Consider the following 43,768-nt stretch of genomic DNA (forward strand, 5'->3'; position numbering starts at 1 on the left):
TGTCGATGCGGCGATGCAGCAGCTCCGGCTCGACCGGGCGCTGGTGCTGCTGATCGCCTCGGGGCTGATGACGGCGGCGGTCGATGCGCTGTCGCGCCGGATCCGCGCGCGGCTGCGCGCGGCGACCCCGCACGAGGTCAAGCCCGACACCTGCTGAGCGGGCTCACTCCTCGGTGGCGACGACCGGCGCATGCGGCCGGGGCGGCATGGCCGGGCGCACCAGCTCGTAATGCACCCGCCCGCTATCCTCGCCGCGATGCAGCGCCTTGAGCCGCTCCGCGATCTCGGCCCCGGCCACAGTGCGGCGGGCATGGTGGCGCTGGGTCTCGATCCAGGTCGGCGTCTTGAACCGCTCGTGCCACAGCTCGGGATCGACCAGGTCGCGGCTCAGCGTCCAGCGCCGCGCCCCGTCGCGGATCCGGCCGCGGCGGCGCTCGGCCATCAGCGTCAGGAACTCGTCGGTATCCGCCTCGGCGATGCGGTACTCGATCGTGGTGATGATCGGCCCGCTCTTCGGCACCATGTCGATCGAGGGCTCGGGCTTCTTCCAGCGCGAATGCGGGTCGAGCGAGGAGGTGTCGAGCTGGCGCAGCGGCAGGACCAGCCCGACCGCCGCGAAGACGACCAGCGCGACCGCCGAGAAGCCGAGCGCCTCGCCGGTGCCGACCTGGCCCGCGGTCATCCCCCAGATCCAGCCGCCGATGGCGAAGCCGCCGAAATTGCAGCTCTGGTAGATCGCCAGGCAGCGGCTGAGCACCCAGCGGGGCGAGCTGAGCTGGATCGTGGTGTTGAGGCTGGAGAGCAGCACCGGCCAGGCGGCCCCGGTGATCATCACCGCCAGGATGCTGAGCGGAAAGTAGGTGCTGAACCCAAGGAGCGCGGCGCCCGCGGCATAGGCCAGCGTGCAGATGCGGACATTGGTCTCCAGCGTGACCATGGCGCGCAGCTTCGCGGCGCCGAGCGCGCCGAGGATCGCGCCGACGCCGAAGCCGCCGAGCAGCAGGCCGTAGGTCAGCGGCCCGCCGCCGAGCTGGTCGCGCGCCACCAGCGGCATCAGCGCCATGACCGCGATCCCGGCGACGTTGAAGAGGAAGCCGCGGGCGAAGACCGTCAGGTGGATCGGCGAGAGCCCGACATAGCGCAGCCCGGCCATGATCGCGCTGCCGATGCTCTCGGGCGGCAGACGGTCGGCCTCTTCCGGGCTCTTCCAGTGGCGCGCCGAGATCAGCACGAAGAGGTTCGCCGCCGCGTTGACCATGAAGGCCGAGAAGGCGCCGACCGCGCCCACCAGCACGCCGCCGATCGCCGGGCCGACGGAGCGGGCAAGGTTGAAGCCGATGGAATTCAGCGCCACCGCCGAGGGCAGGTCGGATTTCGGCACCAGCTCGCTGACCATGGTCTGCCAGGCGGGATTGTTCAGCGCCTTGGCGCAGCCGATCAGGAAGGTGAAGGCCAGGAGCCCCCAGGGCGAGAGCATGCCGAGGAAGGAGGCAAGCGCCAGCATCGCCGAGATCAGGCAGAGGATCCCCTGCGAGACGATCACCGTTCGGCGCCGCCCGAACGTGTCGGCCAGCGCGCCCGCGGGCAGCGAGAACAGCATCAGGGGCAGCGCGACCGAGGTCTGCACCAGTGCCACCATCTCGGGCGAGCCGTGCATCTGGGTCATCGACCAGGAGGCGCCGACATTCTGGATCAGCCAGCCGAAATTGGCCGCGAGCCCGACCAGCCAGTAGCTGAGGAAGGCGCGATGGCGGAACGGGGCGAAGGGGGAACTGTCTTTCAGGGGTCGGTCTCCGGAAGTTGACCGATTGATAGCGCAAAACTGCTTGGAAACAAGTGCGCGACTCAGCGCCGGGCGATTTCGGCCCAGATCGGCAGATGGTCCGAGCCGCGCTGCGCCAAGGGGGACTGGTCGACCCCGGCCGCGACCACCTCCAGTCCCTGGCCGATGGCGAAGCGGTCGAGCGCCGAGACCGGGCGGCGGGCATGGAAGCTGCGTCCCGGCGCCAGGATCTCGTGGCTCTCGGCCAGCGCCTCCAGCCCCTTCTTCGGCGACCATTCGTTGAAATCCCCGGCGACCAGCGAGGCCGGGCCCGCATCCTGCCCCAGCCGCCGCGCCAGCGCGGCCACCTGCCGCCGCCGCCAGGGCCGCAGGAGCGCCAGATGCGCGCCGATCACCGTCACCGGCCCCGACGGACCCGCGACCTCGGCCAGCACCGCGCCGCGGGGCTCCAGCGCCGGCAGGTCGATGCGCTCGGTGCGCAGGATGCCGAGGCCGCGGCGCACCAGGATGGCGTTGCCGTGCCAGCCGATCGAGACATCGCTGACCGCGAGGGGCGCGACCTCGAAATCCGTGGCGCTCTCGATCAGTCCGGGCGGCAGCGCCGCGGGGCGCGCGCCGAGCCGAAGGTCGGCCTCCTGCAGCAGCACCACGTCGGGGTCGAGCTTGTTGAGGATGTCGAGGATCCGCCCTGGCGCGCGGCGCCGGTCGGTGCCCTTGGCCTTGCGGATATTGTAGCTGACGATGCGCAAGCGGCGGGTCTCACAGGATCGGGGCGAAGAGCCGGGCCACCGGCGCGCCCAGGCGGATATGCAGCGGCTGCTTCGCGAGCGGCGTCTCCAACAGATAGGCACGCGCGAAATCATCGTCCAGCATGGCGGCGGTCCGCGCGGCGAAATCGCGGTCGAAGCCGAGCGCCATCGCCTCGAAATTCAGCCGGAAGGAGCGGTTGTCGAAATTCGCCGTGCCGATGGCGGCCAGCCGGTCGTCGACCAGCACGACCTTCTGGTGCATGAATCCCTCGCGGTAGCGCCAGATCTGCACGCCCACGGCGCGCAGCGCGTCGAAGCAGGCGAAGGCGGCGAGCCAGGGGATGCGGTGGTCGATCGCGTCGGGCACCAGGATGCGCACCTCGACGCCGCGCAGCGCGGCATGCTTCAGCGCCGTCATCAGGTCGCTGTCGGGCACGCAATAGGGCGAGGCGATCCAGACCCGCTCCTTCGCGGCGGCGATGGCGGCGAAGAAGAGGAGCGCACCGGTCTCCAGCTCGTCGGCCGGGCCCGCGGGCACCAAGAGCGCCGACATGTCCTCGGGCTCGGGCGGCATGTCCCAGGCGAGCTGGTCGAGGATCAGTTCGCCGCGCGCCCAGTGCCAGTCCTCGGCATACATCAGCTGCAGCTGCGCCACGACCGGGCCGGCGAGTTCCAGATGGGTGTCGCGCCAGGGGCCGAAGCGCTCGGAGAGCCCCATGTACTCGTCGCCGACATTCAGCCCGCCGATGAAGCCGCGGCGGCCATCGGCGATCACGGTCTTGCGGTGGTTGCGGAAATTGATCCGGAAGCGGGTGCGCGGCCCGGGCCCTTCGCGGCGCTCCGCCACCTCGACCCCGGCGGCGCGCAGCGCGGCGAGATAGCGCGCGGGCAGCCGGTAGCTGCCGACCGGATCGGCGAGGAAGCGCACCTTCACCCCGCGCCGGGCGGCGGCAGCGAGCCGCTCGCCGAAGGCGCGGCCGGTGGCGTCGTCATGGATGATGAAGAACTGCACCAGCAGGTAGCTTTCGGCCGTGTCGATCGCCTCGAACATCGCGGCGAAGGCCGCCTCGCCGTCGATCAGCGGGGTCAGGCGGTTGCCGCGCAGCACCGGCATGCCCGCGAGCCGCTCGAAGGGGGCCGGATCGGGTTCGGGCCGCACCGGCGGGCCGAGCTTCCCGGCGCGGTCGTTCAGCGCGGCCACCACCTCGGCGCTTTCGCGGCGGGTGATGAAGTAGCGGCTGTACTTGTGATGGCCGAAGATCAGGTAGAGCGGCACGCCCCAGAAGGGGGCGGCGAGCAGGAAGACCGCCCAGCCGACCGAGCCCTCGGGCGTGCGCGATTTCCGCAGCGCGCGCCAGGCGCAGGCCGCGGCCGCCACATGCATGGCGACGACCGCAAGAATGATGAGTTCCGCCCACATCGCGCCGCTCCCGTGCTGGCCCGTCTCCCCGCGCGGAGCCTCGGCTGCGCGGGGCCGGCTGTCAACCGGGGCTCAGGCCTCGAGCGCGCGCACGACTTTCAGCGCATCGGCATGGGCGGCGACGTCATGGACGCGGATCACCCGCACGCCGCGGGCGATGCCGACCAGGTTGGCCGCCAGCGTGCCCGGGAGCCGCTCGCCGACCTCGCGGCCGAGGAGCTCGCCGAACATGCGCTTGCGCGAGAGGCCGAGCAGCACCGGATAGCCGAAGCTGCCTAGCCAGCCGAGCCCGTTGAGGCAGCGGATGTTCTGCTCCAGCGTCTTGCCGAAGCCGATGCCGGGATCGAGCAGGATGCGCTCGCCCGGAATTCCGGCCTTGCGCGCCAGATCGAGCGAGCGGCCGAAGAAATGCTCCATGTCCTGCAGGATGTCGAGATCGGGGTCGGTGGTCTCGCGGTTGTGCATGATGATCACCGCGGCGCCGGTCTCGGCGACGACACCGGCCATGCCGGGATCGCGCTGCAGGCCCCAGACATCGTTGACGATCGCGGCGCCGGCTTCGACGGCGGCGCGGGCGGTCGCGGCCTTGTAGGTGTCGATCGAGACCGGCATGCCGCTCTCGGCCTGCAGGAGGCGCAGCACTGGCAGGACGCGGGCCATTTCCTCTTCGGCGGTGACCTCGGCATGGCCGGGGCGGGTCGACTCGCCGCCCAGGTCGATCACGTCGCAGCCCTCGGCGATCATCTGGCGGGCATGGGCCAGCGCGGCCTCCGGCGCGTCATGGGCGCCGCCGTCGGAGAAGGAATCGGGCGTGGCGTTGAGAATGCCCATGACGAGCGGGCGGTCGCGGAGCTCGGCAAGGAAACGGTCGCGGGCGGCGGCGATGGGCATCGGCAGGCTCCTAGTGGAATGGCGCAGCGGGTCCGTCCTACTGCGCCCCGGCCGGAAGGGCAAATGGCAGAGCGGGAGGCCCCGGATCAGGTCCGGGGCGGGACGGCGCCTGCCCCCGCCCGTCCGGCCCCGCTCCGCCCTGTGCGCTCAGGGTTCGAGCGCGGGCTCGGCGCCGAGCAGGCGTTTCTGCGCGGCGATGCGGAAGGGCGCGTTCGGCGCGCCGTAGCCGTCATAGCCGTTCCTCCGCTCGACGATCTCGAAGAACAGCCCGTCGCCCCAGGGACGGCTGTAGAACTGGTAGAAGCCGCCCTGCTCGTCCTCGTCATAGAGGATGTTGAAGGCCTTCATCCGCGCCGCCTCGTCCTCGCCGAGGCCGAAGCGCGCGGCGAGATCCTCGTAGTAGTTGGGCGAGATCGGCAGCGGCTCGAAGCCGAAGCCCGCGAGCTTCCCGGCGGTGGCGAAGATGTCGGCGGTGGCGAAGGCGACATGCTGGACGGAGGAGCCGAAGCTGTCGGCCAGGAAATGGCCTGCCAGCGTGCGGTGGGTCTCGGCGCCGTTGAGCGTGACGCGGAACTTGCCGTCGGCCGATTGCAGCGCCTGGGAACGCACCAGCCCGTCGGGATCGACGACGTCGACCATCGGCGCGCGGCCCATGCGGAAGATCGAGCTGTAGAAGAGCGACCAGCTGAGCATCTCGTCGTAATCGGTCGTCTGGGCGATATGGTCGACCCGGGTCAGCCCGGCATCGCGTGCCTCGCCTGCGCCGCAGCGGATGAACTCCGTGCTCCAGACCTTTGAAAGATCGTCGCTTTCGTCCAGGAAATGCATGACCGAGCCGCCGGCGCCGCGGATCGCGGGAATGTCGAGCTCGCCCTCGCCGACCGGCTGGGAGAATTTCACCGCGCCGAGGCCGACGGCGCGCTTGAGCGCCTTCTTCGCGTCATCGACCTTCAGCCCGATATCGCAGACGCCGGTGCCGTGGGTCAGGAAGGCGGCATGGGCGAAGCCCTGCTCCTCGGTATTGACGACGATGCGGACCTCGCCCTGCTGCCAGAGCGTCACCTGCTTGGCGATATGCTGGCCGACCTTGGAGAAGCCGAGGGATTTCAGCAGCTCGTTGAGCTGCGGGCGCAGCGCGGCGGAGGTGGTGAACTCGACAAAGGAGATGTCGCCGACCTCGGCGCGCTCGGGCAGCACCGGCAGATCCTGCGGCAGCCCCGGCGCGGCGCGGCGCACCTCGTCCATCAGGTGGATCAGCGAGCGGTGGCCGTCGCGGGCCAGCGCCTCGGTCTTGCCGGCGCGGAACTGGTCGTTGAAGATCTCGAGGCTGATCGGCCCGGCATAGCCGGTGGCGCAGACCGCGCGCATGAAGCCGGTGACGTCGAGATCGCCCTCGCCGGGCATGTTGCGGTAATGGCGCGACCAGTAGAGCAGATCCATGTCGATCTTCGGCGCGTCGGCGAGCTGGACGAAGAAGATCTTGTCGCCGGGGATCGTGCGGATCGTGTCCGGGTCGATCTTGCGGGCGAGCGTGTGGAAGCTGTCGAGGATGATGCCGACATTGGGGTGGTCGGCGCGGCGCACCACCTCCCAGGCATCGCGGTGGTCCCAGAAGTTCCGGCCCCAGGCCAGCGCCTCGAAGCCGACGCGCAGGCCGCGCCTGGCTGCCCGCTCGCCGAGCTCGCGGAAGTCGTCGGCCGCGCGGTCGATGCCGCCCTGCGACCTGGGATGGACCGAGGAGCAGACCAGCACCAGGTCGGTGCCCATCTCCTGCATCAGGTCGAACTTGCGCTCCGCCCGGTCGAAGGCGCGGCCGCGCCAGGGCTCGGGCAGGGTCTCGAAATCGCGGAACGGCTGGAAGAGCGGGATCTCCAGCCCGTGGTCGCGGATCATGGCGCCGACATCGCGCGGGCTCATTTCCTGCGCGATGAAATCCTGCTCGAAGATCTCGACGCCGTCGAAGCCCGCCTTGGCAATGGCCTTCAGCTTGCGGCGCAGGTCGCCCGGGATCGAGACGGTGGCAATGGCGGTCTTCATCGGCTGTCTCCGCTTACTCGGCGCCCAGGGCGCGGAACGTGGCTTCCATTGCGTCGGGATCGGCGTCGAGCCCGGTGAAATGGCCGAAGGCGCGCACCGCCTGCCAGACCGCCATGCCCGAGCCCGGCAGCACCCGGCAGCCCTTGGCGCGGGCCTCGGCCAGAAGCCGGGTCTCGAGCGGGAAGTAGACGATGTCGGAGACCCACATCGCGGGGGTCAGCAGCTCGGCCGGGAAGGCGGAGCCGGGCAGCTTCGCCATGCCCATCGGCGTGCAGTTCACCAACCCGTCGAGCCCGCCCGCGGCGGCGTCCTCGACCGTGGCGCAGACCTCGACGGCCAGATCCGGGCGGGTACGTCCCAGCAGCTCTGCCAGTGCCCCGGCGCGGGCGGGATCGGCATCGACCAGGACCAGCGCTTCGACGCCGTTATCGGCGAGCCCGTGGGAGACCGCGACCCCTGCCCCGCCGGAGCCGATCTGCAGCACCCGGGCGCGCGCCGCGCCCGCCATGCCGCGCCGGAAGGCCTCGGCATAGCCGGAATAGTCGGTGTTGTAGCCGATCCGGCGGCCGTGCCTGAAGACGACCGTGTTGACCGCGCCCACGGCGGCGGCGCTGTCGTCGAGCTCGTCGAGCAGCGCAATCACCTCGATCTTGTAGGGGAAGGTCACGTTGCAGCCGGCGAAGCCGCAGAGCTCGGCCGAGCGCAGGATGTCGGCCAGCGGCGTTCCCTCGGGCATCAGGTCGGCATCGAGCAGCTTGTAGACGCAGCGCAGCCCCTGGCGGGCGGCTTCGGCCTCGTGCATCGCGGGGGTGCGGGATTTCTGGATGCCGCGGCCGATCAGGCCCAGGGCAATGCTCTTGTCGCGCCCGAAGACGTCCGCGGGTTCCGGCTTGGTCATGTGATGTGTCCTCCGTCGGTCCGCTGCTGGCATGGCGCGGACTCGCCTTGTCGGGAAGAAATGTACCATACGGTTAAAAAACCGCAAGAGCTTTGGACCGGACGGTTAAATACTGCGCCGCAGGCAGGCCTGCGGATCCGGCGCAGGGGCTGCGCCGGGTCCGCCCTGCCCTCATGGCGTTGATCAGGCGCGCACGGCGCGCAGCACCTGCTCGGCCAGGCTGTCGCGCAGCCGGATCTGCCCGGCCTCGTCATGCAGCCCGGCGCCGAAGATGCCGGCGAAGGTCGCCCGGTTCGACATGTTGAAGAAACTCAGCGCCGAGAGCTCCCAATGGAGCTGCAGCGGGCAGAGATCGGGGCGCAGCGTGCCGTCCTCGGCGCCGCGGCGGCAGATATCCTCCAGCATCGCCACGACCGGCCGGTTGAGGTCGCGGATCTTGGTCGAGGCGGCCAGGACATGGCCGCCGCGGATGTTCTCGATCATCACCAGCCGGATGAAATCGGCATTGCGCCGGTGATGGTCGAAGGTGAAGACGAAGAGCTTCCTGAGCGCCTCGAGCGGCGGCAGGTCGGCCAGGTCGAGCTCGGTCTCCTGGGCGCGAATCGAGGTATAGGCCTCTTCCAGCACCGCGCGCCACAGCCCCTCCTTGTCGCCGAAATAGTAGTAGATCATCCGCTTCGAGGTTTCGGTCAGCTGCACGATCCGCTCGATTCGCCCGCCGTTATAGCCATTGTCGGCGAATTCCCTGGTGGCGGCCTGAAGGATGTCCTTCTGCACCTTTACCGGGTCCCGCTTCCATCCGGCGCGCTTCGCCGGGGCTTTCTCCTGATCCGTCAACACGCTGGCCTCCTCCGTACCAAGACGATTAAAGCACGAATGTACCAGCTGTTACAAACCCATTGACGTTTTTTAACCGTCTGGTACAAAACAGGGGCAATTCGTGGGAGGCGAATGCGGTGCCCGCGGGCATAGCCCGGGGAAACCGTCAACGTTTTCCAGAAGATGGAAGCGCAGAACGGGAGGACAGACATGCGCGACACCTTTCTGAAATTCACTGCCGCAGGGATCATCGCCCTGATGGGAACCGCCGCCTCGGCCGAGGTCACGCTGCGCTTCGCGCATGTCGACCCGGATGATTGGCAGTCCTCGAAGAAGGGCGCGGCCGCCCACATGTTCAAGCAGATCGTCGAGGGCGAGTCGGACATGTCGGTCGAGATCTTCCCGGCCGGCGCGCTCGGCAACGAGGACGAGATCGTCAGCCAGGTGCAGGAAGGCCTGGTGCAGGTCGGCATGGTCTCGGGCGCGATGTCCAAGGTCTGCAAGCCCGCCGCCGTGCTCGACATCCCCTACACCTTCTCCGATGCCACCGTGGCGTGGAAAGTGCTCGACGGGCCCTTTGGCGACGAGCTGGCCGAGGCCTGCGAGGCCAAGACCGGGCTGAAGACGCTGGCCTATGGCGAGACCGGCTTCCGCAACTTCACCAACAACACCCGGCCGATCCAGACGCCGGCCGACATGGCGGGGCTGAAGTTCCGCGTCCAGCCGATCCCGCTCTACCTGGAGATGGTCAAGGGCCTGGGCGGCGAGCCGACCCCGATCGCCTGGACCGAGCTGCCCAACGCGCTGGCGACCGGCGTGGTCGACGGCCAGGAGAACCCGGTCGGCGTGATCTACAATAACGGCCTGCACAAGCTGCAGAAGTACATGACCCTCGACGGCCATGTCTATGCCGTGGACTTCATGGTCATGTCCGCCGAGTTCTACGACATGCTGACCCCCGAGCAGCAGGCCGTGATCGACCGCGCTGCCGTCATCGCCGGCAATTTCGGCCGCGGCATCCAGGAATGGAACACCGCCAATGGCGTGAACGCCGTGCAGGCCGAGGGCATGGAAGTCTATGTCCCCACCGCCGACGAACTGGCCCAGTTCCGCGAGGCCGCCCAGCCGGCCGTCAAGGAATGGCTGGCCGGCGATCTGGGCGCCGATGCCGTCTGGATCGAGAAGCTCGACGCTGCCGTCGCCGACGCGACGAACTAAGCGCAGCACACCCGGGGCTCTGCCCGCTTCCGTGCCGCGGAGCCCCGGACACTTTCCCATTCCCATTTGCAGCGGAGGCCGTGATGGCGACCCTGTCCTACATCGTCCGGCGCATTCTCGCGATCGGCTGCGGCCTGATCATGGCCGCCGTCACCGGGATCATCCTGTTCAACGCCCTGCGGCGCTACACGTTCGGCCTGTCGCTGACCTGGGGCGACGAGCTGCCGGTCTACCTGTCGATCTACGGCGTCATGTTCGGCGTGGCGCTGAGCTACATGCAGGACCGGCACATGCGCTTCACCATCGTCACCGATTTCCTCAAGCCCGCGACGCGCGAGATCCTGTTCCTGGCGATGGATGTCGTCACCTTCGCCTGCGGCGTGCTGCTGAGCTGGTCGGGCTATCTCTTCGCCACGCGGCGCGGCACGATCGAGGCCTCGGGCCTGATCGCTTCGGCCAACGGGCTGGTCGAGAAGACCGGGATCGAGTGGCTGGTCTGGATCGGCCGCATGGGCACCTGGCAATTCGCCATCTGCGTCGGCGGCGCGCTTCTTGCCATCGCCGCCCTGATCCGCTTCTTCGAGCGCCTCGGAGATCTGCGCAACCCGTCCCACGAGGATGCCCCCACCGCGTCGGACGTCGTCCGGATGCGGGCCAAGGGCCAGGCCTCGCTCGACTGAGGAGACAGCCATGAGCTTCATCATCGTTCTCGTCGGCACCCTCGCCGGGCTGCCCATCGCCTTCGCCATCATCGCCGCGCTGATGTACTTCATGATCAGCGGCGACCTGCCCTACCATCCGCGGCTGGTCGCCAGCGAGATGTTCAAGGGGCTGAACTCCTTCCCGCTGCTGGCGATCCCGCTCTTCGTGCTCGCGGGCGAGCTGATGAACGAGAGCGGCATCACCAAGCGGATCATCCGCTTCTGCGTGGTGCTGGTCGGCAAGTTCCGCGCGGGCCTGGCGCTGGTGAACATCTGGGCCTCGGTGATCTTCGCCGGCCTCTCGGGCTCCGCCATCGCCGACACCTCGGCCATCGGCCGGGTCTTCATCCCCGAGATGGAGAAGCACGGCTATGACCGCGCCTTCGCCGCCGCGCTGACCGCGGCCTCCTCGGTGATCGGCCCGATCATCCCGCCCTCGATCCCGGTGATCATCTACGCGCTGATCGTCTCGGGCGTCTCGGTTCCGGCGCTCTTCATGGCCGGGATCGGCCCGGGGCTGCTGCTGGCGGTCTTCCTGACCGTCTACGTGATGCTGACCGTCAAGGTCGCCGATCCCGAGCCCGGCACCGACATCATGGAAGGCCAGTCCAACCGCCAGGCGCTGCTGGGCGGGGTCGTTCCGCTGCTGATGCCGGTCTTCGTCGTCGGCTCGATCCTGCTCGGCGTCGTCACCCCGACCGAGGCAGCCGCGCTGGCCGTGGGCTACGCGATGCTGGTCGGGCTCTTCGTCTACCGCAAGCTCGGGGTCCACAACCTGCCGCGGATCTTCGCCAACGCGATGGTCGACAGCTCGATCATCCTGATCATCATGGCCGCCGTGGCCGCGGCGAACTGGGTGCTGACCTACAACCGCGTGCCCAACATGCTGACCGAGTGGACGCTGGCCAATGTCGACAGCAAGACCGCCTTCCTGATTGCGCAGATGGTCCTGTTCCTGGTCGTCGGCCTCTTCCTCGAGGGCATCGCGGCGATGCTGGTCCTGGTGCCGATCATGCACCCGATCGCGGTGGCCTTCGGCGTCGATCCCACGCATTTCGGCATCATCGTGATCTTCAACCTGATGATCGGGCTGATCACGCCGCCGCTGGGGCTCTGCCTCTTCGTGGCCGAGGGCGTGGCCAATGTCGGCATGACGCGGCTGGTGCGGGCGATCATCCCCTTCTTCCTCGTCGAGCTCGCCGTGCTGGTCATCCTGACCTTCGTCCCGGCCTTCTCGACCTGGCTGCCGAATATCCTGGGCTTCTGACGCCCCGGACATTTCCGGCCTCCGAGACCCCGCGCCCCGCCCGGCGCGGGGTTTTCCGTTTGCCGGACCGACTTTCGTCTCCTTGACCTCTGCCGGGCAGTCGCGTGACATGGCCCGAACGAGCCGGGCGCAAATCCGGCCGCCCCCAAGCCGCTGTAGAGGAGACAGTGACATGGAACTGAAGGAAGAGGTCTTCATCGCCGCGCCGCGCGACAAGGTCTATGCCGCGCTGAACGATCCCGAGATCCTCAAGGCCTGCATCCCGGGCTGCGAGGAGCTGATCAAGCATTCCGATACCGAGCTCGAGGCCAAGGTCGTCCTCAAGATCGGCCCGGTGAAGGCCAAGTTCGGCGGCAATGTCACCCTCAACCCCGAGAATCCGCCGGAACGCTTCTCGCTCTCGGGCCAGGGCTCGGGCGGCGCTGCGGGCTTCGCCAAGGGCGGCGCCGCAGTGACGCTGGCCGAGCAGGAGGGCGGCACCCTGCTGACCTATGACGCCAAGGCCGAGATCGGCGGCAAGCTCGCCCAGCTCGGCAACCGGCTGATCCAGAGCACGTCGAAGAAGCTCGCCGCCAAGTTCTTCCAGAGCTTCGCCGAGAAGATGGACGCCTCCGCCGCCGCCTGACCCTGCCGGAGGGCGCTCCGGCGCGGCCGGGTTAAGCTGCTGGTTACTCCCGCTCTGCTAGTTCGATCCGGCGGAGACGATGCGGTCGCCGCCCCCGGGGGGCGGGCCGCGCCTGGAGTCGAGGTGGAACGTGACCTGTTGCTGCCATAGCAGGCCAGCCAAGGTGGAAATCCGGCCGGTGCCCCACGGAAAAGGGGCGCCGCTTTGACCGGCATGTCTTTCCGCCTGCGCGTGCTGCTGATCTTCGCCCTGCTCGGGATGGCCGCGCATCTGGCGCTGGCAGTGGCCTCCTTCGCCTTCACCACCGACCGGATGCAGGACCGCTTCATCACCCAGTCGCTGATCCAGGCGGATTTCCTCGCCGAGGCGCTGGAGCACCACTTCGTCGATCCCACCCGCCATGACCTGGAGCACATGGCCGAAAGCGCGGTGCGGCTCGACGAGATCGCGGCCGTCGATCTGCGCGATGCCGCGGGCGCGGCGGTGCTCTCGAAGGGCCGTTTTCCCGGCCCGCACCGGATCCCTTGGTTCATCGCAGAGGACGCGGAATTCGCCGCGCTGGCCGACGATCCGGAGCTCGGGCCGGTCGTCCTCAGGGCGGTGGAGGTCGACGGCGTGCCGATGGGCATGGTGCTGGTCGCCCCCGACCTGCACTGGCTGGAGACGGAACTAGCCGGCGATGCCGCGATCCTGATCGCGCTGGCCGCGGCGACGATGGCCGGATTGATCGGGTTCGGCTGGATCGCCGCCACCGCGCTGGTCCGGCGCCTCGAAGAGCTCGACAGCGGCGCCGCGCAGATCGCCGACGGTGATTTCGGCCACAGGCTGGCGCTTGGCGGCGAGGACGAGATCGCGCGCACGGCCGCTACCGTCAACCGCATGGCCGACGCGCTCCTGCGCGAGCGCGAGGCGCTCGAGGCGCAGGCGCGCACCGATGCGCTCAGCGGGCTCCTGAACCGCACCGGGCTGGCCCGCGCCTTCCGCAGGATGGCGCGCGGGCCGATCGGGGTCAGCGCACTGCATATCGATCTGGACCGGTTCAAGATGATCAACGACACCCGCGGCCACGTGGCGGGCGACGCGGTGCTGAAATCCGTCGCCCGGCGGCTCTCCGAGGTCGCTCCGCCGGGAGCCCTGGTGGCGCGGATCGGCGGCGACGAATTCGCCATGGTCGTCGAGGAGGAGGAGCTGGGCTGCCGGTCCGCCGCCCTGGCAGAGGCCTGCATCGAGGCGGCCAGCCGCCCGATCGAGCATCACGGCATGAAGCTGGCTGTTGGCGCCTCGGTCGGCATCGCCCATCTGCCGCCCGGCGGGTTCGGCGCGGATGCCGACCGGCTGCTCGCGGATGCCGACATCGCGCTCTACCAGGCGAAGGAGGCCGGGCGCGGCCGGGTCGCGCTCTTCGACGGCGCGGCGCGCGAGGTGCTCGAAAGCCAGGCCGATCTGGAATTCGAGCTGGCGCTGGGGCTGGAATACGGCGAGTTCGTGCCCTTCCTGCAGCCCCAGATCGACGTCCAGAGCGGCGAGGTCATCGGCGCCGAGGTCCTGGCCCGCTGGCAGAGCCCGTCGCGCGGCCTGCTGGCGCCGGGCGCCTTCCTGACAACGCTGCGCAATCCCGAGCTGGAGGAGCGGATCACCTATGCGGTGCGCGCCGCGGCGCTTGACTGGATGGCGCGCACCGGCCCGGGCCGCCCGCCGGCCATCAGCATCAACCTCTCCGCCGGAGAGCTGGCGCGGGTCGACTGCGCCGGCGATCTCGACTGGGAGCTGGCGATGCGCGGCCTGCCCGCCCGCCGCGTCGCCATCGAGGTGCTCGAGGATGTCGTGCTGCGCGAGAACGACACCGAGGTGGAGCGCACCATCGCGGCGCTGCGCAGCGCGGGCCATCCGCTGGAGCTCGACGATTTCGGCACCGGCAATTCCGGCCTCGGCAACCTGGTCCGGCTGTCGGTCGAGCAGCTGAAGATCGACCGCAGCTTCGTCTCCGGCATCGCCCTCGACCGCTCGCGCCAGGCAATCGTCGAGGCGATGATCGGCATCGGCCGCGCGCTCGACATCAAGGTGCTAGCCGAGGGGGTGGAGACCGAGGCGGAGCGTCAGATGCTGATCTCTATGGGCTGCACGCGGATGCAGGGCTTCCACTTCGCCCGTCCGATGGACACCGCCGCCTTCGAAACCTGGATGGCTGCCCGCAGCGCCGCCGCCTGACCCCGCATGGCCGGCCTGATGCCCTGATGCGAGGCTCCGTTCCGGCCGGAACGCGCCGCCCCCGCCCTCGCTGCTTTTCCTGCCGATCCGGACCAGGCCTCCCAGCCACCGCCCGTGCAGCTTTGCGGCCCCGCTTGCCGTGTCCCGCAAGGCTCGGTGCGACGGGGGCTCTTCGGCAGCTTCACCGTCGCGCAGTCCAAATGCACGGGGAAGCCGCCGGGGCTGCGGCGGCGGCGGCAGGTCCGTTCTTCCGCCGAAGTTCCTCCTGAAGATCGCAAGACCTTATATCTCTTCCAGCGCCGCGCTGATGGGGGCTGAGCCTGTATCCTGACCGCGCCGTGGCACCTGCCGCTGATTTGCGATCGAGGACAGCATCGCCGCAAGCCCGACCGTTCTCTAGGCCGGCACCGGCGTGTCGAAGGACAAGCTCGCGGTTGCGATCGCCGATGGGGGTGCAGGAAACGAAACGTTCGGCCGCGGGACATCCGTGAACACGCCTGCCAGCATAGGGCGACTTCCGGGGAGGCTGGCGGAACGCCGCATGCCCGTCTGCATTTGCCATGAAGCAGGGCCGACAGGCGGCGGCATCCGGCTTCGACTGCAGGGTCGTCGCGCCTTCGTTCGCGATCTCGCACGAACCATGGCATTCGATCGCGCACGCCCCGTGCGCGCGGGCGACCGGCTGGCGCGACTCCTGCGTGCCGGGGAATTGACGCCGATCCGGGGTCCTGACGCGGCGCATCAGGTCATGCGGGATCTCGTCCGCGCCCGGGACAGTGCCGCGGAAGACCAGTGCCACAAGCGCCAGCTGGTGTCGGCGTTCCTGCTGCGTCAGGGGCGGGTCTGCCATCGGACCAAGCCCTGGAGGCTGCGCCATCGCCGGAGGCTGCAGAGCCGGCGCTTCGACCATCCTGCAAGTCAGATCGTATCGGAGGGACTGCTGCAGTCCGAGCGGACTGCCACGGAGCGGGTGGATCGGCTGACCGAACACATCGAGGCCCTGGTGCCGGAGCGCGAACTCGCCCCGGCGGTGCATGCGCTCCGGGCCTTGCGGGGCGTCGGCCTTCTCGGTGCCGTCAGCCTCATGGCCAAGATCGGGGATGCGCGGCGGTTCGGCTGCCCCGTCAAGCTGATGGCCGATCCGGGGCTGGTGCCCAGCGAGCATTCCTCGGGCAAAACCGCAAGGCGCGGCGGTACCACCCGCGCGGCCAATTCCCGCGTCCGCCACAAGCTCGTGGAACCGGCCCGGACCTATCGGCTGCCCCCAAGCCAGGAGCCAAGACGCTCTACATCCTGCGGGAACAATCGGCAGAGGTGCAGGACATCGCCGGGAAAGCGCAATCCAGATTGACCGCTCGATACCGGGAATTTGTGCGGCGAGGCAGGAAATCGACGCTCGCCACGACCGTGATCGCGCGCGAGCCGGTGGCTTTCACGCGGGATATCGCCGCCGCACCATTCCGGCTTTCCGAACGCGGTCCACATGCGCGCAATGGCGGGCGCGAGGTCACTGGCAGGGGAAGGTCCGGCACTCGCTTTGTGGCGAACCTTCCTTGACGCCCGCAGCAAGACAGGAGCAGTCCCGGGACGCGCATCCGGTCATGCGGTACCGGGCCCGCGCATCAGAGCTTGTTCCCGGCATCCTCAGGCCTCGTGCCGACCCTTGGGCGCCCGGACAAGGATAAACGCCTGGGCGTCCCTGAACGCTTTAGAAAACCCTCAAAAAAATGGACATCAGAGCGGTGCATCCGCTCTGCTGAACTGCGGTTGGAGGCGCCGGAAATTCCGTTGAGATCCTGCGTGGCCGGGCCGTGATGCGCCAGCCGCCGTTCGGTGGCCCCTTTCCGCCCGGCCTGACACGCGGAACAGGATGCGATGATCGACGAGCAGAACTATCCGGGCTGTCCCCGTGGGGCGCAGCAGGGGCGGCGGCAATGTCCGGCCGCCGGAAATGAAACGCGAAGCTGTCCAGGGGTGGCTGGGGGGAACCGGGTTCCCGCCGGGCCAGCCCGCGAAATCGGTGCCAATGACCGACTCTGATCCTGTCCCCACCCCCGACGGCATCACTGTGCCAAGGCGGGATCGCGACAATCCAATTTGATGGCGTGGATGCCCCCTCCCGACGGCATCGCAATGTGCCGACCTGGTGATCTTGGAGATCGCCAGAAGAGGAGGAGTCATCCATGGCGGAAGCTGCGATAATTGGCGTTGATCTTGCAAAGCGGGTTTTTCAAGCGCATGGCGCGACTGCGGATGGTTCGGTCGCCTTTCGCAAGAAGCTGCCGCGCGCCCAGTTCCTTTCGTTTCTGGGAGACCATCCACGCTGCATCGTGGCGATGGAGGCTTGCGCTACCTCTCACCACTGGGGCCGCGAGATCGCGCGACTCGGACATGCCGTGCGGCTAATTCCGCCGATCTATGCAAAGCCGTTCGTCAAGCGGCAGAAGAACTACGCGGCGGACGCCGAGGCAATCGCGGAAGCAGCCTCTCGGCCGACCATGCGGTTCGTGGCAATCAAGACGGAGGCGCAACAGGCGCGCGCCATGCTGTTTCGCACCCGTGATCTTCCGGTGCGGCAGAGGACCCAGACAATCAATGCCCTGCGCGGGCATCTCGCCGAACATGGCGTGGTGGCCCCTCAGGGGCTCGTGCAGCTGAAGCGACTGAGCGATGCCGTGAATGACGAAACCTGCCGGCTTCCGGTAACGGTACGGGATCTCGGTCTGATCTATCTTGAGCATATCGAATTGTTGACGGCCAGGGTTGCCGATCTCGACAAGCGGCTTCGCGCGGCCGCCTCCCAAGCCGCAACGACGCGGCGGCTACAGTCCATGCCTGGGGCTGGCCCGATTACGGCGGTCGCCGTGGAAACGTTCGCACCGCCGATGGAGGACTTCCAGCGCAGTCGGGACTTCGCGGCGTGGCTCGGGCTCGTGCCGCGGCAGCATTCCAGCGGAGGAAAGACGCGGCTTGGGAAAGCATCGAAGATGGGACAGCGCGACATCTGACGGTTGCTCATCACTGGTGCGATGGCGGTGGTCCAGGGGGCGATGAAACGCGGTGCGCCCGAGGGGGCGTGGCTGGAGCGCATGCTGAGGAAGACACCGCGGATGCGCGTCGCGGTCGCGCTCGCCAACAAGATGGCGCACGGCCTCTGGGCGATGATGACGAAACGACAGGACTACGGGAATCCGGCGGCGATAGCGGCCTGATCATTCAGATCGGGAAGTTGCGTTCCGGTACGTCGGCGGTGTGAGGAGGTCGACGAACAGTAAGGGCAAACGATCGGCAAGATCGGAATCGGACGAAACAGGGTCACCCAAGGAGCCAGCGAGCTCGCGAATTTGATCTGTCTGCGATTCACGCATCGCCACACCGGCCCGCGGCCATGATCTGATCAGTGCTGCATCTGGAGGCCTGACACATGACGTATCCGATCACATGCTTGAACCGTTCAGAAATCTCTTGCACCGACCGTGACAATCTCCGGCATGACCGCCTCCCAATTCGGATTGTCGCGATCCCACCTTGGCACAGTAATGCCGTCGGGGGGCGGGGACAGCAACAAGCGCGTTCAAAGTCGGAGAATTGCAGCCCCCATTGGCCGGGATATCGGGAGCCACAGGGCGCGCCGCGGGGCAGATGGCAGCGTTCGATCAGTAAGCGCCGGCGAAGCCGGAATCCCCGGCGGGAGGGAGCGGTTGCCGCCGGGCGGGCGCTGCCTGAGCGCCAGTTGCGCGGATCCGCATGGCAGTCAGGGGCGCGACCGTCCGGGTTTTCCCGCGGCGGCGCTATCCGGGGGGGGCGTTGCGAACAGCATGAGGCCGGAAGCGCCTGTCGCGGGGGCGATCTGCACAGGGGTCCTGATTGGCGCGGGGGTCAGCGGCTGCGGCGGGGGCGGACGTAGATTTCGAGCTTGTGGCTCACGATCTCGAAGCCGTGGCTCTTGGCGATCTCCTCCTGCAGGCGCTCGATCTCCTCGGAGCAGAACTCCACCACCTCGCCGCTCTCGACATTGATGAAGTGGTCGTGATGCGCCGCCGGGGCCGGTTCGAAGCGCTGGCGGCCGTCATCGAACATGTGCCGCTCGATCAGGCCGTGCTCGGCCAGCTTGTTCATCGTGCGGTAGACCGTGGCGATGTTCACCCCGGGCTCGATCCGGCTGACGCGGCGGTGCAGCTCCTCGACATCGGGATGGTCCTCGGCCGATTGCAGCACCTCGAGGATGACCCGGCGCGGGCCGGTGATGCGCAAGCCGCTGCGGCGGCAGCGGTCGATGAGGCTTGCCTCGCTGGTCCCTGTCATCGTGCCTTCCGTGATTGCTGCCATCGCCTTGTCCCGCCGCTCCCGCGGCAGGGCGTCCGGCCTAGCACGTGCCGCGCCAATCGTCACCCGCCTTTGCCGCCCGGGATGCGTCATTCTCCGCTGCAAGTGAATTGCACTTGCATAATTCTGCGGGAGCCCTCACTCTAGTTGCAACTTGTTCGCAATTAAAACCGTGCAGGAGGCGCGGCCGGCCCCAGGGCCGGGCGGAAGAACCGGAGAGGACGACGAATGCGACGGATGACGATCCGCCTGGCCGCTGCGGCCGCGGGCGCCTGGATGGCGGCGGGCGGCGGCATGGCCGCGGCAGAGCGGATGAAGGTGGTCACGACCTTCACCGTGCTGGCCGACATGGCGGCCCATGTCGCCGGGGACGCCGCCGAGGTGGTCTCGATCACCAAGCCCGGCGCCGAGATCCACGGCTACGAGCCGACGCCGCGCGACCTGGTGGGCGCGCAGGATGCCGACCTGATCCTGTGGAACGGGATGAACCTGGAGCTGTGGTTCGAGCAGTTCCTGGCCAATCTCGGCGACATCCCCTCGGCGGTGCTGAGCGAGGGTGTCGAGCCGATCCCGATCGCCCAGGGCGCCTATCAGGGCAAGCCCAATCCGCATGCCTGGATGGGGCTCGACAACGCGCTGATCTACATCGACAATATCGAGGCGGCGCTGTCAGGACACGACCCCGGAAATGCCGCGGTCTATGCCGCCAATGCCGCCAGCTACAAGGACGAGCTGCGCGCCACGCTGGAGCCGCTGCGGGCCGAGATCGCGGCCATCTCCGAGGAGCAGCGCTGGCTTGTCACCTGCGAGGGCGCGTTCTCCTACCTGGCGCGGGATTTCGGCCTGAAGGAGCTCTATCTCTGGCCTATGAATGCCGACCAGATGGGCACGCCGCAGCAGGTGCGCGCGGTGATCGACGGGGTGAAGGCGAATGCCATCCCGGTGGTCTTCTGCGAGAGCACGGTCAACACCGCGCCGGCCAAGCAGGTCGCGCGCGAGACCGGTGCCCGCTATGGCGGCGAGCTCTATGTCGACAGCCTCTCGAAGCCCGGCGGGCCGGTGCCGAGCTATCTCGACCTGCTCGAAGTCACCTCGCGCACCGTGGCCGAAGGGCTGGCGGCGGGCACGAACTAGGCGCCCGGACCGGAAGGACCGAAGATGAAACATGACAGCCAGATGGCCGGCGCGCAGGCCTCCGATCCCGCGGGCGGGATTGCCGCCAGCGACGTGACCGTGACCTACCGCAACGGCCATACCGCGCTGCGCCGCGCCAGCTTCGCCATCCCGCGCGGCACGGTGACCGCGCTTGTCGGCGTCAACGGCGCCGGGAAATCCACGCTCTTCAAGGCGATCATGGGCTTCGTGCCGCTTGCCGCGGGCGAGATCCGGCTTCTCGGCATGAGCGTGCGCGCCGCGCTGAAGCAGAACCTCGTCGCCTATGTGCCGCAATCCGAGGAGGTCGACTGGTCCTTCCCGGTGCTGGTCGAGGACGTGGTGATGATGGGCCGCTACGGCCATATGGGCTTCCTGCGCCGTCCCCGCGCGGCCGACCGCGCGGCGGTCGACGCGGCGCTGGAGCGGGTCGGCATGCTCGGCTACCGCCACCGCCAGATCGGCGAGCTCTCGGGCGGGCAGAAAAAGCGCGTCTTCCTCGCCCGGGCGCTGGCGCAGGACGGCCAGGTGATCCTGCTCGACGAGCCCTTCACCGGCGTCGACGTCAAGACCGAGGAGCAGATCATCGCGCTCCTGCGCGAGCTGCGCGACGAGGGCCGGGTGATGCTGGTCTCGACCCACAATCTGGGCATGGTGCCGGAATTCTGCGACCGCACGGTGCTGGTCAAGGGCACGGTGCTGGGCCACGGGCCGACCGAGACGACCTTCACCCGCGAGAACCTGGAGGCGGCCTTCGGCGGCGTGCTGCGCCAGTTCACGCTGGGCGGGCCGGATCTGCATGACGACGCCGATCCGCGCCATGTCACCATCCTCAGCGACGACGAGCGCCCGCTGGTGCGCTATGGCGGGCGCACCCACCGGCAGGAGCCCGGGACATGAGCGTGCTGCTGGAGCCCTTCTCCTACGGCTACATGGCCAATGCGATGTGGGTCTCGGCGCTAGTCGGCGGGGTCTGCGCCTTCCTGTCCTCCTACCTGACGCTGAAGGGCTGGTCGCTGATCGGCGACGCGCTGAGCCATTCGGTCGTGCCGGGTGTTGCGGGGGCCTACATGCTCGGCCTGCCCTTCGCGCTCGGCGCGTTCCTGTCGGGCGGGCTGGCGGCGGCGGCGATGCTGTTCCTGTCGGACCGCTCGGGGCTGAAGACCGACGTGGTGATCGGCATCATCTTCACCGCCTTCTTCGGCGCGGGGCTGTTCATGGTCTCGGTCAATCCGATGGCGGTCTCGATCCAGACCATCACCATGGGCAACATCCTGGCGATCACGCCGGGCGACACGCTGCAGCTGGCGATCATCGGCGTGGTCTCGCTGGCCGTGCTGGCGGCGAAATGGCGCGACCTGCTGGCGGTCTTCTTCGACGAGAGCCATGCCCGCTCGATCGGGCTCCGGCCGGGGCTGCTGAAGGGCATCTTCTTCGCGCTCCTCTCCGCCTCGGTGGTGGCGGCGATGCAGACGGTCGGCGCCTTCCTCGTGGTCGCGATGGTGGTGACGCCCGGGGCGACGGCCTACCTGCTCTGCGACCGCTTCCCGCGGCTGATCCTGACCTCGGTCGCGATCGGCACCTCGACAAGCTTCCTCGGCGCCTATGCCAGCTACTTCCTCGACGGGGCGACCGGCGGCATCATCGTCGTTCTGCAGACGCTGATCTTCCTGGCGGCCTTCCTGCTGGCGCCGAAGCACGGGCTCCTCGCGGCCCGGCGCAAGGCGGCGGCCGCGCTGGCAGAGGAGGTGCCGTCATGATTGAGACGCTCCTGATGCCCTTCCAGTTCCCCTTCATGCAAAACGCCTTCTGGATCGCGCTGATCGTCTCGGTGCCGACCGCGCTTCTCAGCTGCTTCCTGGTGCTCAAGGGCTGGGCGCTGATGGGCGATGCGGTCAGCCATGCGGTGCTGCCCGGGATCGTGCTGGCCTATGTGCTGGGCCTGCCCCTGATCCTCGGCGCCTTCGCGGCGGGCATGCTGACCTCAGTGGCGACCGGCTATCTGGCCGGGAACAGCCGGGTGAAGCAGGACACGGTGATGGGCGTGGTCTTCTCGGGCATGTTCGCGCTGGGGATCGTGATCTATGTCGGGCTGAAGACGAACGTCCATCTCGACCACATCCTCTTCGGCAACATGCTGGGCGTGGGCCCGGCCGATCTGTGGACCGCCGGCAGCATCTCGGCTGTCGTCGCGCTGGGGCTCCTGGCCAAGTGGAAGGACCTGATGCTGCATGCCTTCGACCCGGCCCAGGCGCGGGCCTCGGGGCTGGCGGTGGGGCTGCTGCATTACGGGCTGCTCACGGCGCTGTCGCTGAGCATCGTCGCGACGCTGTCCGCGACCGGGCTGATCCTGGCGGTCGGGCTCCTGATCGCGCCGGGCGCCATCGCCTTCCTGACCGTGCGCAGCTTCGGGCGGATGCTGGCGGTGGCGGTGGCGGCCTGCATGGTCTCGATGCTGGCGGGCGTCTATGCCAGCTTCTGGCTCGACAGCGCGCCGGCCCCGACCATCATCCTGATCCTGACGGCGATCTTCGCCGCCGCCTTCCTGCGCCGCAGCTGGCAGATCCGCCGCGCCGCCGCCCGGGTCTGATCCCGGGGACGGCGTGGGCGCCTATTGCAGGCTTGCCGAGGCCCGCGCGGTGGCGAGCTTCCAGTCCTCGATCAGCGTGCCCTCGGTCACCAGCCGGCTGGCCAGGTAGTAGAGCCGCTGCGTCGCGGGCCCCTCGGGCGCGGTCTCGAAGCGCTGCCTGAGGTAGTAGGGCGGGATCGCCTGGGAATAGAGCGTCGCCGAGACCGTCACCCCGGCCGGATCCGTCCCCGCAGGCAGCGCGATGCGGTAGGCCAGCCGGTCGGATCCGGCCGCGAAATCCGGATCCTCCGCCGCCCGGCCCTCGGGCAGCGTCGCCTTCATGAAGGCGGAGGTCACCTCGCTGTCGCCGAACTTGGCGGCGAAGTCCGCCGTGCCCGGGCGCAGCGCGCCATGGGGCAGCAGGCGGTTGTCCTTCGGATGCGACACCCGGTGCACGAAGCTCGTGGTGAAGGCGCCCTCGGCATTCTGCGTCAGCTCCTCGTAGATCTGCACCTGCGACGGGTCGTCGATCACCGCGTGATGCGGCTGGTAGAGCGCGGTGCCGCCGCCCTCGGGCAGGACATCGAGGAACTCGGTCGGCAGCGGCTGCCCGTCCGGCCCGTCGAGGATCACCCCCGCGCCGTCGGTGCAGCCCGAGCACCAGAGCACCGTGCCATCCGCCGCGGTCGCCTTCACCTCCAGGAAGGCGCGGCGGAAGCCCACGCCCGAGGGCAGCCGGTGGCCAGTGCGGTTCGTCACCGTCACTTCCGCGTCGATCCCGTCCCCGGCGGCGGCGAGCGACAGATCGATCCCGGCGGTCTCCTCCGCGGCCTGCAGCGCCATCGTGCCGATCGACAGCTCGGCGCCGTTCGTCGCATAGGTCATCGGATCGGTCAGGCTCATCCCCATCTCGGCGCGGAACTGGCGCATCATCTCGACCATGAAGACGTTCAGCCCGACGAAGCTGTGCCGCCGGTAGCCCTCGCGGAAGGGCACGTCGACCTCGGCCTGCGGCAGCAGGTTGGCCACGGCCGGCAGGTTCGTGTCCTGGATCGTGGCGATCTGCGTGGTGATCGAGGACAGCTCCAGGCTGCCATCGGCGCTCTTGAACCCCGCCTTCATGTGGCAGTCCTGGCAGGATTGCGCGGTCGCCTCCTCGCTGTACTCGCTGTTGACCCATTCCAGATAGGTCGCCTGCTCCACCGAATGCTGGAACTCGGTCAGCGGCCCCGGGAAGGTGACGCCGTATTCCTCCCTCAGGAAGGCCGCGCCGTTCCTGGCCGCCTGGTTGAACACCTCCTGGTCGGCCGCGGTATAGCCGTCGAGCGGCGCGGCGCGGTCGGCATCGACATTGGGCAGGTTGATCGTGTGGCAGGCGCCGCAGAGCTCGCTGTCCCGGATGTAGCTGTCGCCGGCCGGGGTGATCCCCATCGCGTGCTCCATCGGCGTCTGGCGGACATCGTCATAGGGGCCGATCAGCCGGTCCGCCTCCGTCATGCGGAAGACGCCCGTCGTGCCGTTCATCAGGTAGGTGTCGAGCGGGTTGTAGTCGGGCTGGCCCTCCGCCCGCTCTGGCGGGGCGATATGGTGGCAGACCGCGCAGGAGACCCCCTCGCGCGCGAGATTGCCGTATTCGTGGTAGGGATAGGTCCCGTCCGCCGTCTGCGCCTCCAGCTCCGCCGCGGTCAGGGGCGCGTGCAGGAGCGCATAGGACGGCTTGAAATCATTCGGGTCGAGCCCGGATTGCGGATCGGCCGCGGCGTCGATCTGCAGCTGCCGCTGGCCCATCGCGCCATGGCAGGACAGGCAGGTCGTGCCGAGATTGGCGGCCAGTTCGCCGGTCCCGGCCTTCTCGAGCAGCGCGAATTCGCTTTCGAGCTGGGCGAAGAAGACCGGGTCGCGCCCCGCCAGCCCCATCGGCGACCAGCGCCATTCGCCGTATTCCGAGATATTGTAGCCGTCGCCGTAATCCGGCCCGGTCTGCAGGAACATCGTCGTGCCCGAGGGCGGCCCGCCGAGCCCGCCATGGCAGCCGATGCAGTTGTCCGAGGTCAGGAAATGCTGCGGCCCGCCGGGCGGCGAGGGCACATGGTCGAGCCATTCGCTGGGCAGGACCTGCAGCGCCGCCGCCGCGATGCCGATGCCGCCCGAGGGCGGGAAGGCGGCGGCGAAGGCCGGGTTGACCTCGGTCGGCGAGGGCGGCGCCTCCGCGTTCGAGGCGGCCAGCGCGCTGCGGTCATGGAAGAAATCGCGGATCAGGTCGCTTTCGCTCTGCCCCTCCGCCGGGCGCTGCACGCTAGGCAGGTTGAAGGGCCCGGGCGGGAAGTCCTCCATGTTGCGCCAGCTCTCGTCGACCGAGAAGATCAGCGGCTCTCCGGGGAAGCCCTCGATATTCTCCAGCGCGGAATAGACCAGCTCGCTCTCGGCGGAGGCGTGGCAGCGCATGCACATCCCGTCCGCCGCCTGGCCCGCGGGCGTGGTGAGGGGCGCCGCGAAACTGTCGATCCTGGCGTCCTGCCCGACCGAGGCGAAGAACCAGCCGCCATGGGACAGGCTGCTATCCTTGACCATCACCGTCCAGTTGAGCCCGCCGGTCTTCTTCAGGAAGGCGAGCATCTCCGCCTCGACGGTACCGGGATCGTCCGGATGCAGGTATTCGAGCATGCGGCGGTACTCGACATAGCGCGCGGCGGGCGGCGTCGCCATTTCCTTGACGAAGATCGCCCCGTCCGGCACCGCGCCCTGGCGGCCGCCCTCGAGCCAGGCCAGCGCCCCAGGCGAATAGGAGATCCGCACCGCCGGGTGGATGCCGTAGGAGGTGCCCAGCAGGAACGGGCCGGTATCGCGCCAGCGCTTGTCGCGGGTCCAGCCCTCGTCGGCGAAGACGCGGTTGGCGATGAAGGGGAAAAGAACGGCTTCGTAATCGAGCAGCGGCAGCTCGGAGGGCAGCGGCAGTTCGGCCGATCCGGTTTCCGCACGCGTCCCTCCCGCAGAAGACAGGAGCAGGATGGCAGCGGCGGCGGCGGCGCTGAAACGGGACATGTGTCAAAACCTTGTTGTCGAAAATACCGCCACGATGCCGGGATTTTGTTCACATAGCAAGACTTTTGCCGTTCAGCGGACCGGCAGGACCCGCCCTGCCCCGCCCCGTCCCGGCCGCGCCAGCCAGGCCGCCGCCGCCAGGATGACGAGCTGCACCGCGGCGAAAGCGGCCATGGCAGGCAGCAGCCCGGCGCGGTCCGCCAGTGCTCCGGCGGCCATCACCGGGATCGCGAAACCGCCATAGGCATAGACGAAAAGCCCCGCCACCGCCCGCGCCCGGTCCTCCCCGGCGCGCTGCGAGACCTCGGAGAGCGCGGAGAGATAGGTGAAGCCGTAGCTCGAGGCGCTGGTCAGCGCGGTCCCGGCCAGCACCAGCGGCACGGAGTGCAGCGCGGCGCCAGCCAGCAGCGCCAGGAAACCCGGCGGGATCAGGCACATGCCCAGCGACAGCGCGGCGCGGTTGCCCATCCGCCGCGCCCGGGGCTGGCAGAGGAAGCCGGTGAAGAGCGCCAGGAAGATCACGAAGCCCGACCAGCCGCCCAGGCCCTGCCGCGCCAGCAGCAGCGGCACCATGGCGATGGTCATGCCGGTCGAGGCCCAGCTGAGCGCCAGCACCGTGCCGAAGATCGCCGTGCCCTGCGGAAAGACCGGACGGCGCAGCAGCGGCACCCGCCGCGGCCGGTCGGCGCGGGGCAGCCGCAGGCAGGCGAGCGCCAGCAAGGGCGCGGCCATCAGGTAGCCCCAGTAGCTGGCGGGCATCAGGCTCGGCCCCTGCAGGAGGAGGCTCGTCCCGGTCGCCAGCGCGCCGCCGCCGAAGCCCAGGGAGGTGGCCGAGGTTACCGCCAGCGCGGCGCGGGCCTCACGCCCGGGACCGGCGAGCTCGGCCATGTAGGCCGCCCCCGCCGTGGTGGCGAGCCCGGTCCCCGCCCCCAGCAGCAGCCGCGCCGCCGCCAGCGACGCCCAGCCCGGCGCAAGCGCCAGAAGCAGCGTCGCCGCCGTTCCCAGAAGCAGCGCGGCGGCCAGCGGCAGCCGGCGCCCGATCCGGTCCGAGAGCCCGCCGAGGCAGAGCAGAACCGGCATCAGCCCGGCGGCATAGGCCGCGATCGAGAGCGCCGCCGCCGTCGCCTCCATCCGCGTGCCCGCGACATAGGCCGGCACCAGGGGCGCCTGCAGGTTCACGGCGAAGGTGACGGCAAAGAGGCTTGCCGCCAGCAGGGCGGCAGCGGCGGAACGGGGTCGGGGCATGGCGGGTCTCGCATCATTTCGGTCCGCGCAGACTGGCGCAGCAGGGCTGGCGCCGACAGGGACGGTCCCGTACAGTTCGGCCAAACTGTACTGGCGGGAAGAGCAGAACGGATGGCAGGCGGAGCGCTGACGCGGACGGAGGGGCAGACGCTGGTCGTGCAGGTCATGGAGACCCTGCGCGGCCAGATCGCCGGGCGGCGGGCGGCGCCGGGGATGCGGCTGCCCTCGATCCGGGCGCTCTCGGCGCGGCTGGGCGTGTCGCGCTCGACCGTGGTCGAGGCCTATGAGCGGCTGGCGGCCGAGGGGCTGGTCGCGCCGCGGCCGGGCTCGGGCTTCTATGTCGCCGGGCCGCTGCCGCCCTTCTCGCTGATCGAGGCGGGGCCGCCCATGGCGCGCGAGATCGACCCGCTGCGGATCACCCGCCAGGCGCTCGACGGGCGGGGGATCCGCGCCAATCCGGGCTGCGGCTGGCTGCCCGCCGACTGGATGCCCGAGCCCGAGATCCGCCGCGCCCTGCGCGCACTGGCGCGCCGCGAGGCGGCCGGGCTGACCGGCTATGCCACGCCGCTGGGCCTGCCCGAGCTCCGGCGGCTCCTGTCGGTGCGGCTGGCCGATGCCGGGGTGGAGGCGGAGCCCGCGCAGATCATGCTGGCCGAGAGCGGCACCCAGGCGCTCGACCTCGTCTGCCGCTTCCTCTTGGAGCCGGGCGACACGGTGCTGGTCGACGATCCGTGCTATTTCAACTTCCTGGCGCTCCTGCGCGCGCATCGCGTCACGGTGATCGGCGTGCCGCGCGGACCCGCGGGCCCCGATCTGGCGGCCTTCGAGGCGGCGCTGCGCGACCGCCGGCCGCGGCTCTACATCACCAATGCCGGGCCGCATAACCCGACCGGCACGCTTCTCGCCCCGACGGTGGCGCACCGGCTGCTGCGGCTCGCCGAAGCGCATGGGCTGCTGATCGCCGAGGACGACATCTTCGCCGATTTCGAGACCGTCCCCTCGCCCCGGCTCGCCGCTTTCGACGGGCTGGAGCGGGTGATCCAGATCGGCAGCTTCTCGAAGACGCTCTCGGCCTCGCTGCGCTGCGGCTACATCGCGGCGCGGCCGGACTGGATCGAGGGGCTGGCCGATCTGAAGCTGGCCACGGCCTTCGGCGGCGGCGCCCTGCCCGCCGAGCTGGTGCTGCACCTGCTGAAGGAGGGCAGCTACCGCCGCCATGTGCTGGGCCTGCGGCGGCGGCTGGCCGCTGCGATGACCGCGCTGGCGCCGGGGCTCGAGGCGGCGGGGCTGGAGATCTGGCACCGGCCCGAGTCCGGGCTGTTCCTCTGGTGCCGGCTGCCGGACGGGATGGACGCGGCGGCGCTGGCCCGCGCCGCCTGGGCCGAGGGCATCGTGCTGGCGCCCGGCAACGCCTTCAGCGTGTCGCAGGGCTGCGGCAGCTTCCTGCGCTTCAACGTGGCGCAATCCGCGCCCGGCACGCTCCTGCCCGCGCTGGAGCGGCTGATGGCGGCGGCCTGAGGGCTACCAGTCCGGGCTGCGGCCGAAGCCGCAGATCGCGGCGAGCTCGTCGAAGGCCCCGGCCCCGGCGCCCATCACCGGCGCGGGGGCCAGCAGCCCCGGGCCATCGGGGAAGGGCCGGACGCGCCCGCCGGCCTCGGCGATCAGGCAGTAGCCCGCCATGCAGTCCCAGGCGCTCATCCGCGGCTCGGCATAGCCGGTCAACCGCCCCGCCGCGACCCAGGCCAGCATCAGCGCGCCCGAGCCGTAGCGGGTCCAGGCGGCACCCGCCTCCATCAGCGCGGCGAGCATCTCGCCGACCCGCGCCGGGGCGACGCGATCATTGGCGCCGATGCCGAGGAGGCCGGAGCGCAGATCGCCCGAAGCGGCGCGGATCTCCGTGCCGTTTATCGTCGCGCCGCCGCCGCGGACGGCGGTGAAAAGCTCGCCCAGAACCGGCGCATAGATCACCCCGAGGCACGGGCCGTCCGCGTCGCAGGCGCCGATCGAGACGCACCAGCCCGGCAGCCCCGCCAGATAGGGCGCGGTGCCGTCGATCGGGTCGATCACCCAGGTCACGCCGCTTGTCCCCGGGCTCAGCCCGTGCTCTTCGCCCAGCTGGGCATCGGCCGGGAAGGCTTCGGCGAGGGCGGCCCGGATCAGCGTCTCGACCTCGCGGTCGGCCTGCGAGACAAGGTCCGAGGCACAGCGCTTGGTCTCGATCACCAGCGCGTCGCGGCGGCGGAAATAGTCGAGCGCCAGCACCCCGGCGGCACGCGCCGCGGAGACCGCGACCTGCAGCCGGTCCGCTTTCGGACCCGCATCCCTCATGCCGCGCCCTCCGGGATCAGCGCCAGGCCGCGCGGGCGGAGTTCCAGCCCGACCGCCGCGCCGGGGGGCAGCACCGTGCCGCCGCCGTCATCCACCACGAAGATCCGGCCCAGCGGCCCGTCGATCTCGTATTCGACATGATCGCCCAGATAGGCCGAGGAGGCGACGGTGCCCGCCATGCCCGCGCCCTCGGCGCAGAGCCGCGCGGCATTGGCGCGCAGCGACAGCCGCACCCGCCCGGGCGTGAGGCCGCGGGACGGAAGCGGCAGGCGCTGGCCGCCGAGCTCCACCTCGGCCGTGCCGTTCTCGACCGCGAGGATCCGCCCCTCGACGACATTCGCCTCGCCGATGAAATCCGCGATGAAGGCCGAGGCGGGCGCGTCGTAGAGCTCGCGCGGGCTGCCCATCTGCGCCACGCGTCCCTCCTTCATCACCACGATCCGGTCGGAGACGGCCAGCGCCTCCTCCTGGTCATGGGTGACATAGACCGCGGTGAAGCCCAGCCGCTGCTGCAGCTCGCGGATCTCGCTGCGCACCCGGCGGCGCAGCCGCGCGTCGAGATTGGAGAGCGGCTCGTCGAGAAGCAGCACCTGCGGCTCGAGGACCAGCGCGCGGGCCACGGCGACGCGCTGCTGCTGCCCGCCCGAGAGCTCGGCCGGAAGCCGCGGGCCGAGCCCCGAGAGCCCGACCAGCGACAGCGCCGCCTCCGCCCGCTCGCGCGCCTCGGCCGGTTTCAGCCCGCCCGCCTCCAGCCCGTAGGCGACATTCTGGGCGACCGTCATGTGCGGGAAAAGCGCGTAGCTCTGGAACACCATCGACACGTCGCGCCGGTCGGCGGGCAGCCGCGTGACCTCCCGCCCGCCGATCAGGATCTTCCCGGCGCTGGGGCTTTCGAGCCCGGCGAGCATCCTCAGCGTCGTGGTCTTGCCGCAGCCCGAGGGGCCGAGCAGCGTCACCAGCTCGCCCGGCGCGATCTTCAGCGACAGGTCCGGGATGGCGGTGAAGGCGCCGAAGCTCTTGGCGACATTGCGGAACTCCACCGCGCCGCGTGTCTGGCTCATGAGGTTGCCTCCTTGGCAAGGGGAAGGGTGGCGGCGGCGGGCGTCTCGCGGCGCCGCAGCCGGCGCTCGCCCACCAGCAGCTGGAAGCCGCCGATCACGGAGATCATCACCAGGATCAGCACCGAGGAATACGCGATCGCGATGCCGTATTCGCCGTTCTCCACCAGCCCGACGATATAGGCCGTGGCCATGTTGTACTTGGCGCTGACGAGGAAGATCACCGCCGAGATCGAGGTGATGGCCCGCACGAAGCTATAGACCAGCGCCGCCAGGATCGCCGGGCGCATCAGCGGCAGGATCACCCGCCGGAGCGTCCGGCCCGAGCCCGCGCCCAGGGTCAGCGAGGCCTCGTCGAGCGACCCGTCCAGCTGGGCCATCGCCGCCACGCCGCCGCGCACGCCCACGGGCATGTTGCGGAAGACGAAGCAGGCGATCAGGATCAGCGCGCTGCCGGTCATCTGCAGGGGCGGCAGGTTGAAGGCCATGACATAGCTGATGCCGATCACCGTGCCGGGAATGGCGAAGCTCATCATCAGCGCGAATTCGAAGGCGCCGCGGAAGCGGAAGCGCTGGCGCACGATCAGCCAGGCGGTCAGCAGCCCGACCGCCGCGGTCAGCGGCGCCGCCGCCAGCGCGATCTGCATCGTCGTCCAGAAGCTGTCCCAGGCGACGCCGGTCCAGCGCAGCCCGTCCTGCCAGGAGATGCCGAAGGCGCGGATGTAGTGCTCCAGCGTCAGGCTGTGGTCCAGCCCCCAGACCTTCACGAAGCCGCCGAAGAGGATCATCGCGTAGACGAGAAGCGTGAAGCCCGCCCAGCCCGCCGCGATGGCCGAGATCGGCCAGGCCACCCGCCGCGGCAGCCGCGCCGCGCGGCCGCCATCGCCCTTGCCGGTGACGGTGGCGAAATTGCGCCCCGAGAGCCAGAGCCGCTGCGCCAGGAAGGCCGAGAGGGTGAAGGCCAGCAGGATCGCCGCCAGCACCGCGGCGCGGGCCGGGTCGTTCTGCGCGCCGACCACGGCGAAGAAGATCTCGGTCGACAGAACTCCGCCCGAGCCGCCGAGCACCAGCGGATTGCCGAAATCCGCCATCGATTCGATGAAGCCGATCAGGAAGGCATTGGCCAGCCCCGGCGCCATCAGCGGCAGCGTCACCTTGCGGAAGGTCCGCCAGCGGTCCGAGCGCAGCGTCTGGCTGGCCTCCTCCATGCTGGGGCTGATGCCCTCGACCACGCCGATCAGCACCAGGAAGGAGATCGGGGTGAAGCTCAGGAGCTGCGCGATCCAGATGCCGGTGAGCCCGTAGAGCCAGCGGCCGAGCTCCCATCCGGTGGCGGCCTCGATCAGCTGGGTCAGGCTGCCCGAGCGTCCCAGCAGCATGGTCAGCGCCAGGCCGACGACAAAGGGCGGCGTGATGATCGGCAGCACGGTCAGGAGGCGCAGGGACTTCTTGAAGCGGAAGCCGGTGCGGGTCGCGACCAGCGCGAAGACGAGGCCGAGGAAGGTGCTGCCCGCCGCGGTCGAGAGCGCCAGGAAGAAGGTCCGCCAGGCGATGCCGCAGCTGCCGCCCCACAGGCAGGCCAGCGACCAGATCTTCGGATCGGCGATGTTGCGGCGCACGCCCTCGGCGGTGAAGGAGCCGTCGAAATCCTGGAAGGCTCCGGCGAACATCGCCGCCAGCGGGTAGAAGACGAAGACCGCGACCAGCAGCACCAGCAGCGTGATCGCCGCCAGCACGAAGGCATCGCCCTTCAGCACGCCCTTTTCGGCCCAGCCGAAGGCGGCGAGAAGCGCGAAGGCCAGCCCGGCGATCACGGCGCCCGCGCCGAAGGCCTGCTGGCCCGGCACCTCGCCGAAAAGCGCGGCCAGCAGCTCCCAGTTCCAGCCGCGCAGGCCGATCGCCAGGCCCTCGACGGCAAGCCAGCCGAGCCCGGCCAGCCCGATCGCGGCGAGCGCCCTGCCCCGCTCTGCGCCCGCCGGGCGCATGAGCCGCAGGATCAGGGCTGCCGCGAGGAGCGCCAGCACCGGCCAGATCTGCCAGCGCCCCGCGAGCGCCTGGGCCAGCCCCGGCCAGGCCCGCTCCGCCCCCGGCAGGTCGCCGATCCAGCCGAAGCCGAAGAAGCCGTAGCGGTAGCGGTACCAGGGCAGCAGCAGGAGCGCGCCGGCCGCTGCCGCCAGGACCAGGTCGAGCCTGCGGTTGTCTGTCGAAGCCATGGCCCCTCCGTCGCGTCTCATTGCGGCCGGGACGCGCCGTGGCGCGCGCCCCGGGCAGGGTCATTCCAGCGGCAGGCTGCCGATCTCGCGGTCCCAGCGCGCCAGCAGCGCCTTGCGCCGCTCGGCACTGCCGAATTCGGCGAAATCGTAGTCGATCAGCTTGATCTCGGAGAGATCGGGCGCCTCTGCGGGCGGGGTCGCCGCGCGGTTCGAGGGGATCTGGAAGGACCCGGCGCCGGGCATCAGGTTCTGCGCCTCGGCAGTCAGCACCCAGTCGTAGAAGGTCTTGGCCTCCTCCTCGTTCAGCGCGCCGTCGATCAGCGACATCGAGCCGATCTCGTAGCCCGTGCCCTCGCAGGGGGCGACGACGGCGATCGGGAAGCCCGCCACCGCCTGGCTGACCGCGTCATGCTGGAAGACGATGCCGAGCCCGGTCTCGCCGCGCGCCGCCGCCTTCACCGGGGCCGAGCCCGACTTGGTGTATTGCGAGACATTGGCATGCATCTGCCTGAGGAAGTCGAAGGCCTCGTCCTCGCCCATCAGCTGCACCAGCGTCGCCAGCGTAGTATAGGCGGTGCCCGAGGAATTCGGGTCGGCGATCTGGATCTCGCCCTTCAGCGCCGGGTCCAGCAGATCGGCCCAGCAGGCGGGCGGATCGATGCCCTTCCCGGCGAGGATCTCGGTGTTGTAGCCCCAGCCGAGCGCGCCGGAATAGACGCCGACCGTGTGGAAGTCCGAGGTCTCCGCCTGGCCGCGCGCCCAGTCCTGCAGCTCGCCGAGCATTGGGGAGCTGTATTCCGCGCTCAGCCCGTCATGGGCGGCCTGCAGATGCGGATCGCCGGTGCCGCCCCACCACAGGTCGGTCTGCGGGTTGCGCGCCTCGGCGCGGACCTTGGCATAGGCCTCGCCCGAGGAGAGCCGCACCATGTTGACGTCGATATCGGGATGGCCTTCCTCGAAGGCGCCGACCAGCGCCTCGCAGATCACCACGTCGGCCGAGCAGATCAGGTTCAGCTCGCCCGCATGGGCAGCGGCCGGCAGCAGTGCAGCGGCGCCCAGAAGGGCGCTTTTCAATGTCTTCATTTTCTCCTCCCTGAGGCCCGGTTTTCCGGGTCCGTCCTGTTGCACAGGTGTGCAATAAACTGCCGGTCGAATCCTGAGTTGTCAATAAAACTTCACATTAATATGCTTGGCATCGGGAATGAACCGCTTTGCACAGGAGTGCGGAATTTGGCGAGACGGCAGGTAAGCGCGCGGGATGTGGCCGAGCTGGCCGGGGTGTCGCGCACGGCGGTCTCGCGCGCCTTCACCCCCGGGGCGTCGGTCTCGGCCAAGACCCGCGCCAAGATCGAGGCGGCGGCGGCGGAGCTGGGCTACCATGTCAACCACCTGGCCCGCGGGCTGATCACCGCGCAGACCGGGCTGGTGGCGCTGATCGCGGCGGAGCTGCACACGCCCTTCCGCGCCGCGATGCTGGCCGCGCTGAGCGAGAGCCTGCAGGCGGCCGGGCGGCTGGGGCTGCTGATCAACACCGACCGCTCGGACGAGAGCGTCGCGCGGGCGCTGCGCCAGGCGATCGCCTACCGCACCGATGCGGCGATCGTGCTGTCGGGCATGCCGGAAAGTGCGCTGGCCGAGACCTGCCTGCGCAACGGCATGCGGCTGGTGCTGATCAACCGCGACGAGGCGGGGCCCGGCACGACGATGATCCGGCTCGGCGATGCCGAGGCGGGGCGGCAGGCCTTCGCGGCGCTGGCGGCGGCGGGCTGCCAGCGGCTGGCGCTGGCGCATTCGCGCGCCGGAACGCCGAGCCTGGCCGCCCGGGCCGAGGGGTTCCGCGCCGCCGCGGCCGAGGCGGGACGGACGCTGACCGAGGCATGCGACGGGCCGACCAGCTACCAGACCGGGCTCGATCTCGGCAGCCGGCTGCTGACCCGGCCCGACCGGCCCGACGGCATCTTCTGCGCCACCGACCTGATCGCCTTCGGGGTGATCGACGCGGCGCGCCACCGCTTCGGGCTGGACGTGCCGGGCGATGTCTCGGTGATCGGCTTCGACGATGTCGAGCAGGCCGGCTGGGAGGGCTATGCGCTGACCACTTTCCGCCAGCCGGTGGAGGAGATCGCCCGCCAGGCGGTCGCCTCGCTCGATGCCGGCGCCCCCGAGGAGGCGCAGCGGATCACCCTGCCCGTCCCCATGGTCTGGCGCCGCTCGGTCCGCCAGCCGCCGAGATAGATCCGCCGGTCCGGCGCGGCGCGGGCGATGCCGCGCATCGCGTCGATGCAGGCGATGGCGGCGGGGATGCGCAGATGGCGCCGCGCGCGGCGCCCGTCCGTTCCCGGTGCGCTGCCGCGGATGCCCCGCGTCTCGGGGGCGAGGACCCGCACCTCCCGCGGCACCATTGTCTTCCGGTCCCCGGCGCTCCCTATCCGCAGGCCGCCCCAGAAGGAGCGACGCGCAGGTCCGTCCCGGAATGTCCGCCCAAGGCGCCGCCGTTCGAGGAGGGCCCGGGTCAGGCCCGGGCCGGGACAGGGGCGATCCCGGCCGCGGCGCGGCGGGGCGCAAGCCGGTGCCCGGCCCGGCGGGCGGATCGCCGCCCGGCCGCCTCTCAGACCGGCAGCACCAGCGCGTTCGGCACCAGCAGCGTGTCGTAGACCGCGATCCGCGAGGACAGCAGCAGCCCGCCGCCCGGCTGCGGCTCGAACCGGTCGATCATCCGCCCCGCCTGGTGCAGCCGCCCCTCGGGCAGCTCGGCCAGGGTCTCGATCAGGATGTAGTTGACTGTCGCGCAGATCGTGCCGCCGGGCTCGATCCCGGTGACGCGGGTATTGGCCATGTAGTGGCGCAGGTAGCGCGGCCCGAACATCGAGGTCTTGGCAATCGCCAGCGCCCGGTCGCGCAGCATGGCGCGGCCCTCGCAATAGACCAGCCCGACGGGACGGCCATGGTCGAAATTCTCGCGGCTGGTGATGTTGTAGAAGGCCTCCGCGGTGAAGAAGTCCGGCCAGTCCATCAGGTCGCCGTCGTCGAGCACCGCGCAGTATTCGGCATTGAACTCCTCGATCGCCAGCCGCGCCTCGCGCCGCGCGGCCCTCGTGTCCGCGGCCGCCCGCTCTCCGGTCATCATGCTCACAGCCCCATCTCCTGCCGCCAGTGCCTGTACATCGCCCGGATCGCCGCCTCGGAGATCAGGGTGTTCGAGGTGCCCGCGGGCACTTTCGGGTCGAGCGCCACCAGATGCTCGCCGCCGGTCGAGTTCAGCATCCCGTCCTGCACGAACTTGATCGCCTCGTTGTCCTCGAGCCCGAGGAAGCCCGCCGGCCCCATCAGGTTGCCCTGGCGCAGCCGGTGGCGGGTCATCTCCTCGTCATCGTCCTCGTAGCCGAACATGGTCCAGACCATGGTGAACTCGTTCGGCCCGTTCGGCACGATCTGGCGCACGCCCAGCGTATTCATCTCGCGCTGGACGATCAGACCGGGCCAGACCACCTGCATGGTCACCGACCAGGGGCTGTCGAATTCCTCGACGAACTCCATCAGCCGCGGATCCTCCAGCACCATGCCGTCGCGATAGGCGCGCATCTCGGCCTTGTTCTCGGCCGAGACCGTGGCGCCGTCGCTTTTCGCCGAGGCCATGGTCGAGTGGCGCCCCCTGGGATCGACGATCATCGCCGACTTGTTGCCCGCCACCAGCAGCCCGAAGGTCACCAGGAAGGTATGCAGCAGCGTCGCGTGATAGGGATCCTTCAGGTTCTCGGGATAGAGTTTCCAGTTGCCCATCAGCGTGTGGCGGTAGTGCCCCAGAACCCTCAGCTTGCGCCCCGGGAAGACCGTGTCGAAATCGGCCAGCATCTCGGCGCCCATGTAGTCCTCGAAGCTCTCCACCTCTTCCGAGAAGGAGGCGAAGACCGCGCCGTTCCTCTGGGTGACCTTCAGTTTGCGCACGCCGTGGTTCGCGGGATCGAAATCCGGGCCCATGCCGCCCTCGCCATTGACGCCGCGGCGGAAGGGGACGCCCGAGAGGTTGCCCTTCAGGTCGTAGCTCCACTGGTGGTAGGGGCAGACGAATTCCTCGGCATTGCCGCGCAGCTCGCGGCAGAACTCGGCGGCGCGGTGCGAGCAGCGGTTCTCGACGACATTGATGCCGCCGTCATGGTCGCGGACCATCACCACCGGGGTCGGGCCGACATTGGTGCGGATGTAGTCGCCCGGCTCCGGCACTTCGGCGGCCAGGCCGACATAGTTCCAAGTGGGGCCGTGGAAGATCCGCTCGATCTCGCGGTCGTAGATCTCGCGGCTGGTATAGACCCAGTCCGGCACGCGGTCTAGACCGGAGGCCGGCCAGGTGAACCGCTTCTCGATGGGCAGCATCTTCATGTCGTCTTCCTCGATCAGGGAAAGGTCGGTGTCGGGATCGGCCAGCCGCGCCGGGTCGACCGGCTGTCCGGAGGCGATCAGGCGGCGGCCGAGGCGCAGGAGCTCCGGGTCGCCGAACTCGATGCAGGCGGTCACGCGGGACGCGGCATCGAGGCAGTAGAAGGCGGGGGCGTCGCCGTCGCGGCGCACCGTCGGCAGGTCCGGCGCCGGCAGGCCGGCGATCTGCAGCGTGCCGCCGAAGAGGTCGGACCAGAACCACGGGGTCTCGGGCGCGGGCAGCGGCGTGCCGGCAATGGCGCAGGCGGCGCGCAGGGCCGAGGCGCGGGCATTCTGCCAGCTCTCCATCCGCGTTTCCGCCCCGCTGATCTCGTCGCGGGCCACTGCCACGTCGCCGATGGCGTAGATTGCCGGATCGGAGGTGGCGCCGCGGGCATTCACGAGGATGCCGCCTGCCGTAGCGGTCTCCAGCCCGGCCGCCCGGCCGAGCGCATCGCCCGGCACGGCGCCCGCGCCGATGACGATGCAGTCGGCAGCGACCAGGCGGCCATCGGCCAGCGCGACGCCCTCGGGCGAGACCCCCGCGACCGCCGCCCCGAGATGCAGCGCCACGCCGTTCTCTCCGGCCACCCAGGCGAGCAGCTCGGCCGGGCCCTCGGGCAGGAGCCGCTTCAGGAGCCGGTCCTGCGCCTCGATCACCGCGACGTCGCGGCCGAGCGCGCGGGCGGCCGAGGCGATCTCCAGCCCGATGAAGCCGCCGCCGATCACCGCCACGCGCGACGCGGCGCGCAGCGCCGGACCCAGCCGCTGGGCATCGCCGGCATCGCGCAGGGAGTGCAGCGTCACCGTCTCCGCCCCCGGCAGGGCCAACCGCCGCGCCTCCGCCCCGGTGGCGAGGATCAGGATGTCGTAGCCTAGCGCCGTGCCGTCCTCCAGCGCGACCTGCCGGGCCGCCCGGTCGATCGCCGTCGCCCGCAGGCCGAGCCGCAGCACCGTCCCCAGCCGCTCCGCCTCGCCCGGCTCGAAGACCTCTGCCTCGGCCAGCGTCGTCCGGCCGAGAAGCAGGTCCTTCGACAGGGGCGGCCGCTCATAGGGGGCATGCGCCTCGGCGCCGACCAGCGTGACGGGTCCGGCGAACCCCTCCGCCCGCAGCGCCCGGGCCGCCTCGGCCCCCGCCTGCCCGCCGCCGAGGATGACGACCCGCCGCGGGTCCGGGCCCTGTCCCGCCCCGGCGAAGGCCGGGGCCTCCGCCTCGGCGCCCGCGCGCGGCTCGGTGTCGATCCAGACGGTGCCGTCCTCGACCTTGACCGCGTAGGTCGCCAGGTCCTTCGTCACAGGTGCGCCCTGCGCCTTGCCGGTGCGGATGTCGAACAGCCCCTGATGCAGCGGGCACTCGACGCAGCCGCCCTCGACATGCCCTTCGGTCAGCAGCGCGAAGGCATGGGTGCAGATATTGGCCGTGGCGAAGATCTCGCCCTCGAGCGCGAAGAGCGCCAGGCGCAGCCCGTCCGCCTCGACCGCGACGGCGCCCTTCTCGCGGACCTCCGCCGCCGGAATGCTCGGATGCCAGCTCATGCCGCCTCCGCCAGCAGCGGCAGCCCCAGCAGCTTCGCGGCATTGTCATGGCAGACCATCGCCCGGGTCGCCGCGTCGAGCGGCGCGGTCTCGATGAACTCCGCCGCCGCGGCCGTATCCTCGTAGGGGTAGTCGATCGAGAACATCACCCCCTCGGGCCCCATCTCGCCGAGCGCGCCCATCAGCGCGGCATGCGAGCAGACGCCGGTCGTGGTGACGAGGATGTTGCGGGTGAAGTACTGCGAGGGCCTCAGCTCCAGCTCCACCCCCATCGGATAGGCGGCGAAGCGCGAGTCGAAGCGCCAGCGCAGATAGGGCAGCGCCTCGCCCATATGGCCCAGCACCAGCTTCGCGCCGGGGAAGCGGTCGAAGACGCCGGAGAACAGCAGCCGCAGCGCATGGCTGCCGGTATCGACCCCCCAGCCCCAGGTCGCGCCGGTCAGCACCGGCATGTCGGCGAAGACCGGCGGGTGGGCGCGGGCATTCGAGGGATGCAGGTAGAAAGGCACGTCGAGGGCCTCGAGCTCCGCCCAGAAGACGTCGTATTCCGGCGCGTCGAAATAGGTGCCGTGGACCGGGCTGTTGACGAGGCAGCCGAGGAAACCCAGCTCCGTCACCGCGCGGCGCAGCTCGGCCGCGGCGGCGTCGGGATCGTGCATCGGCAGCGCCGCCAGCCCCGAGAGCCGGTCAGGAAGCGGCGCGATCTTCTCCGCCAGGAAGTCGTTGGCGCCCTTCGCCGCGGCGATGGCAGTCTCGGGCGGCTCGCCCTGAGGTCCCGGCCCGGTCAGCGACAGGACCGAGCGGGTGATGCCGTAGCGGTCCATCAGCTCGATCCGCTCGCCGTCGAAATCGCCCAGCCGACGCGTCAGCGCTGCGGCCTCCGCCCCGGGGATGAGCTTCAGGAAGGCGGCGGAGTGCTTTTCGAAGCCCGGCGCCATGAAATGCTCTTCGAAGGTGATCTTGGGTGTCATGGACCCTCCTGTCTTGTCGTGCCGCGGCCCGCGGGCCGGGAATTTCTGCAGTGTGCTTCGTTTCAGGCCGGACCCCTGCCCGGCCATGGGTGTTCAGAGGAGCAGCGCCGGCGCCAGCGTCGCGATCCCGGGCACGTAGGTGACCAGAAGGAGCACCAGCAGGTTGACCAGGATGAAGGGCCAGATCCCCGCGATGATCTCGGTCACCGGCGTCTGCAGCGTCGAGGACGCGACGAAGAGGTCCAGCCCGAAGGGCGGCGTCACCATGCCGAGCGTGACATTGACCGCGACGATCATGCCGAAATGCACCGGGTCGATTCCGAGGCTCGCCGCCACCGGATAGAGCGCGGGCACCAGGATCAGCTGGATCGAGTTCGGATCGACGAACATGCCCGCGACGATGAAGGCGATATTGGCGATCATCAGGAAGACGACCGGCCCGGCATGGATCTGGTCGAGCCCGGCGATCAGCAGCGCGGGAAGCTGCGCCATGGTGATGAAATAGGAAAGCACCGTGCCGAGCGCGAGCAGGAGGAAGATCACCGCATTCTGCACGGCGGTCTTCTCGGCGATGGCGACGAGCCCCTTCAGGTCGAGGCTGCGATAGACCCCCATTTCGACGGCGATGGCATAGACCACGCTGACCACGGCGGCCTCGGTGGCGGTGAAGAGCCCGCTATAGATGCCGCCCATGATGACCACCGGCAGGCCGAGCGCCCAGCCCGCGCGGCGGAAGGCGGCGGCGATCTCGGCCAGGCTGGCGCGCGGATCGCCGGTGACCCCGGTGCGGCGCGCCTCGATCGCGGTCAGGATGGCGAAGGCCAGCCCCAGCACCAGGCCGACGGAAAGCCCGGCCGCGAAGAGCGCGGTGATCGAGGTGCCGGTGATCCAGCCATAGACGATCAGCGTGATCGAGGGCGGGATCAAGAGCGCCGTCTCCGCCGAGGAGACGATCAGCCCCAGCGAGAAGCGGTCGCGGAACCGCGCGCGGCGCAGCTCCGGATAGAGGATGTGCCCCATCGCGGCGACCGTGGCGGGCGCCGAGCCCGAGACCGCGCCGAAGCCCATCGCGCCGCCGATCGTGGTATAGCCGATGCCGCCCCGCGCATGGCCGACCAGCGCGCGCACCAGACCGGTCAGCCGCCCGGCGATCTGGCCATGGCCCATCAGCTCGGCCGCGAAAAGGAAGAACGGGATCGCCAGCAGCAGCGACTGGTTGATGCCGCCCGCCATCTTCTGCGCGATCACCATGTCGGGGATGCGCGCGAAGAACCCGGCCTTGACCGCCAGCGCGGGCAGGCCCAGCACCATCAGCATCTCGAACCCCGCCACGAGGAGGAGCGCCGCGCCAAGCGCGATTGCGAGCCCGAGGATCATTCCGCCGCCTCCCGTGCCGCGCCGTGGCGGTCGATTGCGCCGAAGAGGCTGGCGCCGTAGCGCAGCGCCAGCAGCAGGAAGCCCGCGCAGGGCGCCACGTAGATCCAGCCCGCCGCCAGGCCCAGCGTCGCGCTCGCCTGGCCGGAGGCGAAGACGAAGGCCGCCATCTCGCGCGACAGCCAGGCCATCCAGAGCGAGAACGCGAGCCCCGCCAGGTCGATGATCCGCGTCAGCGGCAGTCCGGTCCGCGCCATGATCCCCGCCCGCCAGCTGTCGACCGCCACCTGCTTGCCGCGCTCGAGCGCGAGGCCCGCGGCGAGGAAGACCAGGTAGAGGTTCATCAGCCGGACCACCTCGTCGATCCACTGGAAGGACGAGGCCGCCGCGCCGCCGAAGAGCCGGATGCCGACATTGAAGGCGAAGAGCGCCGTCATGCCGAGGAGAAGCGCGACGAGGATGCCGCGCTCGGCCAGGCGGATGAGGGAAAGGAGGGTCTGCATGGCGCGGAAGGTCTCAGTTCACGGCCGCGGCGCGGGCCGCCTCGTAGGCGTCGAAGAGCGCTGCGCCCTCCTCGCCCGAACGCGCCAGGAACGCGTCGCGGGCCGCCGGGAACATCGCGGCGCGCAGCCCCTCGAGCACCTCCGCGGAGGGCTCCGTCACCTCGACCCCGGCAGCGCGGATCGCCTCGAGCGAGGTCTCCGCGGCCGCGGCCTTGTGGGCGATCATCTCCGGGATCAGCTCCTGGAAGGAGGAGGTGATCGCCTCGCGCCATTCGGGCTTCAGCCCCTCCCAGACGGCGGGATTGAAGAGCAGGACATTCTCGATCGCGCCGTGGTTCGTCAGCGACAGATGGCTCTGCACCTCGTAGAATTTCATGTTGTAGATCGTGTCGAGCGGGTTCTCCTCGCCATCGACCACGCCGGTCTGCAGCGCGGTGTAGAGCTCGCCGAAGGGGATCGGGACGGCGGTCACGCCGATCGCCTTGAGCGCGGCGACGAGCACGGCGGAATCCATCACCCGGAAGGTCTGGCCGGAGAAATCGGCGACCGAGGCGATCGGCTGCTCGGAGGTGAACTGCTTGGTGCCGTTCGGATAGAGCCCGATGCAGGTCACGCCGCGGCTGTTGAAGCTCTCGCAGAAGGCATCGCCGAAGCCGCCGTCGCGGATTGCCTGGGCGGCCGCGGGATCGGAGGGATAGAGGAAGGGGATGTCCATGATCGAGGCGAGCGGGTTGAACCCGCCCATGAAGGCGACCGGCCCGGCGGTGGCGTCGAGCGCGCCGAACTGCACGGCCTCGGTCATCTCGCGCTGGCTGCCGAGCTGGCTCTGCGGGAAGATCTGCAGCTCCAGCGCGCCGCCGGTCTTTTCGGCGACCTTCTCGGCGAGGGATTGCAGGAGCACATGGGTGGTGGAGGCGGGCGCCTCGACATGGCCGATGCGCAGGCTCAGCTCCTGCGCGGCGGCGGCCAGCGGCAGGGCGGCGAGAAGCAGCGCCGCGCCCAGCGGGCGGAAGGCGGCTTTGGAGAAGATGGCGGACATGGGAAAGCTCCTGTCGGCTGTGGCAGGCGGGACGGATCCGGGCCCGCCCGCCCCCGGCCTTCCGGGGACGGGCGGCGCGGGGATCATTCGAAGGCGGAGGCGGGGTAGAACTTCTCGTCGGCCCAGGCGCCGTCCACGGCCTTCTTGACCATGTAGGCCCCGGCCGGCGTGCCGCTCTCGTCGAGGGTCAGCGGCCCGGAGGCGCCCTCGTAGTCGATGTCCTTGCCCTCGGCGAGCGCGGCCTTGGCCTCGGCGAAGGTGGTGACCTTCTCGCCGCCCTCGGAGATGTCGCGGATCACCGCATTGAGCGCCTCGCCGGTGCAGGCCTCCGCGGCCTCGAGCCCGATCGCCGAGAGCATTGCCATGTCGTAGGAATTCGCCGCGAAGGGCCCCGGCGCCTTGCCGGTCTTCTCCTGGGTCAGCGCGGCGAAGGCCTTGAACTCGGGCAGCGTGCTGTCGGCCTCGGCCAGCTCGACATAGGCGCGGCCGTTGAGGATGCGCGGATCTACCGCCTCGAAGACCTCGGGCACCGCCAGGTCGGCAGTCAGCAGCCATTCGCCCTCGAAGCCACCGGCCGCGGCCTCCTTCATCACCGTGACGCCGGATTCCTGCCCGCCGGCCAGGTAGATGGCGTCCGGATTGTGCGCCAGCACCGAGATCAGCTCGGCCTGGTAGGAGGGCTGGCCGGGATTGTAGACGATCATGTCGGTCAGCTCGATCCCGGCATCGGCCAGCGCATCGCGCGCGACCTGCGCCGGCGAAATGGTCGATTCCTCGTTCTGGATCAGGAAGGCCACCGACTTGTAGCCCTTCTCCGACAGCCACAGCCCGGAGGCCGCGCCGTCGCCCAGATCCGAGGAGACCGTGCGGTAGACATAGTCGCCGCCGATCTCGTTGAGGGTGATCGTGCCGGCATAGGGCGACATCATCACGGTCTTCTTGCGCTTGGCCAGGTCGACCAGCGCCACCATTTCGCCCGAGGCCGGGCCGAGGATCGCCACGGCGCCCTCGGTGTCGATCATCTTGTTGGCCTCGCGGATCGCCTGTTCGGCCGAGCCGCCGGTATCGGCCACGACGGTGCGCAGCGGGCCGCACTTGGTGCCGCCCGCGGCGTTGATCTCGTCGACGCCGAGCTGCACCGCATCGGCGACGATCTGGCCGAATTCGCCCAGTTCGCCGGTCAGCGGCACGAGGATGCCGAGGGTTGCGCCAGTCTCTTGCGCCAGAGCGGGCTGGAACGCGCTCAGCGCGGTGGTCAGGGCCGCAGCCGCGGCCGCGGATCGTGCAAGGGTCATGATCTGTCTTCCTGTTGGCTTGCGTTCTTTTCTTTGCTTGCGGCTCCGCGCCCGGCAGGCGCGGCGCCCTTGTCGCGGAGGTCAGTGC

General features: G+C 69.8%; 33 protein-coding genes and 1 pseudogene. 13 read left to right on the forward strand and 21 right to left on the reverse strand.

Translation table 11 applies throughout. The features are described 5' to 3' along the window. Positions 1 to 163: 163 nt before the first annotated feature. The 7 genes from FGX59_RS27580 to FGX59_RS27610 all read right to left on the reverse strand — a co-directional run bounded on the left by FGX59_RS27580 (position 164) and on the right by FGX59_RS27610 (position 8,618). Complete coding sequence (locus FGX59_RS27580; RefSeq protein ID WP_240722767.1) at positions 164 to 1,870, reverse strand: MFS transporter; 1,707 nt, start codon at positions 1,868 to 1,870, stop codon at positions 164 to 166. Further along, positions 1,846 to 2,532, reverse strand: a complete 687-nt coding sequence (locus tag FGX59_RS27585) for an endonuclease/exonuclease/phosphatase family protein (RefSeq protein WP_138470405.1) — start codon at positions 2,530 to 2,532, stop codon at positions 1,846 to 1,848. Before FGX59_RS27585 ends, FGX59_RS27580 begins: the two co-directional genes overlap by 25 nt. A gap of 10 nt (positions 2,533 to 2,542) precedes the next feature. Next, the gene (gene cls, locus FGX59_RS27590) at positions 2,543 to 3,952 is read right to left on the reverse strand and encodes a cardiolipin synthase (protein WP_138470407.1); all 1,410 of its coding nucleotides are present in this window, start codon (positions 3,950 to 3,952) and stop codon (positions 2,543 to 2,545) included. Between the two features lie 72 nt (positions 3,953 to 4,024). Continuing rightward, entirely contained in the window at positions 4,025 to 4,843 is an 819-nt protein-coding gene (folP, locus tag FGX59_RS27595; protein WP_206078451.1) for a dihydropteroate synthase, read from the reverse strand. 147 nt (positions 4,844 to 4,990) lie between these two features. Continuing rightward, positions 4,991 to 6,880 carry a bifunctional sugar phosphate isomerase/epimerase/4-hydroxyphenylpyruvate dioxygenase family protein gene (locus FGX59_RS27600; RefSeq protein ID WP_138470409.1) on the reverse strand — a complete coding sequence of 630 codons (1,890 nt, stop codon included), beginning with the start codon at positions 6,878 to 6,880 and terminating at the stop codon, positions 4,991 to 4,993. Positions 6,881 to 6,893: 13 nt separating this feature from the next. Further along, a complete protein-coding gene (locus tag FGX59_RS27605) occupies positions 6,894 to 7,778 on the reverse strand; it encodes a shikimate dehydrogenase (protein ID WP_138470411.1) in 885 nt (294 codons plus the stop codon). 183 nt (positions 7,779 to 7,961) lie between these two features. Beyond that, positions 7,962 to 8,618, reverse strand: a complete 657-nt coding sequence (locus tag FGX59_RS27610; protein ID WP_138470414.1) for a TetR/AcrR family transcriptional regulator — start codon at positions 8,616 to 8,618, stop codon at positions 7,962 to 7,964. Positions 8,619 to 8,807: 189 nt separating this feature from the next. On the opposite strand from FGX59_RS27610, the gene FGX59_RS27615 reads away from it, so the two are divergent. The 7 genes and pseudogenes from FGX59_RS27615 to FGX59_RS27645 all read left to right on the forward strand — a co-directional run bounded on the left by FGX59_RS27615 (position 8,808) and on the right by FGX59_RS27645 (position 17,828). Continuing rightward, the gene (locus tag FGX59_RS27615) at positions 8,808 to 9,815 is read left to right on the forward strand and encodes a TRAP transporter substrate-binding protein (protein ID WP_138470416.1); all 1,008 of its coding nucleotides are present in this window, start codon (positions 8,808 to 8,810) and stop codon (positions 9,813 to 9,815) included. Between the two features lie 83 nt (positions 9,816 to 9,898). Next, entirely contained in the window at positions 9,899 to 10,495 is a 597-nt protein-coding gene (locus tag FGX59_RS27620; protein WP_138470418.1) for a TRAP transporter small permease, read from the forward strand. Between the two features lie 10 nt (positions 10,496 to 10,505). Continuing rightward, on the forward strand, positions 10,506 to 11,783 hold the full coding sequence (locus tag FGX59_RS27625) for a TRAP transporter large permease (RefSeq protein WP_138470420.1): 1,278 nt from the start codon (positions 10,506 to 10,508) through the stop codon (positions 11,781 to 11,783). 172 nt (positions 11,784 to 11,955) lie between these two features. After that, the gene (locus tag FGX59_RS27630; protein ID WP_138470422.1) at positions 11,956 to 12,408 is read left to right on the forward strand and encodes a CoxG family protein; all 453 of its coding nucleotides are present in this window, start codon (positions 11,956 to 11,958) and stop codon (positions 12,406 to 12,408) included. A 213-nt stretch (positions 12,409 to 12,621) separates the two neighbouring features. Further along, entirely contained in the window at positions 12,622 to 14,616 is a 1,995-nt protein-coding gene (locus FGX59_RS27635; RefSeq protein ID WP_240722769.1) for a bifunctional diguanylate cyclase/phosphodiesterase, read from the forward strand. A 412-nt stretch (positions 14,617 to 15,028) separates the two neighbouring features. Then, positions 15,029 to 15,967, forward strand: coding sequence for a transposase (locus FGX59_RS27640; RefSeq protein ID WP_240722763.1), 939 nt, complete (start codon positions 15,029 to 15,031; stop codon positions 15,965 to 15,967). 832 nt (positions 15,968 to 16,799) lie between these two features. Beyond that, positions 16,800 to 17,828: pseudogene (locus tag FGX59_RS27645) on the forward strand (IS110 family transposase). Between the two features lie 667 nt (positions 17,829 to 18,495). On the opposite strand, the gene FGX59_RS27650 reads toward FGX59_RS27645, so the two are convergent. Beyond that, positions 18,496 to 18,945: a Fur family transcriptional regulator gene (locus FGX59_RS27650; RefSeq protein ID WP_370296346.1), complete on the reverse strand. Its 450-nt coding sequence runs from the start codon at positions 18,943 to 18,945 to the stop codon at positions 18,496 to 18,498. Positions 18,946 to 19,179: 234 nt separating this feature from the next. On the opposite strand from FGX59_RS27650, the gene FGX59_RS27655 reads away from it, so the two are divergent. From FGX59_RS27655 to FGX59_RS27670, 4 genes are read left to right on the forward strand one after another with little or no spacing between them, the layout of a single operon-like run. Further along, positions 19,180 to 20,076 (forward strand): metal ABC transporter substrate-binding protein, encoded by an 897-nt coding sequence (locus tag FGX59_RS27655; RefSeq protein ID WP_138470466.1) that lies wholly within the window; start codon positions 19,180 to 19,182, stop codon positions 20,074 to 20,076. 24 nt (positions 20,077 to 20,100) lie between these two features. After that, on the forward strand, positions 20,101 to 20,994 hold the full coding sequence (locus FGX59_RS27660; RefSeq protein ID WP_138470426.1) for a manganese/iron ABC transporter ATP-binding protein: 894 nt from the start codon (positions 20,101 to 20,103) through the stop codon (positions 20,992 to 20,994). Continuing rightward, positions 20,991 to 21,854: a metal ABC transporter permease gene (locus tag FGX59_RS27665; RefSeq protein WP_138470428.1), complete on the forward strand. Its 864-nt coding sequence runs from the start codon at positions 20,991 to 20,993 to the stop codon at positions 21,852 to 21,854. The genes FGX59_RS27660 and FGX59_RS27665 overlap by 4 nt, the downstream gene beginning before the upstream one ends. Beyond that, positions 21,851 to 22,684, forward strand: coding sequence for a metal ABC transporter permease (locus FGX59_RS27670; RefSeq protein WP_138470431.1), 834 nt, complete (start codon positions 21,851 to 21,853; stop codon positions 22,682 to 22,684). The genes FGX59_RS27665 and FGX59_RS27670 overlap by 4 nt, the downstream gene beginning before the upstream one ends. Positions 22,685 to 22,705: 21 nt before the next feature. On the opposite strand, the gene FGX59_RS27675 is transcribed toward FGX59_RS27670, so the two are convergent. Together FGX59_RS27675 and FGX59_RS27680 are read right to left on the reverse strand one after the other, a co-directional pair. Next, the gene (locus FGX59_RS27675; RefSeq protein ID WP_138470433.1) at positions 22,706 to 25,705 is read right to left on the reverse strand and encodes a hypothetical protein; all 3,000 of its coding nucleotides are present in this window, start codon (positions 25,703 to 25,705) and stop codon (positions 22,706 to 22,708) included. 72 nt (positions 25,706 to 25,777) lie between these two features. After that, positions 25,778 to 26,950 carry an MFS transporter gene (locus FGX59_RS27680; RefSeq protein ID WP_138470435.1) on the reverse strand — a complete coding sequence of 391 codons (1,173 nt, stop codon included), beginning with the start codon at positions 26,948 to 26,950 and terminating at the stop codon, positions 25,778 to 25,780. 111 nt (positions 26,951 to 27,061) lie between these two features. Here FGX59_RS27680 and FGX59_RS27685 point away from each other — a divergent pair, with 111 nt between their 5' ends. Continuing rightward, complete coding sequence (locus tag FGX59_RS27685) at positions 27,062 to 28,468, forward strand: PLP-dependent aminotransferase family protein (protein ID WP_240722765.1); 1,407 nt, start codon at positions 27,062 to 27,064, stop codon at positions 28,466 to 28,468. 3 nt (positions 28,469 to 28,471) lie between these two features. Here the strand turns inward: FGX59_RS27685 and FGX59_RS27690 are convergent, their stop codons facing one another. From FGX59_RS27690 to FGX59_RS27705, 4 genes are read right to left on the reverse strand one after another with little or no spacing between them, the layout of a single operon-like run. Continuing rightward, positions 28,472 to 29,278, reverse strand: a complete 807-nt coding sequence (locus FGX59_RS27690; protein WP_138470437.1) for an inositol monophosphatase — start codon at positions 29,276 to 29,278, stop codon at positions 28,472 to 28,474. Then, positions 29,275 to 30,339, reverse strand: a complete 1,065-nt coding sequence (locus FGX59_RS27695; protein WP_138470438.1) for an ABC transporter ATP-binding protein — start codon at positions 30,337 to 30,339, stop codon at positions 29,275 to 29,277. Before FGX59_RS27695 ends, FGX59_RS27690 begins: the two co-directional genes overlap by 4 nt. Then, positions 30,336 to 32,549, reverse strand: a complete 2,214-nt coding sequence (locus tag FGX59_RS27700; protein WP_138470440.1) for an iron ABC transporter permease — start codon at positions 32,547 to 32,549, stop codon at positions 30,336 to 30,338. The genes FGX59_RS27695 and FGX59_RS27700 overlap by 4 nt, the downstream gene beginning before the upstream one ends. A 60-nt stretch (positions 32,550 to 32,609) precedes the next feature. After that, positions 32,610 to 33,632, reverse strand: a complete 1,023-nt coding sequence (locus tag FGX59_RS27705) for an ABC transporter substrate-binding protein (protein ID WP_138470442.1) — start codon at positions 33,630 to 33,632, stop codon at positions 32,610 to 32,612. A gap of 138 nt (positions 33,633 to 33,770) precedes the next feature. Here FGX59_RS27705 and FGX59_RS27710 point away from each other — a divergent pair, with 138 nt between their 5' ends. Then, positions 33,771 to 34,784 carry a LacI family DNA-binding transcriptional regulator gene (locus tag FGX59_RS27710; RefSeq protein ID WP_370296349.1) on the forward strand — a complete coding sequence of 338 codons (1,014 nt, stop codon included), beginning with the start codon at positions 33,771 to 33,773 and terminating at the stop codon, positions 34,782 to 34,784. A gap of 373 nt (positions 34,785 to 35,157) precedes the next feature. On the opposite strand, the gene FGX59_RS27715 is transcribed toward FGX59_RS27710, so the two are convergent. From FGX59_RS27715 to FGX59_RS27745, 7 genes are all read right to left on the reverse strand, one after another. Continuing rightward, positions 35,158 to 35,676, reverse strand: a complete 519-nt coding sequence (locus tag FGX59_RS27715) for a nuclear transport factor 2 family protein (RefSeq protein WP_138470470.1) — start codon at positions 35,674 to 35,676, stop codon at positions 35,158 to 35,160. A 2-nt stretch (positions 35,677 to 35,678) separates the two neighbouring features. Then, the gene (locus tag FGX59_RS27720) at positions 35,679 to 38,498 is read right to left on the reverse strand and encodes an FAD-dependent oxidoreductase (RefSeq protein ID WP_138470446.1); all 2,820 of its coding nucleotides are present in this window, start codon (positions 38,496 to 38,498) and stop codon (positions 35,679 to 35,681) included. Beyond that, the gene (locus tag FGX59_RS27725) at positions 38,495 to 39,469 is read right to left on the reverse strand and encodes an amidohydrolase family protein (RefSeq protein WP_138470450.1); all 975 of its coding nucleotides are present in this window, start codon (positions 39,467 to 39,469) and stop codon (positions 38,495 to 38,497) included. Before FGX59_RS27725 ends, FGX59_RS27720 begins: the two co-directional genes overlap by 4 nt. 93 nt (positions 39,470 to 39,562) lie before the next feature. Beyond that, positions 39,563 to 40,846 carry a TRAP transporter large permease gene (locus FGX59_RS27730; protein ID WP_138470452.1) on the reverse strand — a complete coding sequence of 428 codons (1,284 nt, stop codon included), beginning with the start codon at positions 40,844 to 40,846 and terminating at the stop codon, positions 39,563 to 39,565. Beyond that, the gene (locus tag FGX59_RS27735; RefSeq protein ID WP_138470454.1) at positions 40,843 to 41,346 is read right to left on the reverse strand and encodes a TRAP transporter small permease; all 504 of its coding nucleotides are present in this window, start codon (positions 41,344 to 41,346) and stop codon (positions 40,843 to 40,845) included. Before FGX59_RS27735 ends, FGX59_RS27730 begins: the two co-directional genes overlap by 4 nt. Before the next feature lie 13 nt (positions 41,347 to 41,359). Beyond that, positions 41,360 to 42,385 carry a TRAP transporter substrate-binding protein gene (locus FGX59_RS27740; protein WP_138470456.1) on the reverse strand — a complete coding sequence of 342 codons (1,026 nt, stop codon included), beginning with the start codon at positions 42,383 to 42,385 and terminating at the stop codon, positions 41,360 to 41,362. 83 nt (positions 42,386 to 42,468) lie between these two features. Next, positions 42,469 to 43,680, reverse strand: a complete 1,212-nt coding sequence (locus tag FGX59_RS27745; protein ID WP_138470457.1) for an ABC transporter substrate-binding protein — start codon at positions 43,678 to 43,680, stop codon at positions 42,469 to 42,471. Positions 43,681 to 43,768 lie beyond the last annotated feature (88 nt).

The organism is Poseidonocella sp. HB161398 (assembly GCF_005870025.1).
Taxonomy (GTDB): domain Bacteria; phylum Pseudomonadota; class Alphaproteobacteria; order Rhodobacterales; family Rhodobacteraceae; genus Mangrovicoccus.

Coding starts and splice junctions, on each gene's coding strand:
- cls (WP_138470407.1), bottom strand. CDS start 3,952: ATGTGGGCGGAACTCATCATTCTTGCGGTCGTCGCCATGCATGTGGCG.
- folP (WP_206078451.1), bottom strand. CDS start 4,843: ATGCCCATCGCCGCCGCCCGCGACCGTTTCCTTGCCGAGCTCCGCGAC.
- FGX59_RS27600 (WP_138470409.1), bottom strand. CDS start 6,880: ATGAAGACCGCCATTGCCACCGTCTCGATCCCGGGCGACCTGCGCCGC.
- FGX59_RS27605 (WP_138470411.1), bottom strand. CDS start 7,778: ATGACCAAGCCGGAACCCGCGGACGTCTTCGGGCGCGACAAGAGCATT.
- FGX59_RS27615 (WP_138470416.1), top strand. CDS start 8,808: ATGCGCGACACCTTTCTGAAATTCACTGCCGCAGGGATCATCGCCCTG.
- FGX59_RS27620 (WP_138470418.1), top strand. CDS start 9,899: ATGGCGACCCTGTCCTACATCGTCCGGCGCATTCTCGCGATCGGCTGC.
- FGX59_RS27625 (WP_138470420.1), top strand. CDS start 10,506: ATGAGCTTCATCATCGTTCTCGTCGGCACCCTCGCCGGGCTGCCCATC.
- FGX59_RS27630 (WP_138470422.1), top strand. CDS start 11,956: ATGGAACTGAAGGAAGAGGTCTTCATCGCCGCGCCGCGCGACAAGGTC.
- FGX59_RS27635 (WP_240722769.1), top strand. CDS start 12,622: ATGTCTTTCCGCCTGCGCGTGCTGCTGATCTTCGCCCTGCTCGGGATG.
- FGX59_RS27650 (WP_370296346.1), bottom strand. CDS start 18,945: ATGGCAGCAATCACGGAAGGCACGATGACAGGGACCAGCGAGGCAAGC.
- FGX59_RS27655 (WP_138470466.1), top strand. CDS start 19,180: ATGACGATCCGCCTGGCCGCTGCGGCCGCGGGCGCCTGGATGGCGGCG.
- FGX59_RS27660 (WP_138470426.1), top strand. CDS start 20,101: ATGAAACATGACAGCCAGATGGCCGGCGCGCAGGCCTCCGATCCCGCG.
- FGX59_RS27665 (WP_138470428.1), top strand. CDS start 20,991: ATGAGCGTGCTGCTGGAGCCCTTCTCCTACGGCTACATGGCCAATGCG.
- FGX59_RS27670 (WP_138470431.1), top strand. CDS start 21,851: ATGATTGAGACGCTCCTGATGCCCTTCCAGTTCCCCTTCATGCAAAAC.
- FGX59_RS27675 (WP_138470433.1), bottom strand. CDS start 25,705: ATGTCCCGTTTCAGCGCCGCCGCCGCCGCTGCCATCCTGCTCCTGTCT.
- FGX59_RS27680 (WP_138470435.1), bottom strand. CDS start 26,950: ATGCCCCGACCCCGTTCCGCCGCTGCCGCCCTGCTGGCGGCAAGCCTC.
- FGX59_RS27685 (WP_240722765.1), top strand. CDS start 27,062: ATGGCAGGCGGAGCGCTGACGCGGACGGAGGGGCAGACGCTGGTCGTG.
- FGX59_RS27690 (WP_138470437.1), bottom strand. CDS start 29,278: ATGAGGGATGCGGGTCCGAAAGCGGACCGGCTGCAGGTCGCGGTCTCC.
- FGX59_RS27695 (WP_138470438.1), bottom strand. CDS start 30,339: ATGAGCCAGACACGCGGCGCGGTGGAGTTCCGCAATGTCGCCAAGAGC.
- FGX59_RS27700 (WP_138470440.1), bottom strand. CDS start 32,549: ATGGCTTCGACAGACAACCGCAGGCTCGACCTGGTCCTGGCGGCAGCG.
- FGX59_RS27705 (WP_138470442.1), bottom strand. CDS start 33,632: ATGAAGACATTGAAAAGCGCCCTTCTGGGCGCCGCTGCACTGCTGCCG.
- FGX59_RS27715 (WP_138470470.1), bottom strand. CDS start 35,676: ATGATGACCGGAGAGCGGGCGGCCGCGGACACGAGGGCCGCGCGGCGC.
- FGX59_RS27720 (WP_138470446.1), bottom strand. CDS start 38,498: ATGAGCTGGCATCCGAGCATTCCGGCGGCGGAGGTCCGCGAGAAGGGC.
- FGX59_RS27725 (WP_138470450.1), bottom strand. CDS start 39,469: ATGACACCCAAGATCACCTTCGAAGAGCATTTCATGGCGCCGGGCTTC.
- FGX59_RS27730 (WP_138470452.1), bottom strand. CDS start 40,846: ATGATCCTCGGGCTCGCAATCGCGCTTGGCGCGGCGCTCCTCCTCGTG.
- FGX59_RS27735 (WP_138470454.1), bottom strand. CDS start 41,346: ATGCAGACCCTCCTTTCCCTCATCCGCCTGGCCGAGCGCGGCATCCTC.
- FGX59_RS27740 (WP_138470456.1), bottom strand. CDS start 42,385: ATGTCCGCCATCTTCTCCAAAGCCGCCTTCCGCCCGCTGGGCGCGGCG.
- FGX59_RS27745 (WP_138470457.1), bottom strand. CDS start 43,680: ATGACCCTTGCACGATCCGCGGCCGCGGCTGCGGCCCTGACCACCGCG.